We start from the raw sequence: 55237 nt of genomic DNA on the forward strand, positions 1-55237 counted from the left end.
TAAGTACAGGTACATCTTCCGTGGCGGATGTGCTCGATATAGTCATCCCTGTATCCCACCAGTCCTTTGTACACCATATGTGCTGCTTCATATCCGATGGCACAGTCCGCTGATTCCATAATAGAAAGGGCCGTTGCCTCCATAGTATCCAGCGTCTCCATCGTAGCCTTTCCATCCAGTACATCCTTGATAAAATGGTTCAGCTGTCCAAGACCAATACGGCATGGTACACATTTGCCACAGGTCTGTGCATGACACAGCTCCAGAAATGCTCTGGACATATCTACCGGACATAATCCCGGCGGGCTTGATTCTATTCTCCGCTCCAAATCCTTGTACAGTTCTTCCATTACAATGTGTGTACGATTCGGAGTCCTAAGTTCCAGTCTGCTCATTAAGACCAGCTCCTCTCTGATATACGTAATTACACATATTTTATCAAAAGAACCTGTAAAAAAGAATAGTATCTACATAAGTAGTTTATTTAACGGGTATGACATTTTTTCCACAAAACAGAGTGCACTCTAATTAAATTCTACATATTTCCCTAACAGTTTCTTAAGGAACTTCACACTTATTTTCCAGATCTTACATATTTTGGTCACATTCCTTCGATATACTATAATCATCAACAGGAAAACGAAACACCTAATGATAGAAGACGGCGGTTGTGTAGAATCGCTTCACACAACCGCCGGACTTCGCCTAAAAGCTAAGATGCTTTGGCATCTCTTATATAGATTTTTTCTTCTTCTCCGATCGGCTTATCAAGCCGGTCGTTTCTTATGCACTGCTTTTCCAGCAACCACACCGGACACCGCCAGCAATATAATCCACAGGCCGATATCTGACATGTCTCCTGTCCGCGCCACGTTTCCTGTCTTCTCTCCGGTATAACCGTTTTTGAACCGTATCTCATTCACTTTATTACCCTCTCTATTGACCACGATCATCTGTACCCCCAGACCGCCGTCTGTCAGATTCTCTACATACACTGAGATCTCATAGGTCTGTTTATCATAATCATAACCCTTTTCTTCTTTCTGAACAGACTGTTTCAGCGTATAATGCCATATTCCAGTACGCGTATATGTGATCGGTCCGACCTCGTTTTTTTCGCTTCCTTTCATGTCAAATACATACCGGTCTCCGTCACTTTCATCCGGCATCGGGGCATCCTGTTCTTCCCGGATCAGTTCATACCGGAATGTCTGGTTCCTCTTATCTGGCAGCTTATTCCTGGTCTCAAATTGCTGCACAACAGGAATCATGACAGATGCCGTCTGTTCTGCTCCCAGTACTTCTTCTGCCGGAAGCAGAATCAAGCTGACGGCGGCGCATAATATTAACTTTTTTATTTCCATTTTCATGTTTCCACTTCCTTATTTATAATTCTGTCTAGCTTTACTGCCTTATTATTTCTTTGATTTCACATCAAATGGATTCTCATACATTTCCTCTGTGATTCTCCCAACCAGTACATACCTTCCATTTGTCCTGCCGGAATCACAGGTCGACAGAGCCAGAAGATGTTCCTTCACAGACAGTTCCGTTTCCCGATAATACATTGCTTTTTCACGCAGACAGGACAGATATTTCTCCTGCTCATCCTCTGTCAGTGTCACGTTGTAGATCATATCATCGTATGCGTCTGTTTCCAGAAATGCGATAAATTCCAGTCCATGATCCTGAGCATTATAATACAGCCTGCCATACCGATGTTCTTCAAAAAATGGTCGTTCTGCAAAACACTCCAGCTCACCAAGCATGGTCTTCTTTTCCATATGATGACCATAGATCACATGATTCAGATCAGTAAAATCTGCTGCATTCTGACAATCCAGGAACAGGCTTCCTGACAGAGCGAATTCTCCGGTAATATCCGTATTTACGTATTTGGTATTATTGTCTGCCTGTGCAAATGGATAATCAATCTTCGTTCCATATACCGTAAGCCATCCGATCACTTCCGGATTGATTGCCTGTAGTTCCCGGAACGAAAGATCATCATCCTCTTCCGGTCGCCAGGTCTCATAATTTTCCATATCTGCACTCTGATATATCTGCCTGTCATCCCATAAAGTGTACACGCCATACCCTCCCAGGATCAGAACAATCACCAGCACAATCAGATTCACCAGTTCATCTAATACCCTGATAACACTTCTCTTCATCGTATCCATCTCCCGGCTGTATCTCTGCCCCTGTCATATCCGTTTCCTATCGCATCGATTACTAACGCATCTGTCTGCGTTTTGTAAGGAACAGAACTGCCATAGCACTCACTGCTGCCAAAATCAATACGATAGCCGTCATATGGTTCATGATCACACCTGTGATTGGCACATTTTTATAGGTATTGGTAAAATCAACAGTATTCTCTTTTTCACCGATCAGATTGGTTGCATTTCCATCTGCTGTAGCAAGCGACTCTGGCTCAGAAGATGCTGTTTTATTCACTGTCGCAGTTCCATTTTCCACAACTTTTACGCCAGGTGTATAATCATCTGCTGCCCCTGTTTCTACCACTTTGTAACGTGTACCTGCTGCCAGTCCTGTAAACACAAGGTTCTCGCCATCATGCAGTTTAAATGATGCTGTTGCAGTTGTTCCGGTTCCAAAGTTCAGTGTAACGGTCTCATTGCCGATCTTACCGGTATAAGATGTATTGTCATCTGTTGCTGCCCGGTACATGGTAATTGTAAAATCAAAGTCCTTCGTCTTATCAGCCAGATCATGGTCACCGGAACCGCTCGTATGCTTTGTTACCGTCAGCGATGCATCCTGTCTGCGATACGTGTTCAGAAAACTTAAAGCCGGTGTTTTATTCTCTCCATCTCTTGCCACAGTATTGGCAATCTGAAGTCCATTCTCGGTATTCTCTACATACACATCCATATAATAGGTGTTCTGATCATAGGTTATATTCGTATTTGTCACACTCTCATTAACCTCTGTCACCTTATAAGTGTATTTTCCTGCATGAGGAAATTCTCCAAAATTGATCTGTTGATTTTTCCGCATCAGATAGACCCCATTGGTCAGATTACCTTTATCTGTGTTGCTGTTATAATTAATCGGTGACACCTGAGCCGTCGGTGCATCCGCCGTTACTTTCTCTAATGTGAATTTAAAAGAAACAGATGGCACATCCATTCCTTCTGACATCTGGAATATCTTCTGAATCTCCGGTGAATTTCCCATCGGAGCTGCTTCCTCTGCCATTGCTGTTGTACCGGTACACACTGCCAGAGTCAGTGCTCCCACCATTGCCAGTGCTCGAAATCTTTTAGACTGCATCATAATATCTTCTCCTCCTCAAATTCTTATTTATAAAAAGCTCACCGCTTTTTACCCAATGCATTCACTTATATATTTCTTCTTCTGATCACTGTCATTACTACGCCCTGGACATCCTTCAGATCGGTCGTTCCATAGATTCTTCCGTCTTCTGCCGATATCCGGTTATCTCCCAGCACAAATACCTGCCCGTCCCCGACCGTTAACGGATAATCTATTCCATCCTTATACGGTAATGTCTCTGTATAGATATCTGCTTCCCGCTGCTGATAACCATTGACGCTTAGTCCTTCCTCTGTCACATCCACTACATCACCAGATACTGCTGCCACTCTTCGTATCTGCCTGCCGCCATCCTGCTTGATTACCACTACATCTCCTGTGTGGTACTCCTGCGTGATCCGGTCATAAATTACCAGATCGCCTGCCCGGATTGCCGGATTCATCGCTTCATCGTCGTTCCGGCAGATTCCAAGCAGAAAGATCCATACCACTGCAAAAATGATTCCAAGTAACAATATTTTCAGCAGCAACCACTTCACATCTGCGAGAAGTGAATTATTTTGTTTCTTTTCCATTTTAATCATTTCTCCGTCGTCTGATCAATGCGATGCATAACATGCCTGCCCCCGCCAACAATACCAGTGCACCACCCACCGCAAAGCTGCCGGCGTCACGGATACCGGAATCTGGGATTTCTTCCATATATCGGTTGATGACCGTTGCCGTTCGATCCGCAGACAGGGTTCCTTCACATGTTTCATAAGATGTCTGATATCCTTCCCTATCTGCCAGAACTTCGGTCACCTGATAGCCGGTTCCCACCGGCAGTTTCTCGATGCATACCTGTTCACCGTCACAAAGCGAAACTACCGCTTCGCCATGGCTGTCAAATTCCACTCCTCCATAGCTTCCGGTTACCGGATTACCATTCTTGTCTGCCAGACGGATCTTTATTTCAAACTGCTTTGTCTTATCGCCAAGCTTTCCTTCCACTTTTTTCTGAACAGTCAGTGACGGCATCCGTGTATTGATTGCCACATATCCTTGTTCGGCATCACCGGTAATCTCTGATTCATATCCATCCACAGCGTCTTCTGCGATTCGATAAGTATGTCCCTTTGCCACATGGATAAATGTTCCCGCCCACTGATTCTCCGCATTAAGCGTTAATGTCCGATATTCGGTCTGCTCGTTATCCTGATATAACCGAATTACAACCTGATCCGGAAGAGTTGTATTCTGGTTCGTATTTTCCCATCTCTTAGTTACTGCAATCTGTGTATCTGATACCTGCACAACCGGTTTTTCCTGATATGCATCCGTATCTGGTGCCGCGCCGTCTGTACCATAGGTATAGGTAAGAGACACTTTTTCATTAACATTGGAGTAGAATCCATTCTTTTCTGCGCTTGTCGCATTACCCGGTGCATCACTTTCTGCACTTCCTGTATGCGGATAGACACCATTCTGATCAGCATATTCGTCATATGCTTTCTGCGTCGGTTTCACTTCGAAATTCACTGCATACACGGTATCCTTATCTAATACAAAACCACTTTTAAATGCTGCTGTAACAGTCTTAGTATCCGCATGATACTGCACCTGAACGGTTCCCTCCCGGGTAATATTCGTTGTTACCCCTCCTTTTGTTGCTGTCACAGTATAATTCATTCTATTATCCGGTAATTCCACATAATCACTGAGTACATCTGTGATCGTCACATCCCGGCAGGTATACTCGATACTCTCTGCAATTTCTTTAAATGCATCCGCTAACTGATCACTGTCTGCTGCTTTATAATATTTTGTAGCCGATGCACTGGAGCTCTTCAATAGATCTGACATTCTGGTATTACCGCTTCCCCACGCTGAACCGAATCCAATGGTATAAAATGCATTTAATCCGGTAATCTGTCTGAGCTGGCTCTGTGCATGATTGTAAGCATCAGAATCATAACTGCTGCCATTACCAGCGGTATCACCCCGACTGTCATAATAAAATGTTGGTTCTCCATCTGACAGGAACACTACGATTTTCTGTGCATCTGACCTGCATTTTCCAAGCAACTCTGCCCCTGTCCGAAGACCTGCTTCCCAATTCGTACCGCCATAAGCACTTATGCTCTTCACACTGTTATCAATCGTTGCTTTGCTGTCCGTCCATACCTGCTCTGCCCAGGCATCGTTGTATGTTCCGTCACTCTTATTTCCGCTGTAACTCACAACAGCCATCCTCGCATCCAGTGTGGATCTGGTTCCGAGAATTGCTTCTGTAAGACCATTTGTCCCGGACACTACATTTTTCAATACAGCCATCTTAGACTGTCGCTTATACCCATTTCTGATTTCTTCGTTCATACTCCCGGACTTATCTATGATAAGCAGGACATCTACTTTTGGTCTGATACTTTCGGAAGCATAGGCTCCTTTAACATCCAATGTCAGCGTATAGCTGTCATTGCCGTTATATTGGATATATTTATGATGCTCCGGCACTACTTTCCTGACAGTGCTTTGCTGGAGGTTCATCATGAGGGGAGATGCCGTCACATCCTCTGTCTGGCTCTCTTCTGTCTGTTCTGTTTCAGGCTGATCATCCCCAGACGGTTCCATCTCTTCCTGTACCTTGTCCGTTTTCTCCTGGGCAGTACTTTCGGTCGTATCCTTCTGCGTCCCTGCTTCCCCCACATCTACATCCACCTGTTCCATAGATATATCCCCTGTCAGCTCACCTGCATAGACCGATATAGTACTCATTCCAAGAAGCATTGCCATAACAAGCATCACCGCCAGCAGCCGGCTCTTCCTGGACTGTCCATGATATCTTCTCTTCTTCACATCCGCCCCTCCCTTTCTCTGTGCACTTTTCAAGGCTGTAGTAAGAATATATGCAATTTTTGTGACAGGCATACCAACATTTGCCAGTTAATTTTCGACAAAAAGAAGGCAGATATATAACTCTTCTGGGGGGTATCGCCCGAGAGTCATATATCTGCCTTACGATAATGTCAATAGATGCCAGGATTGCGGGAGTGCAGAGCACGAAGCAATCCACAGGCATCATAATTAGATTTTTGGGCAAAAGTTCATTACTTCTGCCACTCTTTTACTTCTTTTCTAAGCCATTCAGCCCAAGATTCAAATCCTTCTCCGGTCTTTGCCGATACGAAGATCACTTCTGCTTTTGGATTCAGCTTATGGATCCGTTCTTCTACAGCCTCCTTGCTGAAATCATCAAATACACACAGGGTATCGCATTTATTAATGAGTACCACATCACAGATAGAGAACATCAGCGGGTACTTTAACGGCTTATCATCACCTTCCGGCACTGAAAGGATCATTGCATTCTTTGCACTTCCGGTATCAAATTCTGCCGGACATACCAGATTACCGACATTTTCCAGCACTACCAGATCCAGGTCTTCGGTGCCAAATTCATGAACTCCCTGTCTCGTCATATCCGCATCCAGATGGCACATACCACCGGTATGGATCTGAATAGCCCTGACACCAGTCTCTGAGATTGCCTGTGCATCTACGTCCGAGTCAATATCTGCTTCCATGACTCCAATCTTCATCTCGTCCTTCAGCATCGCGATTGTGCGCTTCAGCGTTGTTGTCTTGCCTGCTCCCGGAGATGACATCAAGTTCAGGAGAAATGTGCCCTCTCCTTTCATTTCCTGACGGAGTCTTTCTGCATCTGCGTCATTGTCTTCGAAGATGCTTCTTTTTACTTCGATAATCTTGTAGTCTTTCATTCTTCGCTTACCTCGATTTCTTTAATCTGATGTTCATTGCCCTGTACCAGATAAGTATGTTCACTGCCACAATATGGACATATCTTCCCGTGCTGAACCGTCGGATAGGTCTCCTCGCAGTCCTCACAGAATGTGATTGCAGGAATCGTCTCAATCTCCAGCTCACATCCATCCATCAGTTCGCTCTTGGAGCATTTCCATTTCCAGCAGTCCTTCAGATAATATGGGATGATCGTTGACACCTCGCCGATCTGCAGTACTACTTTTCTTACCTTCTCTGCCTGATTCTCCAGTGCAATATTCTCTACTGTCTTCACTATATGAAAGACAATTCCCAGTTCGTGCATAGTGCTTCCTCTTATCTCTTCCTGTTCTTAAGCTTTCTTCCCGCAGTCTGTGCCTGCTTCTTTGCAAGCTTCGCTGCAGCTCCAGCCTGTTTTGCGGCAGATCCTGCATATTTCTTGATCACAGGAATCTTAGACGCTGCCGTCTTCACACCCTGACCGGCCATATACTTGCCAATTTCCTTAAATTTATCCTCAGAACGTGTCATCTTTGAACATTCCGGATGATCTCTATGCAAATGAATTGCATCAAATTCACACTTGGTTGTACAGATACCACAACCGATACATTTATTCTCATCCACTACAGAAGCACCGCAGCCTAAACATCTGCCGGCTTCCAGATGTACCTGTTCCTCAGTCAGCATACCTCGCAGATCACGGAAGGAATGCTTTTTATCTTCCTTCGCAGTTTCCGCTGCTTCCTGACGCCCGATGGTGTCATATCCACTTACCATAATATCATCTTTATTCAGTTCATGGAAGTCTCTGCGGTTACGTCCAATGGTCATGCTAGCGCCTGTATGTACATAGCGGTGCAATGATTCTGCTGCACATTTACCAGCCTCAATCGCATCAATTACAAACTTCGGTCCTGTATATACATCTCCGCCCACGAAGATATCCGGCTCTGCGGTCTGGTAGGTCAGTGGATCTGCCACCGGATAATTGCCATGCCAGAATTCTACCTTGGTGCCCTCCAGCAGATCTCCCCACTTGATGCCCTGTCCAACTGCAAAGATCAGGTGGTCACACTCTACGGTGATCGTGTTATTCTCATCATACTGCGGATTGAACTTGCCGGATGCATCCTTTACAGAAATGCATTTCTGGAATACAACTGCTTTTACCTTGCCATCGGCATCCTTCTGAATCTCCTTCGGTCCCCAGCTGTTCTCGATCGCGATTTCTTCTTCCAGCGTCTCACGGATCTCGTCTGCAGATGCAGGCATCGTCTCACGATCCTCCAGACAGTACATAGCCACATGTTCACCGCCAAATCTTGCTGCTGTTCTTGCACAGTCTACCGCTACATTACCGCCACCGATAACAACTACATTGCCAGACATCTTCTGTGTCTGATCTTCTGTTGCCCGATGGAGAAAATCAACTGCGATTTCAATATCTTCTGCGTCACTTCCCGGAATCGGCGGTACTTTACCATCCTGACATCCGATTGCTACATAGAATGCCTGATATCCATCTTCGCGGAGTTCCTTAATCGTAATATCCTTACCAATCTCTACTCCACATTTGATCTCTACGCCGAGATCTCTCAGAACATCAATCTCAGCCTCAATGACGTCTTTTTCCAGTTTGTAAGATGGAATACCATATGTCATCATACCGCCAGGTCTCGCATTTTTTTCAAATACAGTTGGCTTATATCCCTTAGTTGCCAGATAGAATGCACAGGAAAGTCCTGCCGGACCTGCTCCGATAACCGCAATCTTCTGATCCCATTCCGTCAGGCGGTTCGATGCGATCACTACCGGCGGTACATATCTTGTCTCTTTATGCAGATCCTGTTCTGCGATAAACTTTTTAATATCATCAATGGCTACTGCCTGATCGATGGTTCCTCTGGTACATGCTGCCTCACAACGCTTATTGCAGACACGTCCACAGATTGCCGGGAAAGGATTATCTTTCTTAATCAACGCCAGTGCTTCCTGATACTTACCTTCTTTTGCTTTGCGGATATATCCCTGTACCGCTACGTATGCCGGACAGGCTGCCTTACATGGCGAAGTACCTGTCTCATAACAGTTGATACGGTTATTATCACGGTAATTCTCGTCGTATTTATCCTTACCCCATACCAGCTTATTCGGTAATTCATGCTTTGGATAAGCCACCTCTGTTCCATCTTTCTTACACAGCTTCTGTCCAAGCTTAACTGCTCCTGCCGGGCAGTATTCCACACACTTGCCACAGGCAACACATTTATCCTTTTCTACTTTTGCCGTATAAGCACTTCGGCTCATATTCGGTGTATTAAATAACTGCGAAGTACGAAGCGCATTACAGATATTTACATTACAGTTACAGATACCAAAGATCTTATTCTCACCATCGATATTTGTAATTTGATGTACGAAACCATTATCTTCTGCTTTGCGAAAGATTTCCATTGCTTCTTCGTATGTAATATCGTGACCTTTGCCTGTCTCACGGCAGTAATCTGCAAAGTCCCCCACACCGATACACCAATTCATCTCATCATCCGCACATCCTTCATCCAGTACTTTGCGGCTGGCACGGCAAGAACACTGTCCTACACCAATGTGCCCTTCATATTTCTTTAACCAGTAGGAAATATGCTCCAGATCAATGGTTCCATTCTCCATAGAGATTGCTTTTTCAACCGGTATTACATGCATGCCGATACCGGCTCCGCCCGGCGGTACCATATGCGTAATACCGTCCAGCGGAACAAATGTCATGCGCTCAAAGAAGCTTGCCAGTGCCGGATGCTCACGCAGACGCTTATTGCCCTCCGGTCCCTCCTCCATGTTAAATAACTCTGCAGATCCCGGTACAAACATCGGCAGACAATATCTTCTGTCAGATGGGCCGGGAATCGCTCCGTTGTGATCATAATTATTGCCATAGTCATATTCCAGCAGACCGATATAGCTCATCTCATCCAGCAGTTCCTGAAAATGCGCTTTATCCTTTTCTTCTACTTTATTCAGTTTCCACAGCTCTTCAATTTTATAGTGATGGCGTAGCTTCATCTTCAGTGCCACATCTGCCATCTCATCTGTCACGATCTCTGCCAGTCCCCAGTACTCCGCGTCATCAACGGTAACTCCTTTGATCTTATGCGCTGCTACATCTGTAATCTTTCTTCCAAGCTTTAAGATCTTCTCGCTTGGTCTTTTGTCTCCCATATGCGGCGGGATAACCGCTTTACTTAATTCCGGCATTCCAATACCTCCTTATTTTTTCTTACACCCATTTTATGATGCCAGGGTCAAAAGGTCTAAATCCACATGAGCTTGCTCATAAGTGGATGAAAGACATTGGGACCCGCCCCAATATGAGCCTAAAAGTGGGATGCTAATCCCACGATATGCGAATATTGGGTAGGATTGTGGGAGTGCGACGCACAGAGCAATCCGCGGCATCATAGTTGGAACTTTTCATCATTATTGTGCCTGAACTGCTCCGAAATGCAGTTCCCGCATACCCTCTACCTCATCACAGATCTGTTTCAGGCTACAGGACTGGCAGTTCATGGCAATATCTTTTAATATATGATCGATTGCTCTGGTGATCTGCTCTGCTTTCTTCACCTGCCGTTCCAGTTCCCGGTATGGAAAATCCTCCATCGTCAGAAAAATCAGCTTAACAGCTTCTACCGCCGGGTTCTTATGGTAAGCTCTGAGGAACATATTTCCGATCTTTTCAAAATCAAGCCCTTTCCGCAGGGCATCCTTCCCGATTCTTACCATTTCCCGCTCACTGGCTGCGGAGATCCGCATCATATACCCTTCCGGATACATATGATATTTGGTATATTCCAATCTCCGGATCTGATTATATAAGGCATCTCCTTCGCCCATGATATCTTCCTTCACCCGCACCAGTGCAAGTCTGGCAAATGCAGTATTTTTTCGGATCTGTGGCAGATCTTTTCCGTACAGCCAGATCTCATCTCCGGATACCAATGCCGCATCTGCTGTCAGCATCTGGCTTCCGATCGCAGGAAGATTATCTCCACCCAGTTCATATGCCATCTCACTGCGCAGGATCATGCTTTCTTTTCCGATATCTTTCCAGGAACCTGCCGCTTTTGTCCGAAGCTTCTTACCAGACTGCGTTTCCAGAAGATGCAGGCTCTCATGGATTACTTCGTCATATAATCTCATTATAACTTCCGCTCCCTTGGCACACGGTCATGCCATTTCTCCAGATACGGCTCCAGAGCTGCTGCCGCTTTCATATCCAGATTGAAAAAATATACGATAAACGTCACAACAAAAAACAGCACTGAAGCAATTCCCAGTATTCCTAAGATCTTTTTTAATTTCTTTCCTGCCTCTTTCATGCTGCGCCTCCCTTTTGTCTTGCAAATTCAGCTGCTCCGATTGCTCCGATCAGCTGTGGATCTACCGGAAGATCGATAACTTTCAGTTTCAATACCTTCTCAATCGCAGCCTTTAATCCTTCATTCTTCGCACAGCCACCGGTCAATGTGATCCGGTCTACGGCTCCTGCTTTCTTGGACATTACGAAACATCTCTTTGCCACCGATAACTCAATACCCGCTGCGATCTCATCCATCGGCTTTCCTTCACCCACCAGTGAAATAACCTCACTCTCAGCAAATACAGTACACTGTGCCGTGATCGGAATCACATTCTTTGCCCGAAGTGCCAGCTTCGAAAACTCTGTCAGATCCATCTCAAATGCCTTTGCCATTGCTTCAAAGAAACGTCCTGTTCCGGCTGCGCATTTATCATTCATCGCAAAGTTCAATACCGTTCCATCGGTATCTACCGCAATTCCCTTGACATCCTGACCGCCGATGTCAATGATCGAACGGACACTTGGATCTGCCACATGCACGCCCATCGCGTGACAGCTGATCTCGGATATATTTTCATCTGCAAACGGTACTTTATTTCTTCCATAACCGGTTCCTACCAGATAGGCAAGATCCTTCGCACTCTTAAGGTCCGGCACCTGTGCCACTGCCTCATCCAGTGCAGCCTGTGCACTGAGTACGGAATTAATCCGGCTTCTTAACGTAACGTCTGCTACCATTTTGCCAGTCTCATCCAAAATCACACATTTCGTATAGGTACTTCCGGAATCACATCCTCCATAATATTTCATACTCTCATCCTCCTACCATGAACTTCCGTCGTCGATCTCTTCCAGACTCGGATCTAACGGCTCTTCTCTGAGCACGCTTCTCATGTAACGATTTACATCCTGTCTGAGACTTGCTCTCGGCACGACTCGTGGATCCATCAGATCATGTGTTGCCCAGATTAATTTGATTCCATGTATTCTCGCCTGCTCTTCAAACATGCCATGCATGCCATCAAGCGCCTTACAGCTCATATGCTCCCACAGAATAACCATATCTGCATTAAACTGCTCACAGAATCTCCAGAGGTCATCCAGCAGTACCTTGTAACCGCCATGTGTACGGTTGCGCATAATCATATTTTCATACAAATGAGCCATATCGTAGATTGCCTGTTCCGGATCGTCCTCCGAGATCATCCTGGTAGATACCAGACTCAGCATATCCACCAGTGGCAGAATGCCCCAACAGTTCTGCAGCCACGGTAGGAAATCTGTATAATACTGTGCCTGTACGCCCCAGATAATTGCGCGATGGCGGTACTCCGGCACGATCATTTCTTTCTTCTTATAGGAATCCATGGCAAGCTTCGTGATCTTCTTATCCGCATCTAAAAATGCAGGAACCTTTCCACCGATTGCCATGTACACGGTCTCTGTATACAACGCCAGATTCGCTCCGATTACCTGCGGATACTCGGTCGTGCTCATATCCAGCCATTCCAGACGTTCTCTGGTCTCCGCATTGAATCGCTTTGCACATTCAAAATACGCATCCCAGTCCCATTTCTCTCCGGTACAGTCTTCGATGAACTTGATCGCATTGCGGATCTCCTGAGCCGCATACTCCTGCACGCCATCTTCCGTATGACGCATCGGCGCTGCTAACTGGAAGCACGGAATGCCATGCTCACCTTCCAGACGTCTCGCCATAATGCCATTTCCCATCATGCTGCCGTCGCAGGTGGTATTACACTGGATTGCGCATGCTCCAAATATCGGGAAGTCATCCGCGATCGATACGCCGGCTTCTGCTTCCGGCATCGGACAGACATCACCGGACAGACCGTATTCCTGTGCCACATCGATGTACGGACACACGGCATCCTGCTGAAGCAATACACTGACATAGACCGCCGGAATCTCACGTCCCAGACCGATCAGATTCGGGAATCCGCACAACAGATGGGACATCTCATTTTCGTCCAGAATAACGATCTTCTTGGATAACGCTTCATCCTTGCCAATATTCTTATCTGCCTGAAACATATTCTGCATCAGCTTCGCAATATCTTCCACAACCAGATCATATTCCGTATGTGCGATCCGCAGATGATTACCTCTGAGTCCGGCTGTATGGCGGTCTACCATCATCGGTACCGCCAGATAATTAACCATCCACCGATAACGGAAAAACGCTTTTACATTATTTTTATTCATCATGAATTTGCCGAGCACGCCCATGTTATGCATCCATCTGCTGTAGTCATAGAGCGTATCCTTCACGCCGCGCCACTCTCTGCGCTTCCGCACCTTTTTCCCCGGCTGATACAGGTCTCCGAGGCGCTCACTTCCGATCTTCTTTCCCATTACTTCGCACCTCCCTGCTTCTTATGAATCTTCTTGATCTCGATACTTTCCACAAATGCCTGTACTCTTGTACGAAGTTGTCCGGAAGAGCCGATGGCGTACGGTCTGTCAACCGACAGCACCGGATATCCGTATTCTTCTCTCAGTACATGCGAACCGACCATCCGCTCGTAAGCCCGTCTGCCGTTGATCTTCTCCGAATTCATATATCGTGCACACTGGCTGGCATACATATAATGCCGGCACACCTGCGTCACCACATCTTCCGTATCATTCAATTCGATGACCTCTCTGCCAGGCATTGCTCCGAAGCAGAAGCGGTCAGCCACCACAAGTGCTCCCGACTCTTCTACCAGACGGATCATATCCACATCGTCGATCTCCGATCCGACCATCACAACCTTCGCCCGCCAGTTTTTCTTCGCATCCGGCTCTCTGGTCTTCAGCTCTTCCAGTGTCTCTTCCAGCTTTTCAACCAGCATATCTTTTGGACAGACATAGGATGCCAGTGTGATCATATGATACTCATATCCGGTAATTCTCGGATTCTCTTCCTTCCGAAATTCGCCAATCTGACTGATCAGATCACAGACCTTATTATGGTTCTCAACCGCTTTCCTGAGTGCTTCTTCGGAAATGTCGATGCCGTACACTTCATGCAACGGCTCCAGAATCTTTCTCTTACATTCTGATACATAGATGGATAAGCCATTGTCATCCGCTTTCATCGGAACCTCCATATGTTGGTAGAAAAATTTCTCGCTGGTCATCGTCTCAAGCAATTCCATATTTTCCACTGCACGGTTGATCATCGCACACGCATCCGGCGCAATCAGACAGTCCAGAAACTGATATCCACCCTCAATCGCCCGCTCCAGCAGTGCTCTGCTGTACTCGCACAGGAAACTCGTCAGATAATAGGTTCCCATTTCCATCGAGCCGGTTCGCGGTGCACGCAGACGCACCGTAAATGTTCCAGGCAGCTCTAACAGAACTTCCGGCACCAGACTACAGACACTTCCCACGCACACTCTTCCTTCGTCCTTTGCCGCCCGCACCAGTTCGTTATTGGCATCATCCAGTAACTTCTCAAAAAAATACAAATGCTTTAAATCTTTCATCCCGTTTCCTCTTCGCTTTTAATCTCCAGAACTTAACAGCTACAGTATCTCCAGCTTCTTCAATGCTTCTCTTGCTCCCCTGACAATTGCTGCATCATCTGACAGGTAGAATACATTTTCCCCTTTCAGATCGAACTCTGCCAGCGATGAATCCGATGGTATTACGGACAGTACCGGCAAATCTCCCAAATCCATATACTGGACAATGGATTCGTCCGGAACACGGTTAATAATTACACCCGCCTGCTCGTACATTACCAGTTCATCTGCCACTTTACGGATTGTCTGCACAACCTGTGTACCCTTGCGGCTGGTATCTGTGATCAGCACCAGATGTGTTACTTTCTCCATAACTCTCCGATTAATCTGCTCAATTCCCGCCTCGCCATCGATCACGATATAATCAAAATTCGATGACAGGATACGAATAACCTCTTTCAGGTACGTATTGATCTTACAGTAACATCCTGCTGCCTCCGGTCTGCCGATCGCAATAAACGAATATCCGTCCTGTTCTACCAGTGCATCCATAATACGGTATCTGGCTTCCCCTAAAAGCTCTACCGCTGTCTTGGTATCACCATCTTCCGCTGTCTCTACAACTTCTTTCCGAATATCATCAATGGTAATCTCCACATCTACCCCTAACGCTGTCGATAATCCAACCGCCGGATCTGCATCAATCGCCAGAATCTTCTTATCCGGAAATGCTGATACCAATACCTTCACCATCGATGCCGCCAGCGAGGTCTTGCCTACACCTCCCTTTCCAGCCATTGCAATAATTTTTGATTCCATATGCTGCCTCTCCTTCCTGTGTATCTGAATCGCTTGCTATATCAGATGATTTCTCAATCCTTTTTTACGCTTTCCGATTGCTTCATACGTTACACTCTAATGTCGCAAATTCCGACACTATCTTATATTGTCTATTTTCTAACAAACCAGCATTTTTGTAAATTGACAGAGCATACAAACTTCTGTCTGATTTTTTTCTGGTCGTGGTCAGACCAAAATTTGTTGACATTTTTTATCAATATATAAAAAGAACGCTATAAAAGCGTTCTTTTCATTTTTATTACTTTTGGTATATATAATTGCATTTGTCTAGAATTTATGTTATACTCAAACAGAACAACCGTGTTACAGGGTGGCTGACCTCTATTCTACATAGAGTGGAGGTGATGCTTATGAACAATAATCATTTTGATTTCAAAGACCTTATGGCTTTTGGCATGTTCATTCTTGCATTGCTAACATTCATTTTTATGTTTAGCAAATAACGCATTAAAGCATAGAAAAACCACCCCGAAACTTTGACCGGCGAAAGGGTGGTAATTCTATTATCCCAGAGGTCAACCCACCTTGTGGGCGGTTGTTCTCTTTTATGACTCAACTATAACATATCTAACAGCAGGATTCAAGCAAATCAAGAAAGATACAAATCATTTCTTATATTTATTTTGTAACCTTTCCACCACCTCATTTGTATAATTACACAAGCAGAAAACAATTTAAAAATGAGCAGCACATCCGGACATGACTCCTTCGAGTGGTCGTGGTCAGACCACTTTTTATTGACTTTTCCTTATCCCTCTGCTACCTTGAACTTATCAACTGAAAAGGATCGTGACCACTATGAAATTCAAAGCCATCAACACCTTATCCATTAAAGAATTATTCATTTCCCAGATTGAAGAGATGATTCTCTCGGGCGAACTGAAGCCTGGGGACAAGCTTCCTACTGAGCGGGAGCTTGCAGATGAGATGAATATCAGCAAGACCATCGTCCACGATGGCATCCGGGAACTTGCGCGGATCGGCTTTCTGGACGTAATATCGAGAAAAGGCATCTACGTAGCAGATTATACGTTTACCGGTAATCTGGAAACACTTCTTGCCGTCATCCGCTATCGCGGTGATACATTGGATTCGAAAATGATTACCAGTCTTCTGGATGTGCGTATTTATCTGGAATGTCCGGCTCTGGAGATTCTCTGTGCCTCTCGCACGGAAGATGACATTGCCCGGCTGGAAATCTTGCAAAGTGACATGAAAAAAGCCCTCGATGCAGATATCGAAAGCTTTGCTAACACGCTGTTTCTCTATCGGAGAGCTATCGTCTCACTTAGTGGCAATTGCATTTCACCCATGATTATGAATGCATTCTTTAACGCTTCCATTACCGCCTGGACAGATTACTGTGAATTTATCGGCAGAGAACCCACCTATAAGTCTCTGCTCCAGACAACGGAATACATCCGTAACCGGGATGCTACAGCTGCTATTCATTTGTTCAAAGAGCAGATTGATCAGTACCGCTCTCATTTTGAACACCCTCATGTGACGGATGACCCTGTAGCAAAAATGAAAGGAAGGAATAACTAATAAAGCAAAAACAAATCACACGAATCGGTCTGCTGTTTGCCCATAAGCTGATCGGCATTGGTCTTGGAACAGCACTGGCTGTACTGGGAGTCGGACAGGTGATTGCCTTATCCAATCATATGTGTCATATGTGCATGGATAAGCTTACTGCCGCCGCAGGCATTTCTTAAAATCACCGGCAGCTCCATAGGCATCCCCCAGATCCAATTCTGTCTTAAGATCACTGTTCAGGTATACGGTCTGATTTGTCTTCTTGTTATGCACACATAGCCACCCATTGTCACCGCCATATGAAATGCTTTCATAATCATTAGAACGCTTCACATTGCCCTCCAGATCAAAGAGCACATTACCACCAATCGGCAGTTCGTCTTCATCATATAACATGCTGCCGGTATCTGCGATCACATACTTCCGGTCTCTGGTAAAATACATACTTATAATGCCAGACACTCCCATGCCGCTCACATCTTCATCTGATATCAATACCTTTCCACTCTGATCCACCAGCTCATAATCGCCATCATCCGTTGTAACAATCTCGACATCTGTCGGAGCAGAATCAGCATCTGCTGTCTCTTCTTCTGCTTCTTCAGAAACAGCATCTTCCGCCTCTACAGGCGTATAATTATCCATCTCTTCCAGCAGTGCCTCTCCGTCATAATAGCCGCCGCCCTCTTCTTCGATTCCTTCTCCATGCTCCTCCAGTATCTGACCTCTCTCATCCAGCACATAATACCTATATGCTTCTGCTTCACCCTGCGTATCCGTATAAACAGACTTGTACGCAAGGATCCGGAATCCATCATCCGTCATCCCCATGGTAATCTCGTCAAACATACATGCGACTACACACTCTCCATATTCATTGATCAGTCCTGTTGCGACCTCGTCGCCCTCATTGACCTCCGCCAGATACTGATACTCCTCATGCAGTTCTTCCTGATCCGGTTCCTGATAGCTTAACTCCTGCTGAATCTGCTTTTCGGAAGGTCCGCACCCTGTCACCAGAGCCGGAATCATCAGCATGCTCAGTGTCATTGCTATCCGCATTATCCTGTTCTTCATAGATGATATCCTCACTTTTTCCTCATTCTTTGCCTGAATCATAACTTTGTGAAGATTATACCATGAGCTGGGCGTTGATAGCAATTCAGCTTTTTGAAAGCCTTTACTTATGCACAGTTATTACATGATTCACCACCTGTGTAATCTCGTCATCATGGCTGACTATAATAATGATTTTATCCTTTTTTATCTGTCGCAGCAATGTATACAGTTCTTTGCGACTCCTCTGATCCAATGCTGATGTAGGTTCATCAAATATAAGAACTTCTGCGTCTTTTGCCAGTGTTCTCACGATTCCAATTCATAACTTTGATGGTAGCTGCAACCAAGGCCGGAGACACCAGAACCATGACAGAACCTAAAACAGGACGCATAAAAATACCCTCCTTACTGGTTGTCCAGTAAAGAGGGTACATATCATTTTTCACACGCCCTGTTTTATATTCTTCCTTTATGCAAGAATCGGCTTCAATCCTTCTGCTAACTGATCTTTCTTTGCCTGGGCTTCAGCCAGATCTTTGCCAAGTGTGGTGAAGTATGTCTTAATCTTTGGCTCTGTTCCTGACGGGCGCACGATTACGGTTGCTCCGTCTTCCATGCTGTAGATCAGTACATTAGCTGCCGGAAGTCCGGTCTCTTCCGTCTTCTTGTAATCGGTAGCTTTGACTACCTTCACGCCTCCGATCTCTGTCGGCGGATTATCACGGAGTCCCTGCATAATAGACGCCATCTTATCCATACCGGTAAGTCCCGGGAACTCGAAGCTGTCTACCTTGTTCAGGTAACGTCCGTACTCACTGTAGATCTCTTCCATTCTCTGCTTCAGAGAACTTCCGATACTTCTATAATATGCTGCCATCTCGCAGATCAACATAGATCCGATTACGGCATCCTTATCTCGTACATATGGTCCTGCCAGATATCCGTAGCTTTCCTCAAATCCGAAGATAAAACGGTCTACTTCTCCGTCAGCTTCCAGCTTGGCGATCTGATCACCGATCCATTTGAATCCTGTCAGTACATTGCGAAGCTCTACGTCGTAATGCTTAGCCACAGCATCAGCCAGTGGTGTGGATACGATAGACTTCACTGCTACTGGGTTCTCCGGCATCGTACCCTTCTCAATACGTCCTGCACAGATGTAATCCAGAAGCAGTACACCTACTTCATTACCGCTTACCAGCTCATAAGATCCATCCGGGCACTTCATCGCGATACCTACACGGTCTGCATCCGGGTCTGTAGCGAGCATCAGATCTGCGCCCTTTTCCTTTGCAAGATTCAGTCCCAGTTCCAGAGCCTCAAAGATCTCTGGGTTAGGGTAGCTGCATGTGGTGAAGTATCCATTTGGATATTCCTGTTCCGGCACGATAGTAATATCTGTCACGCCGATATCCTTTAATACCTGTGTTACCGGCACTAATCCCGAACCATTCAACGGGCTGTATACAAGCTTCAGTCCTGCTGTCTTGCACAGACCCGGACGAACCTGTCTGGACTCGATCGCATCATAAAGTGCTTTCTTACAGTCATCTCCTACGAAATGAATCAGACCTTTTTCTACACCTTCTGCAAATGACATGTATTTGGCACCTGTCAGCACGTCCGTCTTCTGGATCTCTTCATATACTACTGCTGCCGCATCATCAGTCAGCTGGCATCCGTCCGGTCCGTAAGCCTTATATCCGTTATACTTGGCAGGATTGTGGGACGCTGTCACCATAACACCTGCATTACACTTATAATAACGTGTTGCAAATGACAGAGCCGGTACCGGCATCAGTGCGTCGTAGATTCTTACCTGAATGTCATTGGCTGCCAGCACTCCTGCTGCAGTCTTGGCAAATACATCACTCTTCAGACGACTGTCGTAGCTGATTGCTACCGTCTGGCTTCCACCCTGTGTCTTTACCCAGTTAGCCAGTCCCTGTGTTGCCTGACGTACTACATAAATATTCATACGGTTCGTTCCTGCTCCCAACACACCACGAAGTCCGGCTGTTCCGAACTTCAATGCCAGTGCAAAACGCTCCTTGATCTCATCATCATTACCTTCAATTCCCGCTAATTCCGGTCTCAGATCCGCGTCTTCCAGATCTGTATTCAGCCAGCGTTCATATTCTTTCTGATACATTTTCACCACTCCCAGCTTTTTATTTCTACAACTTTTGTTCAATATTACAAAAATCTAATTATAATATACCATGTTTACAGATGTCAGGCAATCAAAAAGCACGTAATATCATGATGTCACAATTCCTCATGTGTGCTATACTACTGTTATTGAATTATATTAATGGGCAGGAGCCCTGACTATGACCTATGGAGGGAATTATTATGAATACATCTCATACAGTCTGTCAGATTGAACACCACGCAATGATGTTTGCCTTTCTTTCCAAACATGCGATCCGCCTCTGCGGTAATCGCGGAAAGGACGCCATTCTGGATGCCATGACCGAATATGGCAAAGAACGGGGACGGCGCATGGCTCTGAATGCACAGGCACACGGAGATCCGCTGAACACCATGACGAATCAGGCTTACGGCGAGTGGAAACCCGACTATCCGGGACAGATGGAATTTGGCCAGCTCTGTACGGAGCCGACACTGCAGACCTACATTTCCAAATGTGCCTGGTGTGAAGCCTGGCAGAAGCACCACATTACCGAATACGGCAAATACTACTGTGTCAATGTTGACAATGCTGTCTATCAGGGATTCCGTCCGGACTTTACCTGCACTCCGATCAGCACTTCTATGAGCTGGGGCGGTGACTGCTGTAAATTCGACTGGGGACATCCATTATCCGCTGAAGACATTGAAGCGCTTGCCACTAAAAAACAGGAACTTGGCACATCCTGCATGAAGGATTTCAATTTCCATACCGCACATCTGATGCACACTCTTATCCGCGTCCTGACAAAACAGTTAGGTGCTGCCGGTGAGAAAGCCGTCACACTGGCTCTCACCGAGTATGTAGACACCTTTGGTCAGGAATATCTGGATGTGCTGGATACTATCTCATTGGATGAGATCTATCCATTCGAAGTATAGCTTGTCTATGAAAAACTGACATTATCATATCTATGCGAAAGGAATTATTTTTATGAATCTTATTGACAACTGGCTTACTACTAATAAGGAAGAACTGATCCACATTGCCAGTGATATTTTCTGTCATCCGGAGACCGCTTATCAGGAGACGTATTCGTCCAAACGGTTAGCGGACTTTCTGGAAACGCAGGGATTCCAGGTAGCCTGGAAAACAGCTGGCATCGATACTGCATTTACCGCTGTCTGGGGTTCCGGCAAACCAATGCTTGGATTTCTGGCAGAATACGATGCACTGCCGGAGATTGGTCATGCCTGCGGACATAATCTGCTTGGAACTGCGGTCTGCGCTGCAGCCTGTGCCCTCAAGGAAGACATGACTGCTTCCGGTGCACAGGGAACGATCATTGTGTACGGCTGTCCTGCCGAAGAGATCATGTCCGGCAAGATTGTCATGAATGATGCCGGTGTCTTTGATGATCTCGATGTAGGCGTTATGTGGCATCCATTTGACCGCAATCGCATCAGCAACGACATCTGGCAGTCACAGGATATCAAGAATTACACCTTCCACGGCATCAGTGCCCATGCTTCCAAGTCACCGGAAAATGGACGAAGCGCGCTGGATGCTGCGGAACTGATGAATGTCGGAGTCAATTATCTGCGCGAGCATGTCTCTGACGATGTGCGTATGCATTATGCATATCTGGACAATGGTATTCCGGCAAATGTAGTCCCGGACATTGCCAGGACCAATTACTTTATCCGCTCTGCCAAACGTTCCCGCACCGAGGGCGCCAGCCGCCGGGTAGACGACTGTGCAAGAGGTGCTGCGTTGATGACCGGCACGACCGTAGATATTGAGCTGGTCAAGAGCTGCAAGGAAATGAAAGTAAACCGCGTGCTGGCAGAACTCTACTACGATGCTATGACACGCATTCCGGTGCCGGAATACACCGATGAAGAACTTAAATTTGCGGCAGACGTCAGTAAAGAAGCCGGTTTCGAGAACCACGGCGTATACTTTACCGGACTGGAACCGTTAGAAAATGCTCCGGTACCGATCTCTATCGGTACTGACGCTTCACAGGTCAGCCATACGATTCCACTGATCACAGTCAGTGCAGCAACCATGTGCAAGGGCACACCGCTCCATCACTGGGCTGCCGCCAAACAGGCCGGTATGAGCATTGGTCACAAAGGTATGCTTTACGCTGCCAGATGTATGGCGGAAGGTACAAAGCTCCTGATGGAGACCCCGGGCGCCATCGAAAAAGCCTGGGAATGGCATAATACACACGAATAAATTCATTTATGGGATAAGAAAGGACAGGTGATCGAAATGATTACAAAGAAACTTGGAATTATCGGATGTGGCAATATGGGCGGTGCAATCCTTTACGGTGCACTCGAAAGCGGTGTTATCGCTAAGGAAAATGTCTATGTATACGACATCAACCCTGAGATGCGCGAAAAGGCTGCCGGATGGGGTGTTACTGTTGCAGCAAATGATGCAGAAGTATGCGACAAATCAGAGCTCATCCTTTTGGCTGTGAAGCCTCAGAACGCAGCAGAAGCACTGGCTATGTGCGAGAAATCTCTGGATGGCAAAGCGCTCATGTCTATCGTTGCCGGAACATCTGTCGAGAAGCTGCAGAGCATGACTGACGGAACTCCTCGTATCCTGCGTATCATGCCAAACACTCCGGCTATGGTATACGAAGGAGCATTTGCACTGTGTTCAGACAATGACCTGAAAGAGGACGAACTTGCAGCAGCTAAGACATTATATGAAACAATCGGTATCGTAGAAATGGTTCCTGAACACCTGATCAATGCTGTATGCGCACTCAGCGGCGGCGGTCCGGCTTATGCAGCTATGTTTATCGAAGCACTGGCTGACGGCGGTGTAAAACAGGGACTTCCTCGTGCAACAGCTTACAGACTGGCTGCGCAGACCTGCCTTGGAACTTCTAAAATGATCCTTGAAAAAGGACTTCACCCGGGACAGATCAAGGACATGGTAACTTCTCCGGCAGGAACCACCATCGAAGGATGCGAGAAACTGGAAACAGGCGGTATGCGTGGTGCTGTTATGGAATGCATTAAAGCCGCAGCTGACAGAGGTAATAATTTCTAAATTAATTACTTGCATTTTTTTAAAAATTTTATTAATATATGAAGTAAGACAAGGGCGTTTCAATTTACATTGAAGCGCCTTTATGCATATATAGGGTTTTTATGCATAATTATACATGTAATTGTATTTTCTTGCATAAAACTATTGACTTTCTGTATAATGAAGTGCATAATTACCGACATAGTTTATTATTGACGGTTGTTATTCATTATCTAAGAATTTGGAGGAATTATTATGGAATATGGAATTATCTGTCTTCTGCCACCAATCATTGCAATCGCATTGGCATTGAAGACTAAACAAACTCTACCATCCCTGTTCATTGCTGTATGGGTTGGTGCAACAATTATCAAAGGATGGAATCCGATCGCAGGATTCACCGCTATTATCAGCGAATACATGATTCCGTCTATCGCAAGCGAATACAACGCCGGACTTCTGGTTCTGGTTACTATGGCTGGCGGATTTGCTTACATGCTGAAGATTACCGGAGCCGCTGAAGCATTTGCAAAGCTGGTTACCAAATCTATCAATACGCAGAAAAAAGGACAGGTTATCACCGCTCTCAGCGCATTTATCTTCTGCTACACTGAGCCTTGCCTGATCCTGGGAACGATCATGCGTCCAATCACAGACCGTGTACGCGTATCCAGGGCAAAACTTTCTTACATGCTTGACTCTCTTGGATGTAACCTGGCTTCCTTCTCACCGATCAGCAGTTACGGACCGTTTATTTCAGGTCTGATCGCTACTGAACTTGCAGCTGCAGGACTGAAGGGAAATGAATGGGGCTTATACATTAAGATGTTCCCATTCAATATCTACAGTCTCTTCGCTATGATCGCTGTATTCTTAGTAGCCATCTTCGGACTGAATATCGGACCGATGTATGAAGAAGAAAAACGTTGTGCCGAGACAGGCGAGCCTCTTCCGGAAGGACTGACTCCACTGGTTCCTGAAAAAGACGTGGAACTGCCGGAAGATTACAATCTCCGTCTGATCAACTTCCTGCTTCCAATGCTCGGACTGTTCATCACCATTTTCGCTACCATCTTTATCACTGGAGATATCGGGGCAAATGGTCTCAGAGGCGCATTTATGAATGCAAGTATTACCCTTGCTATTACCATGGGATTCATGGTCGGCTCTATCGTAGCCGGTATCGTAGGCGTTGCAACAGGATTGTTTAATGTTAATGCAGGATTTAATGGATTCATCCAGGGTATGACCAACCTGATCAGCGTACCATTTATCCTGATCATGGCATGGTCTATGGGAGCAGTTACAAGCACTATGGGCGTTGGTGCTTACCTCGCCGGTATTGTTGAGGCTCATCTGACTGCTGGTCTGGTACCTGCCATCGTATTTGCATTCGGAGCGTTGATCTCATTTGCAACCGGCTCTTCATGGGGTGTATGGTCTATCATGATGCCAATCGCATTCCCAATGGCTGTTGCATTTAACATTCCGCTCCCATACGTAATCGGAGCTGTTATCAGTGGTGGTCTGTTCGGAGATCAGTGTTCACCGATTTCTGATACAACCGTCCTGTCATCTACAGGAGCATCATGTAACCACATCTTGCATGTATCTACACAGCTTCCTTACGGACTGACAATCGGTGTATCCGCATTCATCTCTTACCTGTTTGGCGGACTGACACATTTGTACTATCCAAGCATTGCACTGATGGCTGTTCTTGTAGTAGTATTACTTATAGCAGAGACAAAACTGACAAAGAGTAAATACGAGAAAAAAGCTGCCGTAACATCTACTGCAGCCTAACTTATTCAAACATGTATATTTACGCGCGGGCGGTATCTGTTGATCCGCTTCGCGCGATTTTTATTAAGGAGGACATGACACATGAAAAAAGTAGATCTGATCGTAACCGCACCTCACATTTACACCATGAAAGGTGAAGGTGTCGGCTATGAAGAAAAGAAAGCACTCGTCGTAGACGGAAGCAAGATTATCGACATCGTAGACATTGACAAGCTCTCTGACCAGTACGAAGCGGAAGAACAGCTTGATATGAGCCATCATATTCTGCTGCCTGGATTTATCGATGCTCATATGCACACCAGCTGCAATATCATGCGTGGACTGGCTCAGGATACTAACAACTGGATGATGTACGGACTGCAGCCATTTGACAACGCTGCCACACAGGCTGAAAAAGACATCGGTTGTCCTGTTGCCCTCATCGAAGCCGCCAAAGCAGGAACTACTACCATGGGTGATTATGAAGCCAATATGGATGCATCCTGCAATTTTATTGCCAAGCTCGGTACCCGTGGAAATGTCACGCTGATGATTCGCTCTGCAAAAAGAAAAGTCTACAAACCTGGCGAACTCTATGAATTCGATGATGCTATGGGCGAAGCAAGCCTGAATGCCAACATTGCCCTCTATGATAAATGGCATGACTATGACGGTGGACGTATGAAAGTACTTTTCGGACCACAGGGTGCCGACTTTGTAAGTCCGGAACTACTGTTAAAAATCCAGAAGATTGCTAAAGAACGTCATACTAAGATCCATATGCATACCCAGCAGGGTGACCGCGAAACATACCAGATTGAGCAGCGTTATGGCAAACGTCCGACCCAGTTCCTGCAGGATATGAACTTTCTTGACAGCACACTGATCGCCGTACATCTGACTGACTGTACCGACGAAGAAGCCCAGATCATCGCTAGAAGCGGTGCCGGCATGATCGTGTGCCCGGGTTCCATCGGTATCATTGACGGCATCGTACCTCCGTCAACAGCATTCCAGGAAGCAGGCGGAAAGGTTGCCCTTGGTTCTGACCAGGCACCGGGCAATAACTGCCACAACATTATCAGCGAAATGAAATCTGTTGCTCTGTTCAACAAGATTAAATACACCAATCCGGAAGTGCTTCCTGCATGGCGCGCACTCCGCATGGCTACCATCGAAGGCGCACAGGCACTGGGACTGGATGACACCATCGGTTCTCTGGAAGTCGGCAAATGTGCAGACTTTATCGCCATCGATTATATGCATCCTTCTATGCTGCCGATCTATACCTATCCGATGCGTAATATGGTGCCAAACATCGTATACAGCGCAAGAGGCGAAGAGGTTGTTCTGTCTGTTGTAAATGGTAAGATCGTGATGAAAGACCGTAAACTGATCAATGTAGATGAAATGGAATATATGTCTAAGATGAATGATTGCCCGGATGATATCGGCAAACGTGCCGCTGACGAATTCTTTGCGATCAACGGAACCAACGCTCAGTTCATGCGTGAAGAAAAGCTTTAATTCCGGGAGACTACATATATGATTTATCTGATTGCTGCCATTTGTGCAAATCTGTGCATGACATTCCTGATGCGCTATTCGGAGCACCATAACGGCAACTGTTATGCACTGAACATCTGGAATTATCTGGCCGGAAGCCTGATAAGCCTCCTGCTGTTACAGGACAAATCCCTGATCTGGAGTGGCAATGCAGTGACCTGTGGCGCCGGTGTCGTAAATGGTATCGGCTTCCTTGCCGCACTGGTACTGCTCCAGATCAGCATCCGGAGAAACGGTGCACCGTTAACAACCACATTTAACAGACTGGGAATACTGATTCCTACGATCCTGTCGATTTTTCTCTTTGATGAGATTCCGCAGATCATACAGATAGCCGGACTCCTGCTCTGCATCTTCGCCATCATCTTCATGAACAGCGGAGACAGCTCCGAGCGTCCGGACTTCAACATCGGACTGATCCTGGTCTTCTTACTGGGCGGTACACTGGACACCATCTCCAAAATATTCAGCCGCTATAATAACGCAGACAGCCAGACCTGCTTCGTGCTGTATACATTTCTTGCTGCCTTTGTGATCAGCATCCTGCTCTTCTTTAAAAAGGAACCTCGTATGAGCCTGCAGGACGCACTGATCGGTATCGGCGTCGGAATCCCAAATCAGCTCTGCACGCTGTTCCTGCTGCGGGCCGCATCAAGACTTCCGGCGTACATCGTCTATCCGACCTACAGTGCCAGTCTGATTCTTTTAGTAAATATCATCAACTACCTGGTATTCCGGGAGACACTGAACAAACGCCAGTACATCGCCACCGGCATCATCGGTCTGGGCGTCGTACTGATCAATCTCGTCTGATACGAATGATAATTACCACAACATTTCTACATTTTTATTTCTACAGACTTCCTGAATGTCCTCTGGAAATGGTGCATCCGAAATAATCGCATCAATTACATCATACCCCAGACTGACATTCAGGAATGTTTTATTAAACTTACTGCTGTCTGCAAACAATACTACTTTCGTAGAATTCTCCGCAAATGCCCGTTTCACGGCAGTCTCATCATCATTTGGATCAAAACTTCCTCTGGCTGTAATCCCTCTGCAGGAAATAAATGCAATGTCACTGTGATGCATACCAATCTGGGACATTGTGTCCGTTCCCTTTGTATCCAGCAATATCTTATTCAGATTTCCTCCCAGCAGATGGACATTTACCGAATCGATCTTCATCAGTTCCAATGCCGTATACAGACCATTGGTTAATACATTCAGGTTGTTATACCGCTCAAAATACGGACACAACTGAAGCACCGTTGATCCTGCATCCATAGATATCCTCTGGTCATCCCTCAGATACCGGGAAGCCAGTCTGGCAATATGCTTTTTCTTTCGCACATTTTCTTCGACCATGTATTCTACCGGTCGGTCCTTTGGCTCCTCGATTACTCTTGCCCCGCCGCTGACACGCTGCAGAAAACCATTCTTTTCCATCTCCGCAAGATCTCGTCGAATTGTCGCCACACTTACATAGAGTGCTTTACTAAGCTGTTCTGTCCGGACATACTTTTTTTCACGTAATAGATTCATAATTGCTTCATGGCGTTCATAAGGTATCATTTTTATCTCTCCTGTTTATAATTGATCGTTTTTGCACGTTTTTCGTCCTATTTTCGATTTAATATCAATATTATAAACCATTATTGCATTTTCACGCAATTATAAATATAGTATATGTGTCCAAAGGACGTACATCATCGATATGCAAATGACAAAAGTATTCACAGGAAGGAGACCGGAACATGTTAGTTACACTGAAAGAAATCTTGAGTTATGCAGAAGCCAATAAATGTGCCATCGGCGCATTCCACATCCTGAGTGAAGATAACCTTACTGCTGTTCTCGATGCTGCACAGGAACTTAACTTTCCGGTTATCATCATGCACTCACAGGAAAATGAAAAAAAGCTTCCACTTGCCAACATCGGTCCACTTATGGTAGATATGGCAGAGAAAGCTTCTGTTCCGGTCTGTGTTCATCTGGATCACGGCATGACCATTAATTACATCCGTCAGGCATTGATCATCGGTTTCAGTTCAGTTACCTATGATGGTTCATCCCTTCCTTATGAAGAAAATATAGAAAATACCAAGACGGTCGTACACATGGCATCCCGCCGTTTTGCTTCCGTCGAAGGCGTTGCTCCTGCTGATATTCCTCAACAAGACGCTACAGAAGCCGTGCGTGGCTTTATCGACGCTACTGGCATCAGCGCACTGGCATGTTCCTACGGCGCATTACAACACGTAAATAACACTGGATCCGGACTTCCTGTTCCGCTTGTCATGAACGGAGAACCGGATATCAGTAAAGACGATTACACACAGGTCATCCAGCACGGTGTGCGCAAGATCAACTGCGACAGTGAAATCTACTACCGGGATATCGCAATTCTCGGTATGCAGGCTGTGACCGAGAATGCCAAAAAAGCTATCTCATTGTTCGGAGGAATTAACTGATTTTATCTTTTTAAGACTATTGACTTTTTACCAGAAATTCGGTAAAGATAAACATATAGCTATCGAATCGAAGGTGAATATTATGTCATATAGAAGCAAGATATTATTACTGGATCTCATTCATATTTTATTTATATTATTCATGCAAAAAACAACGGGCGCATGGAATTACAAAGAAGGAGTCCTAATCATAATATTGTGGATGCTCTTACTTGTTATCTCTGTAGTCATGTTATGGAAATATCACTGTAGCCAAAACGGATTATTAAATAACGTTATCATTGTAATTTCAGTAATCATCATATTTTTTAGTATTTTAAATGTGCTTCCATTTTGTTTCCCTGTTTGTTTAGATTATGAGTTAGAACATGGATTATTTCATATGCAATAGGTTTAATAAAACATCTTAAAAGCAGACAGAGGTTGTGGACTCCACAACCTCTGATTATATTTATCTTCATATTCTCTTCTCCATCCATCGATACAGATCTTCGTACACTTCTTCTCGGTCTGTCTCATTCAGGATCTCATGCCGGTCTCCGGCATATAACTTCATTTCTACATCGGTCATACCGTGTGCTTCGTATTTCTGGAATACTCTGGTCACGCCCACACCATTACTTCCCACCGGATCCTCTGCACCGGATACGAAGATTACCGGAAGCTCCGCAGGGATCTTATCCATTGCATGACGTCTGGTCAGTACTTTCATGCCTTCAAACATCTGATAATATCCATTTACGGTAAATACAAAGTTACACAGCGGATCTGCCTCGTACTCTTTCCGCTTGGAGTCATCTGAAGTAATCCAGTCTTTGGTGCTGTCACTTGGCTCAAATTGACGGTTATAACCGCCCATTCCAAGCTGGTTCACCAGATGGCTTCTGTGATGCCAGCCTTTCGTCAATGCAATGCTCTTGCAGACTGCCTGTCCTGCTTTCAGCAACGCGTACGGCATGTCCCCTGTGCCCATGACAATAGCTCCTGCCAGTCCTTCTGCGCGCATGGTCAGATACTGTCTGAGTAAGAATGATCCCATACTGTGTCCCATCATAAAATACGGTACTCCCGGATACTCTTTCTCGGTCATTTTCCGTAGTCTGTGTATATCCGAGATCACATACTGATTCCCTTTTTCTTCATGAAAATATCCAAGATATTCCTGTGACTGTACCGACTTTCCATGTCCCAGATGGTCGTGTCCAACTACACAAAATCCACGCTCTGCCAGATATCTTGCGAATTCATCATAACGGTCAATATACTCTACCATTCCATGGGAAATCTGCAGCACCGCTTTCACTCCTGCTTCCGGGAACCACTGAATTACATGGATCTGTGTCTGTCCATCGCTGGACGGAAAATAAAATTCCTTCTTTAACATACCTCATCCCCCCGGTCATCCATCTCGATATAGTCTCTGTGCGGTGCCAGTGCTTTATACGCCGGACGGATGATCTTATCCACATTCTTCAGCTCTTCCAGACGGTGTGCGCTCCATCCTACGATTCTCGCTGCTGCAAATATCGGTGTATACAATGCCTGTGGCAGATTCAGCATCTGATATACCAGACCACTGTAGAAGTCAACATTGGCATTAACACCTTTATACATTCTGCGACGTTCCCCAATTACTTCCGGTGCCAGTCTTTCTACCTTCGAATACAATGAATACTCTTTCTCGTAACCCTTTTCCACTGCTAACTGTTCCACAAAGCCTTTGAAGATCTCTGCTCTCGGATCAGAAACAGAGTATACCGCATGTCCCATTCCGTAGATCAATCCCTTCTGATCGAAGGCTTTCTTATCCAGCAGGTCATACAGATACTGTCGGATCTCATCTTCATCCTCCCAGTCATTTACAACTCCCTTCATATCCTCAAACATCTGCGTTACTTTAATATTCGCACCACCGTGCTTCGGCCCTTTGAGTGATGCCATTGCTGCAGTCATCGTCGAATACGTATCGGTTCCTGAAGAGGTGACAACGTGTGTCGTAAATGTCGAATTGTTACCACCGCCGTGATCCATATGAAGCACCATCGCCATATCCAGGATCTTCGCCTCCAGCTTCGTGTACTGTCTATCCTCACGGAGCATCATCAGGATATTCTCAGCCATGGACAGCTCCGGTCTCGGTGCATAGATAAAGAGATCCTGACCTCTGCGGAAATTATATGCATGATAGCCATACACCATCAGCATCGGAAACTGGCTGATCAGATTCAGGCACTGACGCAGTACATTCGGAATCGACGTATCATCTGCCTTTGCATCATAGCGGTAAAGACTCAGAATTGAACGGGACAGACTGTTCATCATATCGCGGCTCGGCGCTTTCATAATCACATCCCGCACAAAGTTTGGTGGAAGCGTCCGTCTGTCAGACAGCATCACCTGAAAGTCTGCCAGCTCCTGTCTGGTCGGCAATTCACCGAACAGAAGTAAATATGCGATCTCTTCAAATCCATAATGATCTTCCTTCAGGAATCCATTGACCAGATCCTTAATGTTATAACCTCGGTAATATAGATTGCCGGGACAAGGAACTTCCTCGCCATCCACGATCTTCTTCGCGCGCACGTCCGATACATTTGTCAGTCCTGCAAGCACGCCCTTACCGTTCATATCACGGAGGCCTCTTTTTACATCGTATTTCCCATACAGTTCCCTGTCAATGGCATTGCTTTCCTCGCACAATGCAGCCAAATGCGCAATTTCCGGTGTAATCTCAAACAAATCTTTTGTCACAAACTTGCTCATATGTCCCTTCCTTTCCCGGTTTACTCTATTGTTCTGTTACTAAATTATCTCAAACCTATTGCAGATATCTCTTAATCCCGAAGTCCTCTGCTGATGTAATTGCTTAGTGCCGCAAATTCTTCCAACGTGAGTGCCTCACCTCGTACTGATGGTCCATGTCCCAATGACTCAATACTCTCTGCGATCAGTTCCTTTGGAATATCCAGGTCCGCCGCATTCTTAAGTCCATTCGCCAGTGTCTTGCGGCGCTGATTAAAAGATGCACGTATAATGCGAAACATCAGCTTCTCATCGTCCACTTCCACCGGCGGTTTGTCATACGTTGTCAGACGGATTACTGCAGATCCCACCTTCGGTCTCGGCATAAAACAGTTCGGCGGAACATTTGCCACAATATATGGACTCGCATAATACTGCACCGCCAGCGACAATGCGCCGTAGTCCTTCGTGCCCGGTCCTACCTGCATGCGGTCTGCCACTTCCTTCTGTACCATAACGGTAATACTCTCGATCGGCACATGCTTCTCGAATAATCCCATGATAATTGGTGTAGTGATATAATACGGAAGATTCGCCACCACTTTTACCGGTCGGCCACCATTTTCCTCTTCTACCAGTTTCTGGATGTCCACTTTCAGCACATCCTCATTAATGATCATAACATTATCATATGCAGACAATGTGTCACCCAGAATCGGAATCAATGCTTTGTCAATCTCCACCGCTGCCACCTTGCCTGCTGCCTGCGCCAGATACTGCGTCATCGTACCGATACCGGGTCCGATCTCCAATACAAAATCATCCTTCGTAATCTCTGCCGCCGCGATGATCTTGTCCAGCACATGCGTATCAATCAGAAAGTTCTGTCCGAACTTCTTCTGAAATGTAAAATTATATTTCTTCAGAATCTCAATCGTATTCTGCGGGTTGCCAAGTGTAGGTTCCGTCATGTTGTCCTCCTTAGTTTACTGATTATTATACATGAAAAGGTCTTCAATAGAAACAAATAAAAAATGAAATATCAATGAATTTTTTGTAACCTGGTTTTCAGTTTATCCAGACTTAAAGTATAACATATGTAAATAGTTATTTCAATTTTGGATTCATGTTTTCACAATGTAACATATAAAAGATTACACAAAAGGGAGATACCGCTCATGTAATATCTCCCTTTCTTTATCTACATTCTTATTCATTTAATAACAGCTTTTTCGCATTCTCTTCCGTCTGACGGATCACTTCTTCTGCCGTAATCCCTTTCAGTCTGCTGATCTCCTCTGCCACATATCGGATGTAAGAAGAGTTATTCCGCTTACCGCGAAATGGTTCCGGAGCCATATACGGACAGTCCGTTTCCAGCACAATGGACTCCAGCGGAATTGCCTCAGCAACTTCTTTCAGCTTCTTGCCATTCTTGAATGTCACCACACCGCCGATACCGATGTGATAGCCCATTTTCACATACTCTTTTGCCATTTCCAGCGAATACGAATAACAGTGGATAATACCCCTCAGTCCCTGACCATGTTCTTTCATGATCTCCATGGTATCTGCTGCCGCCGAACGGCTGTGGATCATCACCGGAAGATCAAGCTCTCTTGCCAGATCAAGCTGACGGATGAACCATTTCTTCTGTACCTCATGTGGCTCATTGTCCCAGTAGTAATCCAGACCAATCTCACCGACAGCCACTACCTTATCCAGCTTGAACTGTTCTTTCATACGGGCAAATGTTTCTTCATTCAGGTCGCCTACTTCATCCGGATGTACGCCGACTGCCGCATACATAAATGCATACTTCTGCGCCAGTTTCGTCACCTCAAAGCAGGATTCATAGGATGCTGCCACATTGACGATCATACCCACGCCTGCTTCTTTCATAGAAGCAAGCAGGATCTCACGGTCTTCATCAAACTGTTCACTGTCATAATGCGCATGCGTGTCAAATATCATATTTCCTCCAGATATTCCTATTAGCAGATTTCTGCTCCTGCAGGCATATTTTTCTCAGGTGTCATCAATGACAGGTTACCGTCTGCGTCCTCTGCACACAGCAGCATACCCTCAGACAGTACTCCGGCAAGCTTCGCTGGCTTCAGGTTCACAAGAACCATAACCTTCTTACCTACCATCTCTTCTGCACTGTACTGTTTCTTAATACCAGATACGATCTGTTTTACCTGGCTTCCGATCTTCACCTGTGAACACAGCAGCTTCTTAGACTTCTTCACTTCCTCACAGGCAATGATCTCGCCTACCTGGAACTGCATTTTGCCAAAGTCGTCAAATGTGATCTCCGGTTTTGCTTCGATATCGATCACATCTTCCTCTTCCTTCTGCTCTGGCTCTTCCTGTACCGGCGGATGAAGCTCTTCGACTTTCTTCATAACCTCTTCAAGATCCAGTCTCTGGAACAGAATCTCAGGCTTCTCGGTTACTTTACCGTCGCCAAGCTGTGCCAGGATCTTCTCAGATGTCTCAGGCATATATGGCTCCAGCTCTCTTGCACCGGCCTTGATGCTCTCGATCAGATTATACAGTACTGTCTCCAGACGATCCTTTGCAGCTTCGTCTTTTGCCAGTGCCCATGGCATCGTCTCATCAATATATTTGTTGCAGCGTTTGAACAGTGTAAAGATCTCTGTGATCGCATCTGCCACACGCAGTTCATCCATCTTAGCTTCAACAGCTTTCGGCGTATTCTCTACAACAGCCTTCAGATCAGCATCTACATCTTCTGCGACACCCTTATCTGTCACGCTTCCACCAAAGTATTTGTTCGTCATGGAAATGGTACGATTTACCAGGTTACCCAGTGTATTGGCAAGGTCTGAATTCAGACGCTCTACCATCAGCTCCCATGAAATCACACCATCATTTTCAAATGGCATCTCATGCAGCACGAAGTAACGTACAGCATCCACGCCAAAGAAATCTACCAGTTCATCTGCATACAGCACATTTCCCTTAGATTTACTCATCTTACCATCACCCTGCAGCAGCCATGGATGTCCAAATACCTGTTTCGGTAATGGCTCACCCAGTGCCATCAGGAAGATTGGCCAGTAAATGGTATGGAAACGGATAATATCTTTACCGATCAGATGCAGGTCTGCCGGCCAGTTCTTCTTGTACATTTCACTGCTGTTGCCATCTGCATCATATCCAATTCCGGTAATGTAGTTGGTCAGCGCATCCAGCCATACGTATACGACATGCTTGTCATCAAAGTCTACCGGGATTCCCCATTTGAAAGAAGTTCTGGATACACACAGATCCTGCAGTCCCGGAAGCAGGAAGTTGTTCATCATCTCATTCTTTCTGGATACCGGCTGAATAAATTCCGGATGTGTATTGATATGCTCGATCAGACGATCTGCATACTTACTCATTTTGAAGAAATATGCCTCTTCCTGTGCAGGCTGAACCTCACGTCCGCAGTCCGGGCATTTACCGTCTACTAACTGAGACTCTGTCCAGAAAGACTCACATGGAGTACAATACATACCTTCATAAGATCCTTTGTAAATGTCTCCCTGATCATACAGTTTCTTAAAGATCTTCTGTACCTGTTTCTCATGATCCGGATCTGTCGTACGGATAAATTTGTCATAAGATGTATTCATCAGATCCCAGATTTCTTTAATCTGACCAGACACGTCATCTACAAATTCCTTAGGTGTTACACCGGCTTCTTCTGCCTTCAGTTCAATCTTCTGACCATGTTCGTCAGTACCTGTCTGGAAAAACACATCATATCCCTGTTTTCTCTTATATCGTGCAATTGCATCAGCCAGCACGATCTCGTAAGTATTACCGATATGCGGCTTTCCTGAAGTATACGCAATCGCTGTAGTCATATAAAACTTTGGTTTACTACATTTTTCACACATAATTCTCTCTCCTAACCCATTTTAAAATGTTTGAACAAACGTAATGTTACAAAAGAAAAACGCCTTCTCTGATCCTTTCAGATCAAAGAAGACGATATCTATCGTGTTACCACTTCTCTTCACTCACAGCCTCACAGCAGGAGTCTCAACTGGTGCATCACACCATGACGCTGTAACGGGCGCACCCATTGCAGATTTACTGTATTATCTGGCATCATCTCTCCAACAAATGCCATTCCAGTTCATCTACACCACTCAGAAGCCATCTTCCGCAGTCTTCCATCCATCCCTCTCAGCCTTATGGGACTTCTCTGTAGAACTTCCTTCTGCGTACTCTCTTCGTCATTGCGTTTGTCTAATCTAACAAAAATCGTAACACATATGCTTCTGAAAGTCAAGATGCGCGATTTCGCATAACGGCTTATTTTCAGCCGGAAACACACTCTAGTTTTTCTTCTCATATCCGAGCGCCGGATTCTCATAATCTCCACGCTTCTTCTTTTCTTCTACATACTGATTCCATACACCGGCTTCATCCTCAATTCCGACCGTTGCCGGGTCAAACAGCGGATTCAGTCCCTGTGCTCTCTGCTTCTCATAATCCTTCACGATACGCATCAGTACCGGTGTCAGAAGCAGGATACTGAATGTATTTACCCACAGCATACATCCTACACCGATATCACCCATTGGCCAGATCGTATCTCCATCAATCAGAATACCAAACATACAGAATATTAGGAACAGAATACGTACAAATGTAACAACCCATTTATTTTCACCAAATAAGTACTTACATGTTGACTCTAACTGATAAGAATATGACAGCATTGTTGTGAAAATAAAGATAAACAAGATTACCGCAAGCAGCATAGCTCCTGCCTGTCCGATCGTCGTTGCCATTGCTTCCTGCATAAATGCGATACCATACTGAATACCTTTCGCATGCTCTACTAACAGCACATCACCAACACCATCCGCAGCTACATTATAAGTACCCGCAAGAAGTACCGACAATCCTGTACAGGTACATACCAGAAGTGTATCCACATATACGGAAAATCCCTGAACCAATCCCTGTTTTACAGGATGGGATGTATCTGTCGTCGCAGAGATCAGCGGACTCATACCATTACCGGCATCGTTAGAGAAGAATCCTCTCTTAATTCCCCATGACAGCGCTGATCCTACGATTCCGCCAAATACCGCATCTTTACCAAATGCACTTGCAAAAATAGAACCAAATACGGATGGAATTCTTTCCGCATTCACGATCATAATAATGACCATAACTAACAGATAAATGCCGCACATGATCGGTGCAAGGAACTCTGCTACCTGTCCGATTCGCTTGATACCACCCATAGTTACGACACCAACGATAATTACCATTCCGATTCCTACTACTACAAATGGAATTCCAAATGCTCCCTTTACGGCAGTGGCTGCTGTCTGTGTCTGCATAGCCGGAAGCAGGAAGCCAGGTCCGATAAATACAGCGATACAGAATAACACGGCAAGAATCTTACCAAGTGTCTTATTCTTAATTCCCTTAGACATATAGAACGCCGGTCCTCCGGTCAGCTCTCCTAAGTTTCTCGTCTTGTATGCCTGACCAAGGATACACTCTACCATACCAGTAGATGCACCGAGAATCGCTGTGATCCACATCCAGAAAACGGCTCCCGGACCCCCCATAAAAATAGCAGTTGCTGTACCCGCAATATTACCGGTTCCGATACGTCCTCCTACAGTTGTTGCAAATGCCTGGAATGGTGACAGTGCTTTATCTTGTTTATTATCACCTTTCTCGAGCAGACATTTTGCCATATCCTTTACTCTGCGAACCTGCATTCCCTTCAACCGGACGGTAAACCATACCGCAGCGATCATCAGGAATACACACATAACCGGATGCCATACAATGTCATTCACGGTATTCATTACTTTTACAAATAATTCCATATTTTCTACCCCATTCATTCCTTTTCTATCATTTGTATTTATCATACACCCAAATACCGAGCGCACTCTTTTTCAATTATAGCAGTAATCTATAATTGATGCAATTTAGATTTAAAGCAAATTTATTGCTCATCCGCATAAACCGCTGAATTTCTGTATTTTCTCCATATGCATGAGACCTGCTGTCTCCTGCATATCTATAGACAAAAACGATCAGGATACTCTTTATGTCTAAAAAACGTTCTCTCATTGCTCTTCTGATTCTGGCTGTCTCTGCATTGACCGTGTGCTGTCTGTTAAGCTGCCGGATATATGCCGATGCGGATACAACATTCGACGCCTTTACCGATGCTCTCTTTCAGGAAGAGGTAAACAGCAACAGTATTACCCTTCACTATACACTGCAGAACCCGGACAACTACGGAATAAGCAATCCCATCATTTCTTTCGGAAATTATTCCGTTTCTTCCTCTGATATCAGTACTGCTGCCGAAAATAATCTTGCCCAACTGAAAGACATCCCTTATGCCGAACTCTCTCCTTCCAATCAGACCATCTGGAAACTTTTAGAGGATTCCTTCTCCAACACTCTGTCCGGAATTCCATATCTGTTATGCGAAGAACCCATCAGCCCTCTTACAGGGATTCAGACACAGCTTCCTATTTTATTATCTGAATATCAATTTGCTGATACCACAGATGTGGATACATATCTTGCCCTGCTGAAAACACTCCCGGAACACTTCGATTCTCTAACCGGTTTTGAAACGTCCAAAGCGGATGCCGGTCTGTTCATGGCATCCTCCACAGCCGATTCCGTGATCAAAGAATGTAATACCTTTCTTAATATGGGAAGCAGTAATTATCTTTACTCTTCCTTTGAAGATCGCATCAATAATCTCTCTGGCTGTTCTACTGATACAAAAAAAGCTTATATTGCACAGAATGAATCCGCACTCAAAGAATATGTATTTCCCGCTTATCAGAATCTGATTACTGCATTGGAAACATTAAAATCCAAAAGTGGCAGTTCCGGTGGACTATGCCGCCTTCCGGACGGTAAAAATTATTACCAGCATCTGGTCAAATGTGAAACCGGCTCTGATCGTTCCATAGATGAATTGAAAGAACTGACCATGACACAGATCCAGTCGGATCTCATCGCCATGCAGACCGTTCTCACTTCGCCTGAATACGCTTCCAGAACAGATTCATCCAATTTAAGCGATACCACATTAGATGCATTCACCTTACAGGACTCAAACCCTGCTGCCATCCTAAACGATCTCCAACAGAAAACTGAACGATTCTTCCCATCCATCGAAGCTGTGAATACGCAGGTAAAATACGTTCAAGCTGACGTGGCTGAATATGTGAGTCCGGCATTCTACATGGTTCCCGCTATCGATAACACCGAAGGGCAGACCATTTACATCAACTCGCTCCATCTGCCGGACGATCTGACTCTATTTACGACACTGGCACACGAAGGATTTCCCGGTCATCTGTATCAGCATGTCTATTATGCATCCACAGATCCCGAGCCGATACGCAGTCTCTTAGACTGTGGCGGCTATACCGAAGGTTGGGCAACTTACACAGAAATGATAAGTTATTACTTTTCCGGTTTGCCAAAAGACGAAGCATCCCTGCGCCAACACAATGCTTCCGTTCTGCTCGGTCTCTATGCTCTTGCAGATATCGGCATTCATTACGACGGTTGGAATCGCAAAGATACCATCTCATTCTTCCGTGATTACAGTATTCAGGATGCGGCGACCATCTCAAAGATCTACGATCTGATCACCGCAGATCCGGCAAACTATCTCAAGTATTATATTGGTTACGTTGAATTTATGGAACTGAAAAAAGAAGCAATGAAAAAATGGGGAGATGATTTCTCACAGATTCGCTTCCATAAAGCGGTATTAGATGCTGGTCCGATGCCATTTTATCTCCTCAGAACAAATGTATTTGATAATTAAAATATATTTTTTATCTTTTCATGGCAAGTTTTCGTAATGTGTGTTATATTAATTATATATGATACTTTATTGTTGCTCTATATAATGATGCCAGGGGCAAAAAGTCTAAATCCACATGAGCTTGCTCATAAGTGGATGAAAGACCTTGAGCCCCGCCCCAATATTCGCATAAAAGTGGGATGGTAATCCCACGATATGCGAATGATTGGGAGGATTGTGGGAGTGCAGAGCACGAAACAATCTGCAGGCATCATAATCGGGGCTTTCACCTCAACATCACAGAATATCATTAGCTTACATAAAGGCTAATATTCGAGGCAGGCGAAGAAAGGAGTTATTATGGAAGAAATGGGTATGACTAACGAACAATACAAAGGTATGCTTCTCGACGAGCTGGAAGACTGGCAGGAAGTTCGAGAACTGGCTTTGGAAACAAATAACGAAAAGATTTTGAAAAAAGCAGATCAACAGATTGCTAAAATTAATGAAAAAATAAAATTCTAAATTAAGGGACATCAAGGGGAGGGTGGACCTGCCGCCACTCCCCCGACATTTTTAATATAACATATCTTACCGTATATTGGAACTATACTTCTTCTTTACTCTATCCAATATTTCCACGCATTACATCCGTGAATCTCCGCGGTCGCTGACCAGCTGATAACCGACACTTGCTACTCTTCTGGACAGACATCCTCTACATTCCGCAGCCTCTTCACCCGTACAAATCTTATTGTCATACAGTTCATACTGCTTTCGGTTCTTCACCGGAGACAGATTCGGCATTACAACATTTGCTCCCGCCTGCAATCCTTTTTCACGTCCCAGCGGATCCATTGTCCCCAGTGCCGTTGTCGCAGGAAGCAATACTCCCGGAAGCAATATCCGGATAATGGATAATAATAGTAACGTCCGCTCTACACTTCCGGCTTTTTCTTCTGCATATCTGGTGTCGTGATGCGGAATAAATGGTCCGATCCCTACCATATGAGGCTCCAGTTCTTTTAAGAAAACCAGATCCTCTGCCAGATCTGAAATCTGTTGCCCCGGTGCACCTACCATAAATCCGGCGCCCACCTGATATCCAAGTTCTTTCAGATCATAAAGACATTGTTTGCGTTCCGATAATTTCATTTCTGCCGGATGAAGCTTCTGATACAGTTCATCACTCGCTGTCTCATGTCGAAGCAGGTATCTGTCCGCTCCCGCTTCTTTCCACAATCGGTATGTTTCTTTCGAATGTTCTCCTACAGACAATGTGATCGCACACTCCGGATACAACACCCGTATCTCCCGGACAATCTCCGCCAGTTTTTCATCTGTATAATACGGATCCTCGCCGCCCTGCAGCACAAATGTCCGAAATCCCAGTTCATATCCATTGGCACAGCAGTCAAGTATCTCCTCTTTCGTCAAACGATAGCGCTGTGCATTTCTGTTACCATTTCTAATTCCGCAATAATAGCAGTTATTCCTGCAATAATTGGTAAATTCAATCAATCCACGGGTATAAACATCTGTGCCATAATATTTTTTTTGAAGCCGAACTGCTTCCTCCTTTAGCTGCTCTCGGACCTGCACATCTGACTCTGCCAGCCGGATCAATTCTACATATTCTTCCTTTGTCAATTCATGTGTGTTGATAAATTTTTCTGCAATATTCATATTATCTATTCTATACATCATTCAGAAAATGGTCAAACATCAATCATATTCTCATCACATTTTTGGGATTTTTTGGATAGACTAAACACATGTCCGATAATGATCAGAATGACTGTACCTGGAATGTGATCCTGTACCAGAGTATGTCCGGATTCAGTAATTAGATGATTTCCAAACCGAAACAGTATTGAAATATGACAAAACAAGGTTTTATTTATGTTTTCGCAAGAACTTCTTAAGAAATTTTCTTTTTCTTTTAGATAAAGAACATATTTCTGTCATATTTCATCTATATACTATAAGACAGATAGTTGAAAGACCAACAACTATCTCCCTCATAAAGTTAACACTGTAGACCGATTACAGTGCACACTTTACTCTCATTCCTTTTAGATAACTATAACGACAAGAAACCCCTTCACAGCCAGCCACTGTGAAGGGGTTTTACGTTATATAATTAGACTCGATACAAATTCTTATATCTTCTCTTATCCTTTGCCGCCAGAATCCCTGTTAATCCCAGGAACAATGCGCCTGTCATAAGCACTATGATCCAGGTAAATGTCGGCGTAGAATTCTTATAGATCACTCCGATCAACATCTGATATCCACTCATTACACCAATCCTTGTCACTTCCATCAGACCATGCACACGCCCTCTGTGGCTGGCTGGCATACGTCTGGTCAGATACGGACTCTCTGCCAGCATATTAGATACCTCGCCCCACGTCATCACGATCATTGCCACATAATAAAACGATATATGACCGGCAAATACAAGAAAAATTCCATATCCAAACAGCATCATCAGATATCCATACATCGTCTTAACAGGCTCTGAAAATCTATGTAATAACTTGGTAAATATCGGTGTAAATATAACCACGATAATGCAGTTCACACTGGTAACTGTTCCATAGATCACTGCTCCGGTATCTCCATGCAGCCGCACAAGATCCATTGGCACCAGATAATTATACATCTGATACATTGCGCCGTAACCGCTGGCTGTCAGGATATACAACAGAATCAGCCTGTTTTCCCGCAGGATCGTCCACAGACTCTCTCCATGGCGATTTGCCTGATAGACCGCCTTCTGGCTAATGTCTTTTACTGGTGTAATATTCTGCACAAATAGAAAAATCAAAACTGATGAAATCCCAATGGATATTCCACTGAGTAGAAACGCCAGCCACAGATAATTACGGAACATAAATCCTGCAACTGCCGAAGCCATAACGCCTCCCAGGTTGCCCATCAGATACTGCAACGAATATCCTCTCTCTCGATCCTCCGTCAGCGTAATATCTGCCGTCAGCGAATTATATGAAGGATTCTCCATATTCTGACAGGTAGATGCGATAAACATCAGCACAATGGATTTACCGCTAAGCGGTATCAAGCCGCAGATAATATAACAGACCACCGATACAATATCCAGATAGACGATATTCATTTTCTTACTGAAACGGTCTGCCATTTTACCTCCGACCAAATTCGCCGGAATCGATAAAATCCCCATAAGCGCTGTTACCCATGCGACCTGCACCGCATTCATACCAAGCTTCTGACTCAGTATCATCGTCAGCATCGGTCGGACCATCGCGCCCATCGCCGTAACCAAACGGCCAAAACATAATATGTAATTCTCTCTTCTCAGACCTTTGTATTGTGATATGATATTGATATTCATGACATTTTCCTGATTAATTGAAATAAATCTTCTTCACTTCTGGCAATCGACGTGTGTTCTGGAATATCCTCTGGCACTTCACGTCCTCTCCGCTCTAACCAGATAGCATTCCAGCCTGCGCCGGTTGCTCCCAAAATATCCTTTTCATAAGAATCCCCTACATATACAATATCCTCCGGATTCTGCATCCCCATCTTTTTCATTGCATGTTCAAAGATTCCGCGTTCTGGTTTGTTGACGCCCACATCACCGGATACAAATATATACTCTGGATTCACCCATCGTTCCAGATTCAGCGTCTTTATCTTTCTCCACTGATGCGCCGACGGTCCATTGGTAATAACGCCAAGCTTCATCCGCTCACCACAATATTCCAATATCTGCCGCATCTGATCCGATACCGTAATCTGGCTACCATAGTATACATAGCGTTCCTGATATCTTACCGCCTGCTCATCCGTAATCGGTAAATGAAACTCCTCCATGGCACGCTTAATACGGTAAATGTACATTTCTTCTTTTGTCATTTCACCCCGCCCCATGGCATCAAAACTCTCATCACTATAATAACGGTTCGCCTTAAATAAATCTACCAACGACACACCTTTTAATTCTCCAAATACATCCCTGCAAGCCTGGTCAAATACCACCTGTTGGTCATATATTGTGTCATCCACATCAAATACTATTGCTTTCATTATCCTTTTCTCCTCTTACCAGCTGATACATCTGTAATGCTTTCCTGCATTTCTTATACTCCGGATAATACTTCTCCACCTCCTGCTAAAATACAGTCGAATGGTTCATATGTCTCTATAATCTGTCATCAAAATGTCTCTTCTATCTCAGCCATCCGCACGTGGAATCCATCTAGACACCAAGCCTCCACCTTCTTATCGTAACTATAATAGCCACTTTTCTCCGAGCAATCCCGAAGCCACATCAATACAGTGCGACGAAATGGATCTATGATCCAGCACTCTCTTACTCCTGCTTTCTGATACTGTTCAAGTTTCGTGTTATAATCATAACTTGAATTGCTCACAGATACAACCTCTATTACCCAATCCGGTGCGCCTTCACATCCTTTATCCGTCAAAATATCTTCTCTGCATATCATAGAAATATCTGGTTCCACAATTACAGAATCATCCTGAAATAACCGCACACCAAAAGGTGCACTATATACCTTACATTTTCCTTTATGCTTTCTGATATAATCTTTTATCAAATACATAAGTTCTGAAACAATCCACTGATGCATGCGACTAGGCTGTCCCATCATATATAATCTACCATGAATCAGTTCCGCTCTGGTATGCTCCGATATACGTTTCCAATCTTCCTCCGTATATTCTCTTGCATAATATCGATAAGGCTCCTCCCGGATCATCACAGGTCTGTGTTCAATTGCATTATAAGCAAACGGCATTCGATCTCCTGATAAAATAGCCTGTTCCATTGCCAGTAATCCCTCGTAGGAATACTCTTTCGTTTGTTCCAATAATATTGCCTTCACATCCTCTTGTTTTATACCGGTAAATTCTGCAATATCTTCATAAGACATCTTCTTTAATAATCTCTTTTCATTCAGTTCCTTAATATCCATACCGTTCCCTCCTTGTATCTATTTTATTTCTGTAAATTAATTATGTCAATAGTTATTGCTTATTATTTTATCTACGGTAGATATTTCGATATATCTATTAAATCACCTTTTTATTTTCGCAAGAACTTCTTAAGAAATTTTCCGATTCTTTTAGAGAAATAACATACTCCTGTCATATTTCTTCTCTATACTGTAAAACAGATAGTTAAAGAACAGTTAACTATCACCCTCATAGAAGTTGAACACTGTACCAGACCATACAGTGTTGCACTTTACTCTCATTCCTTTTAGATAACTATAGTAACCGAAAATCCCTCGCAGCCAGCCACTGCGAGGGATTTTTCATTTTTAAAATTTGAACTATTTGAATAGAAAGTTTCTATTTCTTTCACAAACTGAACACACTTCTGTCACATTTTCTCATTATACTTAACGTCAGATAGTTGAGGACAGACAACTATCTAACCTCACAAAGTAGTACACTGTAATCAGTATTTAACAGTGTTATGCTTTACTCTCATTCCTTTAGTAACTTTTAAAAAAACGAAACCCGTTAGCCCTATGGTTAGCGGGTTTTCGCTGTTTTAATGTATCCTAATTTTCTATAATCTCTTCCGCTCGTTTCAGTGCCGCCGATATGTTCGGGCAGAAATTCTCTTCACCCACGACTTCTACAAAGCCTGATTTCTGCATTACTTTCATTGGCTGCTCATTTACATGTGAGAACACCACTGTAATTCCCTTCGATTCACATACGCAGATCAGATCCTGCAACGCATTCATTGCCGTACTGTCAATTGCCGGAACACTTCTCATACGAAGTACCAGACAAGTAGTAAAATCTTTTACCACGATATGCTCAATTGCATCAGCCGCACCGAAGAATAATGGTCCCGTAATCTCATAAACACGGATCTGTAACGGAAGTTTTCGAAGCTGTTCAGCCACATCCTGCGTGTCATCATCTACGTATGTCCAGCTTTCGGCATGCGTTTCTTCGCTCATTCGTTTGATAAACAGCAGACAAGCAAGCACCATACCAATCTCAATCGCAACTACCAGATCAAAAATCACAGTCAATACAAACGTACTGATCAATACGATAATATCACTCTTCGGAGCTGTCTTGATCAGATGGACAAATGTTCGCCACTGACACATATTATAGGCAACAATAAAAAGAATTGCTGCAATCGTCGGCATCGGAATCATTCCCGCAAATGGCATCAGCACCACCAGTACAATGACCAGTGTAATTGAATGTACCATTCCGGCAATCGGTGTTCGCCCACCGTTTTTGATATTCGCTGCTGTTCTTGCAATTGCTCCCGTAGCCGGAATTCCGCCAAATAATGCAGATGCGATATTACCGGCTCCCTGTGCCACAAGCTCCATATCAGAACGATGCTTTCCATTAATCATTCCATCCGCTACTACACAGGACAAAAGCGATTCAATCGCCGCAAGAACCGCTATCGTAAATGCATTTGGCAACGCATTCTGTACAATCTGCAGGTTTACTGCCGGTAGATGGAATGATGGCAGTGCATTACTGATCGTATAAAGATTACCGATTGTTGCCACCTGAAGCGGCAGACATTTTACCATTAAGATTCCTGCAATAACCGCTAAAAGCGATCCCGGAATTTTCTTAAATATCATCGGTGAAATGATTAGAATTATCAGACTCACTACTCCTACAATTACCGCATCTGTATTAATTGTTGCGATATTTTCTACAAATGTTTTCAGCTTCTCGGTAGTCTCAATCGGCTTTACGCCATCCGGATAAACAACACCAAAGAAATCTTTCAACTGACCGATAACAATCGTAACAGCAATTCCCGAAGTAAATCCTGTCGTGATTGTATATGGGATAAATTTAATCAAGCTTCCAAAATGACAGATTCCCATCAGAATCAGAAAGACACCTGCCAGAATGGTTGATATCACAAGTCCGTCTAATCCATCTTTCGCCACAATACCTGCAACAATCGTTGCGAATGCAGCCGTCGGTCCTGCAATCTGCACACTGCTTCCGCCAAGTACGGAAATAACAAATCCCGCTACAATAGCAGTAAAAATTCCGGCCTCCGGTCCTACTCCGGATGCAAGTGCCAACGCAATAGACAACGGAAGTGCAATAATTGCAACGATGATTCCCGCCGTCACATCTTTTACAAACTGACCCCGGTCATATGTTTTCAGCGAAGTCAGCAACATTGGTTTCAATGAATTCATTTGTAAGTGTTTCCTCTCTTTTTCTCATACTTTTAAACTACAACAATCTTCAAAGTATAACATAGGATGAAACTAAAATGAATCATGTTCTCCTTTATATACAATTTTTCTTATTTTTCTTTCTCCGATCCAACGTTTCTAACAAACCACTGTACTTATCCGTCAGTACGATCATCCACCCTTCTCTTGTCCTTGGCACACTCCTGAGTGTCACCGGCCACATATGATTTCGGATCACATCTCGCTCCACACGGTTCAGACGGAATATCTTTCCTGCATTCTTATATGCCTTCTCAGCATGGGTAAATCCATGCAATCGCTCACCGGTCTCTCTGGCATGCGTATGCCAGTCATATAAGAACAGATCATGCAGCATCCCGGCTCTTGCCGCCGATTTTGCATCCAGATGTAATTTCTTGCAGATAATATAATTAAAATATGCTACCCGCATACAATGCTTATAGCAAGAGGTATCGCCATGATGCGGATACTTCTTCATCCGAAGTACAACAGGATGCTCTGCCACATCCTGGATTGTTCGATAGAACTCTCTAAACTCTTTTTGATCCATCTTTATCCACTCCCCCTGGATCATTTAATCAGTATTATCTCTAATACTTTTTCTAATATTTGATCTGAAATCCTTTTTCATCTTCCCGAATCGGTATCTCCTCACTGTCCATCCATTCAATCCGGATAAAATGATCAGTATTTAGCCTCACAAGCAGTTTGTTGATCATTCCCTCGCTTCCCTGCACTTCCATAGTAACTGTGCCATCATACTCATTCTTCGCCCATCCGGTAAGACCAAGAGATCCTGCTGCCAGCCTGGCCGTATAGCGGAACCCTACGCCCTGTACCCTTCCGTGAAATGTGATTCTTTTTCGTATTTCTCCCATCAGTACCCCTTTTCTTTTTTACTGTATACTTATCATCATTTTCAGTCGATTTAATAACGGTTATGCACATCTTCTGCAAAACACATCATGTCTTTGACTTCGATCACAGTACCATCATCCAACACTGCTTTACCATTCATGCGTCCAAATACCTGATGCTGATCCGATTCTATAATCAGTGCATTTGTCCTCGCCGCACGGTCAAGAACCGGTTCAAAATTCATCTCGAATCTACCATCACTGGATGTAAACTTCCACGGTTTCATATAATCTCCATCCGGAATATGGAATGTTACATCGTCCAGTTTGTGACATTTTCCATCATAAAAAAGCATATTTTCCGATGCTGCTGTAGTGTCTCCAAATCCATATCCGATATTAAAACCAAATGGCTTTCCATCTATCATCTGATTGCCGGAACCCCAGTACCAGCGATTATCATAAGTCCATACACCGCGTCCCCAATCCAAAGTTCCAAAATCAGTACTCGGATCAAATCGATATATTTTTCCATCATATTCCATCTTACCTTTTGCCGGCATACAATTGATCTTCTGATTATAATAAAATGCTGTTTTCTTTTCCTTCCATGGTGTCGCAATTACCATTGTATCCATCTTAGGCTGAACTAGCGTAATATCACAACGGAAGGTCTTACCCTGATAGAAATTATCGAATTTACATCGGATACGTCTCTGTCCTTCTTCCAGCGTATATTCCATATGCAAACGCTTGTCCCGATAGACTATGTCGCCATGCCTGGAATCCGAAGGCATCTGCATTTTCCCCATTGGAAATGCATTGAGAATCGTCTCTGTATGTTCCCATCCTTCTTTAAAATTCAGCAAAGACACGGACTGCAGACCAATATATCCGTCATCTGACAAGGTAAATGCACCCGCAAAGTCTTCATTTAGTACCAGATAATAATCCCATTCCTTGATCCTCATACGGGGAGCTTTGATCTGTTTACGGTCATATGTCTGCACCAGACTTTTTGACCAGCCAGGCTCTCTAAGCGATCCATCTTCTTTAAGTAACGGCTGCTTTGTAACCACTTCATGGTTTCTCATCTAACTCACCCTTTCCAATTTATATCATCATATTATTCATCAATAACATGTCCCAGCGCAATATGTTCTTCCACAATTTGCTTCATCCATTCCCAGACTTCTGGAGAGGTCTCTTTAATTTTTTCGTTTCTTTTATAAATCTGAGATTTCTTTACATGATGCTCTGTCCAACTCTTCCCATTGCTCTCATGATTCAAAAGCAGAGGCTGGAAATTATCAAGCAAATGCGCAAACTTGGCATCATCACTTTCATATGCTTCAAACTCATCCCACAGTTCTCTGAAATAACCACCCTGATCTTCCGGAAGCATACCAAAGATCCGGTCCGCTGCTGCCACTTCTCTCGCACGTTTAGTCTTTGCGCCCTCTGCATCGTATGCATACGTATCACCCGCATCGATTTCTACCAGATCATGGATCAGTACCATGATCATAACTTTCATCACATCCACATCCTCTGCCACATATTCTTTCAGAAGAAATGCAGCAATTGCCAGATGCCAGGAATGCTCTGCATCATTCTCCTTTCTCTTTCCATCTGCAAGATACGTCTGTCGGAAGATATTTTTCACTTTATCAATCTCCATTAAAAAAGCAATCTGTTGTTTCATTCTGTCCATTTTGGACACCCTCTTTCTGTATTTTCCCATATTTTATACAGGTTCTTATACTGCAGATTGTACCCTTTTCAGACGGTTGGTGCAACCCATTCTGCCGGATAAAATTACGACGCGGTCTGCGAACTTTTCTTCTTCATTTCTCTTAAAACATCCCGGCAAGCACCACACTGGCTGCAATTCCGGCAAATGTAGCAATCAATGCTCCCGGTAGTGTATACCTGCTTTTTCTTACTTTTGCAGTCATAAAATACACGCTCATCGTATAAAATATCGTCTCCGTACACGCCATACTGATGGATGCAATAAGTCCAATTCTTGAATCTGTTCCATACTCTTTATACAAATCCAGTAACAGACCTGTTGCCGCTGATGATGAGAACATCTTCACCACCGTAAGCGGTACTAATTCCCCAGGAAATCCAATATGATCCGTCATACTTCCAATCCACATACCTATCGTTTCCAGAAGTCCTGACGCCCTCAGAATGCCTACCGCTATCATCAGAGCCAGCATTGTCGGCATGATTTTTATTACGGTCTGAAATCCGCTGTTTGCACCCTTAATAAAGCTTTCATATACATCCACATGTTGGGTCACTCCATAGCACACAATTCCCAGAATAATAACCGGAATAATCATATCTGAACAAAATAAAAAAAGTCTCATATTACCGCTTCCTGTCCATAATTTTAAAATAAACAATCCCCACCAAAGTGCTGATACTGGTAGCAATAATCCCCGCCCCTACAATCGATGCCGGATTCACACTTCCATACTGGCTTCTATATGCAATTACATTTACCGGTATCAACTGAAGTGATGAAATATTTAAGATCAGGAAGTTACACATTTCATTACTTGCAATGCCTTTCAGGCTCCTTCTGCTCTCTTCGAGCTTCGCCAGTTCCTCCATTGCCTGAAGTCCCGCCGGTGTAGCTGCCCATCCAAGTCCCAGTATATTGGCAATAATATTAGTCGTAATATATTTATTGGCCGGATGATTTTTCGGTAACTGCGGAAACAGAAAATGTATCACCGGTTGCATTTTCCCGGACATTTTTTCTACCAGTCCGGCGTCTTCTGCAATCTGCATCAGTCCACACCAAAAGGCCATTACTCCAAGCATCGTAATGCATAGAGTAACAGCCTCCTTTGATGAATCAAGTGCAGCATTGGAAATATCAGATACATTTCCGGTAACCACACTGTACAATATTCCGGCTATAATCATGCCCGACCATAATATATTCAGCATCTCATCACCAGTTTTGTTCATTGCTTCATATATATGTCCGTCAAAGCCGATTATACCAATTCCGAGCACATTAACCGACATTGTAAAGTAATAGTATCTCGCAACTTTAATACTTTTATATTTTTTCTATATCTACATCTCTCTTTTTAAGTAATAAATATATCACCTCCCGAAAAAGTGCATAACTCACAGAAGCAATCGGAATAAATATTAACATTCCAATTATACCCATTAATCGTCCTCCAGTTGTTACAGCAACCAGTACCCATATAGAAGGTAATCCGACCGAATTACCTACTACTTTCGGATAAATAAAGTTTCCTTCAATTTGCTGTAAGACCAGAAAAATAATTAAAAACAAAAGCACTTTTGACGGACTCTCAATAAATATCAATATCATCCCTATTGCACATCCCGCAAATGCACCAAATACCGGAACTAATGCTGTGACTGCTATTACTACACTGATCAATAACGCATATGGTATTTGAAATACAAACAATGCGACTCCAAACATGCAGCCAAGTATCAATGCTTCCATACATTGTCCGGTAAGGAATCCTGCAAATGTATGCCCACTCAGCTCCAGAACTTCAATCACAGCATCTGCTTTTCCTTCCGGAATCAATGCATACAGTACCTTTTTTCCTTGTATAGACAGTCTTTCTCTCTGCCATAAGATATAACATCCGAACACAAATGCAATAAAAAATGTTGTAATGCCTTGAGCAATTCTATGAATCACCTCTGCCGCTGATCCAATTATCTGACCTGTTCTATCGCCAAGCATCTCGATTCCAATCTTAGTCAGTCTATTCCAATCAAATTCCATTTTGTCAATATAACGTAATATTTCCTCATTTCCATCAAAAAAAGCTTTGCTCTTCTTCTCCACTCCACTCAAGAAAAACCGCATACTATCTTCCAAATGCAATATTGCACTTCCCAGTTCCGGTAACAGAAGAAGTAAAAATATATTAATAGCAACCAACACACATGTAATCACAATCACTATACTAATGAATCTTGCAGATTTTTCTATCCATTTTCTTTTCTTCTTTAATAATTTTTTCTCTATGTAACTTACAGGAATGCCTATTATAAATGCAATCGCTCCCCCTATAAGAAATGGCGTGATCACATCAAGTATCCAATGAATACTCTGAAATACGACTTCATATTTCCATATACATAAGAATATTATCGCTGTAAATACAATTAACTTTTTAATTTCCCGGACAATATCCTTTTCCAAATTCATAAAATCCTCCAAAAAATATCGGCAAGAGTAACTATTACATAACAGTTATATTCTTGCCGATATCATTCTTAATTATTCTTCATTATCTTCAGATTTCATAGAATTTTTGCTGGAGCTGGATTTTTCATCTGTTGAGTTGTCGTCAGATTTCTTTTTATTTGAACTATCTTTACTGTCGCCCTTATCTGAACTTTCTTCTCTTTCTCTGAAAGCACTCAGCACAGATTCTTTAATACAATTAGCATATGCTTCTGCTCCTGTCGGAACTAAATGCATATCATCCGGTTCAAAATATTCAGGATGATCAAGACTTGCTGTATACCAGTCTATCAAATATGTATTATCATTATTTTCTACAAAATCTCTTATTTCCTGATTATTTTCACTCTCATAATCTTCGGTAGGAGCATGTATCGTAGTCAGGAAAAGTGGTTTATCACCAGCTTTTTCTCTCATTGTCGCAAGTGTATCATACATTGGACCATTTGTACCTAATGCAAAGATTACTCCATCTCCATCCCAGCCATTGCTATCAACATAATACTGATATACATCACATCCTGTCAATGTAGACCTTCCTATTTGAGTATCACTGATACTGTTCGGAAGTACTTTATAATAGTAATCAGCAACATTTACATTAATAGAATCACCAATTAAGAGAATATTCAAACTGTCAAGCAATTCCTCATCCGTCATCTCACTCTTTGAATCTTCTGTATCTTTATCTTTTGATGCCTTCTTCTGTTCCTCCAGTTTCTGCTTGGTTAATTCATTAACTTCATTTGCCTTCTTCTCTCTTTCGGCTACGGCATCAAGAGTCGACTTCTTTGGTACAAATATCATACACAAGATTAAAGCTGCACCAACTACCGTAGCCAATGACATTACTTTCATACTTCTTCTTGCGACCTGTATCTGTCTTTTACGTTCTCTTTTATTAGTCGGCTTACTATTGATAATATTAATATATTCACCGATAATTCCATGACGGATAGGTGTCTCAATAAACCGATAAGATATTTCTGCCAAAACAACACTCAACACAATCTCAATCAGCATAATCCACCAGGCAGACTTCTTACCGCCGCTGATCAAAATAATAATTGGATAATGCCACAAGTATATACTATAAGAACGATCTCCTATCCATTTCAATGCATTATGACCAAGAATCTTGTTTAGCATACTTTTGCTCACAGTTACTGCATACACAACAAATGCTGCAAGTAAAGATACAATTGCCTGACCTCCATAATATAAGAAGCTGCTGTAGGAACTAATAAATATCATCATACATGTAAGAATAACCAATGATATGCTTCCTATTAATGCCCATATCTTTCTTGGTAGTCTTACTTTAATAATGCGATATTCCAGCTGAATAGCAGCTAATGCTCCAATCAGAAGTGCAAATGCTCTTGTATCTGTTCCATAGTAAACCCGGCTAGGATCTCCATTCGGATTATACAATACAGCCATCAAAATCATTGACACAACCGCTAATAGCGCTGATAAACTAGCAAATACTTTACCTCTTTTTTTTCTTTTTCTAAACACTCTGGAGAGTAGCAAAAGTAATATAGGATAAATCAAATAAAACTGTGTCTCTATTGCGAGTGACCAACAATGCGTAAATGGAGACGGTGCTCCTGCTGCTTCAAAATAAGATACCTTATTAAATATCTGCCACCAGTTATTGAATCCAAGAACAGAAGCAACAAAATCTTTACATCCTTTTGTAAAAACGACTCTGTTAACTACTGCACTTACGAATATAATTACTACTGCCATTGACAAGACTGCCGGAATTAATCTACGGATTCTTCTAACCCAGAAATTCTTCAGATCAATTGTATGTGTTTCCTCAATCTCTGTAATTAATATTCTCGTTATCAAAAAACCTGATAATACGAAGAATACCGTTACACCTAATAATCCACTTTTGGCAAACGGACTTTTCAAATGATACGCTAATACCATAACTACAGCTAATGCACGTAATCCATCTAAACCTTTAATATATTTAGTTTTATTTTCCATTCCTTATTCCTCTTTAGTATTTTTTTACTTATAAACTCTCATTAAATTTATTATAACATACTTTAAATTTGCAATGAAAAAAAGGCGTAAACTCTATCGAATATATTAATCTACGCCTCTCTCATCCCTCATGAGCGTGCGGGGATTCGAACCCCGGACAACTTGATTAAAAGTCAAGTGCTCTACCACCTGAGCTACACGCCCTTATTCAATTTACAAACTTAAGCAAAATAAAATGCCCAGAACCGGAATCGAACCAGTGACACGAGGATTTTCAGTCCTCTGCTCTACCAACTGAGCTATCTGGGCAAAATTGCGGGGGCAGGATTTGAACCTACGACCTTCGGGTTATGAGCCCGACGAGCTACCAGACTGCTCCACCCCGCGTTATTAAATTACTGAGCTTACGCTCAAGCCGATGATCGGACTCGAACCGATAACCTGCTGATTACAAATCAGCTGCTCTGCCAATTGAGCCACATCGGCGCAACGCCTTTCGGCTAATGGATGGAGGTGGATTCGAACCACCGAAGCAACTTGCAACAGATTTACAGTCTGCCCCCTTTGGCCACTCGGGAACCCATCCATATGGGACCTACAGGGCTCGAACCTGTGACCCTCTGCTTGTAAGGCAGATGCTCTCCCAGCTGAGCTAAGATCCCATAAAACGACCCAGAAGAGACTCGAACTCTCGACCTCCGCCGTGACAGGGCGGCGCTCTAACCAACTGAGCCACTGGGCCATATTCATATTTAGTGATATGTACCTTCAAAACTGCATACAAGAAACTCTACATCTTCTTACCTATCTCCGTCTTGGTTATGCCCTCGACCGATTAGTATCAGTCAGCTACATGTGTTACCACACTTCC

48 protein-coding genes and 7 tRNA genes (1 of these 55 running past the window's edge) are annotated in these 55237 nt (G+C 44.0%); 10 read left to right on the forward strand and 45 right to left on the reverse strand.

Annotated elements, in window-relative coordinates; all coding sequences use genetic code 11:
• The 15 genes from OCV65_RS07795 to OCV65_RS07865 all read right to left on the reverse strand — a co-directional run.
• On the reverse strand, window positions 1–395 hold the 5' end (the start) of the coding sequence (locus tag OCV65_RS07795) for an NAD(P)-binding protein (protein WP_262581587.1). It extends 1438 nt beyond the left edge of the window; the window shows 395 of its 1833 coding nt (coding positions 1–395); the start codon lies at window positions 393–395; the stop codon falls past the left edge of the window.
• Window positions 396–767: 372 nt separating this feature from the next.
• Window positions 768–1370 (reverse strand): Spy0128 family protein, encoded by a 603-nt coding sequence (locus OCV65_RS07800; RefSeq protein ID WP_262581588.1) that lies wholly within the window; start codon window positions 1368–1370, stop codon window positions 768–770.
• 45 nt (window positions 1371–1415) lie between these two features.
• Complete coding sequence (gene srtB, locus OCV65_RS07805; protein WP_262581589.1) at window positions 1416–2174, reverse strand: class B sortase; 759 nt, start codon at window positions 2172–2174, stop codon at window positions 1416–1418.
• Between the two features lie 61 nt (window positions 2175–2235).
• Window positions 2236–3303 (reverse strand): DUF7601 domain-containing protein, encoded by a 1068-nt coding sequence (locus OCV65_RS07810; RefSeq protein WP_262581590.1) that lies wholly within the window; start codon window positions 3301–3303, stop codon window positions 2236–2238.
• A gap of 65 nt (window positions 3304–3368) precedes the next feature.
• The gene (gene lepB, locus OCV65_RS07815; RefSeq protein WP_262581591.1) at window positions 3369–3878 is read right to left on the reverse strand and encodes a signal peptidase I; all 510 of its coding nucleotides are present in this window, start codon (window positions 3876–3878) and stop codon (window positions 3369–3371) included.
• Between the two features lies 1 nt (window position 3879).
• Window positions 3880–6141 (reverse strand): DUF7604 domain-containing protein, encoded by a 2262-nt coding sequence (locus OCV65_RS07820; protein WP_262581592.1) that lies wholly within the window; start codon window positions 6139–6141, stop codon window positions 3880–3882.
• Between the two features lie 251 nt (window positions 6142–6392).
• A complete protein-coding gene (hypB, locus tag OCV65_RS07825; RefSeq protein WP_118382851.1) occupies window positions 6393–7064 on the reverse strand; it encodes a hydrogenase nickel incorporation protein HypB in 672 nt (223 codons plus the stop codon).
• Window positions 7061–7411 (reverse strand): hydrogenase maturation nickel metallochaperone HypA, encoded by a 351-nt coding sequence (locus OCV65_RS07830; protein ID WP_118382850.1) that lies wholly within the window; start codon window positions 7409–7411, stop codon window positions 7061–7063. Before OCV65_RS07830 ends, hypB begins: the two co-directional genes overlap by 4 nt.
• Window positions 7412–7422: 11 nt before the next feature.
• Complete coding sequence (locus OCV65_RS07835; RefSeq protein ID WP_262581593.1) at window positions 7423–10341, reverse strand: FAD-dependent oxidoreductase; 2919 nt, start codon at window positions 10339–10341, stop codon at window positions 7423–7425.
• A gap of 222 nt (window positions 10342–10563) precedes the next feature.
• Window positions 10564–11286 (reverse strand): carbon monoxide dehydrogenase, encoded by a 723-nt coding sequence (locus OCV65_RS07840; protein ID WP_262581594.1) that lies wholly within the window; start codon window positions 11284–11286, stop codon window positions 10564–10566.
• The gene (locus tag OCV65_RS07845) at window positions 11286–11465 is read right to left on the reverse strand and encodes a hypothetical protein (protein WP_118382848.1); all 180 of its coding nucleotides are present in this window, start codon (window positions 11463–11465) and stop codon (window positions 11286–11288) included. Before OCV65_RS07845 ends, OCV65_RS07840 begins: the two co-directional genes overlap by 1 nt.
• A complete protein-coding gene (locus OCV65_RS07850; RefSeq protein ID WP_118382847.1) occupies window positions 11462–12256 on the reverse strand; it encodes an acyl-CoA dehydratase activase in 795 nt (264 codons plus the stop codon). The genes OCV65_RS07845 and OCV65_RS07850 overlap by 4 nt, the downstream gene beginning before the upstream one ends.
• A gap of 12 nt (window positions 12257–12268) precedes the next feature.
• Window positions 12269–13822, reverse strand: a complete 1554-nt coding sequence (locus tag OCV65_RS07855) for a 2-hydroxyacyl-CoA dehydratase family protein (protein WP_262581595.1) — start codon at window positions 13820–13822, stop codon at window positions 12269–12271.
• On the reverse strand, window positions 13822–14943 hold the full coding sequence (locus OCV65_RS07860; protein WP_262581596.1) for a 2-hydroxyacyl-CoA dehydratase family protein: 1122 nt from the start codon (window positions 14941–14943) through the stop codon (window positions 13822–13824). Before OCV65_RS07860 ends, OCV65_RS07855 begins: the two co-directional genes overlap by 1 nt.
• A gap of 39 nt (window positions 14944–14982) precedes the next feature.
• On the reverse strand, window positions 14983–15741 hold the full coding sequence (locus OCV65_RS07865) for an ATP-binding protein (protein ID WP_262581597.1): 759 nt from the start codon (window positions 15739–15741) through the stop codon (window positions 14983–14985).
• 840 nt (window positions 15742–16581) lie between these two features.
• Here OCV65_RS07865 and OCV65_RS07870 point away from each other — a divergent pair.
• Window positions 16582–17331, forward strand: coding sequence for a FadR/GntR family transcriptional regulator (locus OCV65_RS07870; protein ID WP_262581598.1), 750 nt, complete (start codon window positions 16582–16584; stop codon window positions 17329–17331).
• 144 nt (window positions 17332–17475) lie between these two features.
• Here the strand turns inward: OCV65_RS07870 and OCV65_RS07875 are convergent, their stop codons facing one another.
• From OCV65_RS07875 to OCV65_RS07885, 3 genes are all read right to left on the reverse strand, one after another.
• A complete protein-coding gene (locus tag OCV65_RS07875; protein ID WP_262581599.1) occupies window positions 17476–18399 on the reverse strand; it encodes a hypothetical protein in 924 nt (307 codons plus the stop codon).
• A gap of 103 nt (window positions 18400–18502) precedes the next feature.
• Window positions 18503–18691: an ATP-binding cassette domain-containing protein gene (locus tag OCV65_RS07880; RefSeq protein WP_262581600.1), complete on the reverse strand. Its 189-nt coding sequence runs from the start codon at window positions 18689–18691 to the stop codon at window positions 18503–18505.
• Window positions 18692–18850: 159 nt separating this feature from the next.
• Window positions 18851–20533, reverse strand: a complete 1683-nt coding sequence (locus OCV65_RS07885; protein WP_118384250.1) for a phospho-sugar mutase — start codon at window positions 20531–20533, stop codon at window positions 18851–18853.
• Between the two features lie 203 nt (window positions 20534–20736).
• On the opposite strand from OCV65_RS07885, the gene OCV65_RS07890 reads away from it, so the two are divergent.
• The 6 genes from OCV65_RS07890 (at window position 20737) to OCV65_RS07915 (ending at window position 27736) form a co-directional block, all read left to right on the forward strand.
• Window positions 20737–21456, forward strand: a complete 720-nt coding sequence (locus OCV65_RS07890; RefSeq protein WP_262581601.1) for an L-2-amino-thiazoline-4-carboxylic acid hydrolase — start codon at window positions 20737–20739, stop codon at window positions 21454–21456.
• Window positions 21457–21508: 52 nt separating this feature from the next.
• Window positions 21509–22759, forward strand: a complete 1251-nt coding sequence (locus tag OCV65_RS07895; protein WP_262581602.1) for an amidohydrolase — start codon at window positions 21509–21511, stop codon at window positions 22757–22759.
• Between the two features lie 36 nt (window positions 22760–22795).
• Window positions 22796–23593 (forward strand): pyrroline-5-carboxylate reductase, encoded by a 798-nt coding sequence (proC, locus tag OCV65_RS07900; RefSeq protein WP_262581603.1) that lies wholly within the window; start codon window positions 22796–22798, stop codon window positions 23591–23593.
• Between the two features lie 234 nt (window positions 23594–23827).
• A complete protein-coding gene (locus tag OCV65_RS07905) occupies window positions 23828–25378 on the forward strand; it encodes a Na+/H+ antiporter NhaC family protein (protein WP_262581604.1) in 1551 nt (516 codons plus the stop codon).
• 81 nt (window positions 25379–25459) lie between these two features.
• Complete coding sequence (locus tag OCV65_RS07910) at window positions 25460–26884, forward strand: amidohydrolase family protein (protein ID WP_262581605.1); 1425 nt, start codon at window positions 25460–25462, stop codon at window positions 26882–26884.
• A gap of 18 nt (window positions 26885–26902) precedes the next feature.
• A complete protein-coding gene (locus tag OCV65_RS07915) occupies window positions 26903–27736 on the forward strand; it encodes a DMT family transporter (protein ID WP_262581606.1) in 834 nt (277 codons plus the stop codon).
• A 12-nt stretch (window positions 27737–27748) separates the two neighbouring features.
• On the opposite strand, the gene OCV65_RS07920 is transcribed toward OCV65_RS07915, so the two are convergent.
• Complete coding sequence (locus OCV65_RS07920) at window positions 27749–28501, reverse strand: DeoR/GlpR family DNA-binding transcription regulator (protein ID WP_262581607.1); 753 nt, start codon at window positions 28499–28501, stop codon at window positions 27749–27751.
• 182 nt (window positions 28502–28683) lie between these two features.
• On the opposite strand from OCV65_RS07920, the gene OCV65_RS07925 reads away from it, so the two are divergent.
• Entirely contained in the window at window positions 28684–29400 is a 717-nt protein-coding gene (locus OCV65_RS07925; RefSeq protein ID WP_262581608.1) for a class II fructose-bisphosphate aldolase, read from the forward strand.
• 457 nt (window positions 29401–29857) lie between these two features.
• Here the strand turns inward: OCV65_RS07925 and OCV65_RS07930 are convergent, their stop codons facing one another.
• From OCV65_RS07930 to OCV65_RS07955, 6 genes are all read right to left on the reverse strand, one after another.
• Complete coding sequence (locus tag OCV65_RS07930) at window positions 29858–30784, reverse strand: alpha/beta fold hydrolase (protein ID WP_262581609.1); 927 nt, start codon at window positions 30782–30784, stop codon at window positions 29858–29860.
• Window positions 30778–32163 carry a citrate/2-methylcitrate synthase gene (locus OCV65_RS07935; RefSeq protein ID WP_262581610.1) on the reverse strand — a complete coding sequence of 462 codons (1386 nt, stop codon included), beginning with the start codon at window positions 32161–32163 and terminating at the stop codon, window positions 30778–30780. Before OCV65_RS07935 ends, OCV65_RS07930 begins: the two co-directional genes overlap by 7 nt.
• Window positions 32164–32234: 71 nt before the next feature.
• Window positions 32235–33113: a 16S rRNA (adenine(1518)-N(6)/adenine(1519)-N(6))-dimethyltransferase RsmA gene (gene rsmA / locus OCV65_RS07940; RefSeq protein WP_262581611.1), complete on the reverse strand. Its 879-nt coding sequence runs from the start codon at window positions 33111–33113 to the stop codon at window positions 32235–32237.
• Window positions 33114–33351: 238 nt separating this feature from the next.
• Window positions 33352–34116 carry a TatD family hydrolase gene (locus tag OCV65_RS07945; protein WP_262581612.1) on the reverse strand — a complete coding sequence of 255 codons (765 nt, stop codon included), beginning with the start codon at window positions 34114–34116 and terminating at the stop codon, window positions 33352–33354.
• Window positions 34117–34136: 20 nt separating this feature from the next.
• Complete coding sequence (gene metG / locus OCV65_RS07950; RefSeq protein WP_262581613.1) at window positions 34137–36056, reverse strand: methionine--tRNA ligase; 1920 nt, start codon at window positions 36054–36056, stop codon at window positions 34137–34139.
• Window positions 36057–36500: 444 nt separating this feature from the next.
• Complete coding sequence (locus OCV65_RS07955) at window positions 36501–38021, reverse strand: alanine/glycine:cation symporter family protein (RefSeq protein ID WP_158574286.1); 1521 nt, start codon at window positions 38019–38021, stop codon at window positions 36501–36503.
• 227 nt (window positions 38022–38248) lie between these two features.
• Here OCV65_RS07955 and OCV65_RS07960 point away from each other — a divergent pair, with 227 nt between their 5' ends.
• The gene (locus OCV65_RS07960) at window positions 38249–40006 is read left to right on the forward strand and encodes a DUF885 domain-containing protein (RefSeq protein ID WP_262581614.1); all 1758 of its coding nucleotides are present in this window, start codon (window positions 38249–38251) and stop codon (window positions 40004–40006) included.
• A 339-nt stretch (window positions 40007–40345) separates the two neighbouring features.
• Complete coding sequence (locus tag OCV65_RS07965) at window positions 40346–40510, forward strand: hypothetical protein (RefSeq protein WP_262581615.1); 165 nt, start codon at window positions 40346–40348, stop codon at window positions 40508–40510.
• 120 nt (window positions 40511–40630) lie between these two features.
• On the opposite strand, the gene hydE is transcribed toward OCV65_RS07965, so the two are convergent.
• From hydE to OCV65_RS08065, 20 genes are all read right to left on the reverse strand, one after another.
• Window positions 40631–41671 carry a [FeFe] hydrogenase H-cluster radical SAM maturase HydE gene (gene hydE, locus OCV65_RS07970; protein WP_262581616.1) on the reverse strand — a complete coding sequence of 347 codons (1041 nt, stop codon included), beginning with the start codon at window positions 41669–41671 and terminating at the stop codon, window positions 40631–40633.
• Window positions 41672–42128: 457 nt separating this feature from the next.
• Entirely contained in the window at window positions 42129–43364 is a 1236-nt protein-coding gene (locus OCV65_RS07975) for an MFS transporter (RefSeq protein WP_262581617.1), read from the reverse strand.
• The gene (locus OCV65_RS07980) at window positions 43361–44062 is read right to left on the reverse strand and encodes an HAD family hydrolase (protein ID WP_262581618.1); all 702 of its coding nucleotides are present in this window, start codon (window positions 44060–44062) and stop codon (window positions 43361–43363) included. Before OCV65_RS07980 ends, OCV65_RS07975 begins: the two co-directional genes overlap by 4 nt.
• A gap of 128 nt (window positions 44063–44190) precedes the next feature.
• Window positions 44191–44973 (reverse strand): Uma2 family endonuclease, encoded by a 783-nt coding sequence (locus tag OCV65_RS07985; protein ID WP_262581619.1) that lies wholly within the window; start codon window positions 44971–44973, stop codon window positions 44191–44193.
• Window positions 44974–45567: 594 nt separating this feature from the next.
• Window positions 45568–47214, reverse strand: coding sequence for a SulP family inorganic anion transporter (locus tag OCV65_RS07990; protein WP_262581620.1), 1647 nt, complete (start codon window positions 47212–47214; stop codon window positions 45568–45570).
• Window positions 47215–47308: 94 nt separating this feature from the next.
• A complete protein-coding gene (locus tag OCV65_RS07995) occupies window positions 47309–47785 on the reverse strand; it encodes an HD domain-containing protein (RefSeq protein ID WP_118452275.1) in 477 nt (158 codons plus the stop codon).
• 52 nt (window positions 47786–47837) lie between these two features.
• Entirely contained in the window at window positions 47838–48113 is a 276-nt protein-coding gene (locus OCV65_RS08000; protein WP_118384271.1) for an acylphosphatase, read from the reverse strand.
• 50 nt (window positions 48114–48163) lie between these two features.
• The gene (locus OCV65_RS08005; RefSeq protein ID WP_262581622.1) at window positions 48164–49186 is read right to left on the reverse strand and encodes a DUF2804 domain-containing protein; all 1023 of its coding nucleotides are present in this window, start codon (window positions 49184–49186) and stop codon (window positions 48164–48166) included.
• A 32-nt stretch (window positions 49187–49218) separates the two neighbouring features.
• The gene (locus OCV65_RS08010) at window positions 49219–49806 is read right to left on the reverse strand and encodes an HD domain-containing protein (RefSeq protein ID WP_118384274.1); all 588 of its coding nucleotides are present in this window, start codon (window positions 49804–49806) and stop codon (window positions 49219–49221) included.
• A 142-nt stretch (window positions 49807–49948) separates the two neighbouring features.
• On the reverse strand, window positions 49949–50473 hold the full coding sequence (locus OCV65_RS08015; protein WP_118384275.1) for a spore maturation protein: 525 nt from the start codon (window positions 50471–50473) through the stop codon (window positions 49949–49951).
• A 1-nt stretch (window position 50474) separates the two neighbouring features.
• Complete coding sequence (locus OCV65_RS08020) at window positions 50475–51062, reverse strand: nucleoside recognition domain-containing protein (protein WP_262581623.1); 588 nt, start codon at window positions 51060–51062, stop codon at window positions 50475–50477.
• A 115-nt stretch (window positions 51063–51177) separates the two neighbouring features.
• The gene (locus OCV65_RS08025) at window positions 51178–52323 is read right to left on the reverse strand and encodes an AI-2E family transporter (protein WP_262581624.1); all 1146 of its coding nucleotides are present in this window, start codon (window positions 52321–52323) and stop codon (window positions 51178–51180) included.
• A 72-nt stretch (window positions 52324–52395) separates the two neighbouring features.
• Window positions 52396–54366: an acyltransferase family protein gene (locus tag OCV65_RS08030; protein WP_262581625.1), complete on the reverse strand. Its 1971-nt coding sequence runs from the start codon at window positions 54364–54366 to the stop codon at window positions 52396–52398.
• Window positions 54367–54497: 131 nt separating this feature from the next.
• Window positions 54498–54570: transfer RNA gene (locus tag OCV65_RS08035), tRNA-Lys, on the reverse strand.
• A gap of 32 nt (window positions 54571–54602) precedes the next feature.
• Window positions 54603–54675, reverse strand: a tRNA-Phe gene (locus OCV65_RS08040).
• Window positions 54676–54679: 4 nt separating this feature from the next.
• Window positions 54680–54753 (reverse strand) — tRNA-Met (locus OCV65_RS08045).
• Window positions 54754–54779: 26 nt separating this feature from the next.
• A tRNA-Thr gene (locus OCV65_RS08050) sits at window positions 54780–54852 on the reverse strand.
• An 18-nt stretch (window positions 54853–54870) separates the two neighbouring features.
• Window positions 54871–54952: transfer RNA gene (locus OCV65_RS08055), tRNA-Tyr, on the reverse strand.
• 3 nt (window positions 54953–54955) lie between these two features.
• Window positions 54956–55028, reverse strand: a tRNA-Val gene (locus OCV65_RS08060).
• Between the two features lie 6 nt (window positions 55029–55034).
• Window positions 55035–55108: transfer RNA gene (locus tag OCV65_RS08065), tRNA-Asp, on the reverse strand.
• Between the last annotated feature and the right edge of the window lie 129 nt (window positions 55109–55237).

The sequence above is a fragment of the Dorea ammoniilytica genome, from assembly GCF_025567415.1.
Lineage (GTDB): Bacteria > Bacillota > Clostridia > Lachnospirales > Lachnospiraceae > Claveliimonas > Claveliimonas ammoniilytica.

Coding starts and splice junctions, on each gene's coding strand:
- OCV65_RS07800 (WP_262581588.1), bottom strand. CDS start 1,370: ATGAAAATGGAAATAAAAAAGTTAATATTATGCGCCGCCGTCAGCTTG.
- srtB (WP_262581589.1), bottom strand. CDS start 2,174: ATGAAGAGAAGTGTTATCAGGGTATTAGATGAACTGGTGAATCTGATT.
- OCV65_RS07810 (WP_262581590.1), bottom strand. CDS start 3,303: ATGATGCAGTCTAAAAGATTTCGAGCACTGGCAATGGTGGGAGCACTG.
- lepB (WP_262581591.1), bottom strand. CDS start 3,878: ATGGAAAAGAAACAAAATAATTCACTTCTCGCAGATGTGAAGTGGTTG.
- hypB (WP_118382851.1), bottom strand. CDS start 7,064: ATGAAAGACTACAAGATTATCGAAGTAAAAAGAAGCATCTTCGAAGAC.
- OCV65_RS07830 (WP_118382850.1), bottom strand. CDS start 7,411: ATGCACGAACTGGGAATTGTCTTTCATATAGTGAAGACAGTAGAGAAT.
- OCV65_RS07835 (WP_262581593.1), bottom strand. CDS start 10,341: ATGCCGGAATTAAGTAAAGCGGTTATCCCGCCGCATATGGGAGACAAA.
- OCV65_RS07840 (WP_262581594.1), bottom strand. CDS start 11,286: ATGAGATTATATGACGAAGTAATCCATGAGAGCCTGCATCTTCTGGAA.
- OCV65_RS07845 (WP_118382848.1), bottom strand. CDS start 11,465: ATGAAAGAGGCAGGAAAGAAATTAAAAAAGATCTTAGGAATACTGGGA.
- OCV65_RS07850 (WP_118382847.1), bottom strand. CDS start 12,256: ATGAAATATTATGGAGGATGTGATTCCGGAAGTACCTATACGAAATGT.
- OCV65_RS07855 (WP_262581595.1), bottom strand. CDS start 13,822: ATGGGAAAGAAGATCGGAAGTGAGCGCCTCGGAGACCTGTATCAGCCG.
- OCV65_RS07860 (WP_262581596.1), bottom strand. CDS start 14,943: ATGAAAGATTTAAAGCATTTGTATTTTTTTGAGAAGTTACTGGATGAT.
- OCV65_RS07865 (WP_262581597.1), bottom strand. CDS start 15,741: ATGGAATCAAAAATTATTGCAATGGCTGGAAAGGGAGGTGTAGGCAAG.
- OCV65_RS07870 (WP_262581598.1), top strand. CDS start 16,582: ATGAAATTCAAAGCCATCAACACCTTATCCATTAAAGAATTATTCATT.
- OCV65_RS07875 (WP_262581599.1), bottom strand. CDS start 18,399: ATGAAGAACAGGATAATGCGGATAGCAATGACACTGAGCATGCTGATG.
- OCV65_RS07885 (WP_118384250.1), bottom strand. CDS start 20,533: ATGTATCAGAAAGAATATGAACGCTGGCTGAATACAGATCTGGAAGAC.
- OCV65_RS07890 (WP_262581601.1), top strand. CDS start 20,737: ATGAATACATCTCATACAGTCTGTCAGATTGAACACCACGCAATGATG.
- OCV65_RS07895 (WP_262581602.1), top strand. CDS start 21,509: ATGAATCTTATTGACAACTGGCTTACTACTAATAAGGAAGAACTGATC.
- proC (WP_262581603.1), top strand. CDS start 22,796: ATGATTACAAAGAAACTTGGAATTATCGGATGTGGCAATATGGGCGGT.
- OCV65_RS07905 (WP_262581604.1), top strand. CDS start 23,828: ATGGAATATGGAATTATCTGTCTTCTGCCACCAATCATTGCAATCGCA.
- OCV65_RS07910 (WP_262581605.1), top strand. CDS start 25,460: ATGAAAAAAGTAGATCTGATCGTAACCGCACCTCACATTTACACCATG.
- OCV65_RS07915 (WP_262581606.1), top strand. CDS start 26,903: ATGATTTATCTGATTGCTGCCATTTGTGCAAATCTGTGCATGACATTC.
- OCV65_RS07920 (WP_262581607.1), bottom strand. CDS start 28,501: ATGATACCTTATGAACGCCATGAAGCAATTATGAATCTATTACGTGAA.
- OCV65_RS07925 (WP_262581608.1), top strand. CDS start 28,684: ATGTTAGTTACACTGAAAGAAATCTTGAGTTATGCAGAAGCCAATAAA.
- OCV65_RS07930 (WP_262581609.1), bottom strand. CDS start 30,784: ATGTTAAAGAAGGAATTTTATTTTCCGTCCAGCGATGGACAGACACAG.
- OCV65_RS07935 (WP_262581610.1), bottom strand. CDS start 32,163: ATGAGCAAGTTTGTGACAAAAGATTTGTTTGAGATTACACCGGAAATT.
- rsmA (WP_262581611.1), bottom strand. CDS start 33,113: ATGACGGAACCTACACTTGGCAACCCGCAGAATACGATTGAGATTCTG.
- OCV65_RS07945 (WP_262581612.1), bottom strand. CDS start 34,116: ATGATATTTGACACGCATGCGCATTATGACAGTGAACAGTTTGATGAA.
- metG (WP_262581613.1), bottom strand. CDS start 36,056: ATGTGTGAAAAATGTAGTAAACCAAAGTTTTATATGACTACAGCGATT.
- OCV65_RS07955 (WP_158574286.1), bottom strand. CDS start 38,021: ATGGAATTATTTGTAAAAGTAATGAATACCGTGAATGACATTGTATGG.
- OCV65_RS07960 (WP_262581614.1), top strand. CDS start 38,249: ATGTCTAAAAAACGTTCTCTCATTGCTCTTCTGATTCTGGCTGTCTCT.
- OCV65_RS07965 (WP_262581615.1), top strand. CDS start 40,346: ATGGAAGAAATGGGTATGACTAACGAACAATACAAAGGTATGCTTCTC.
- hydE (WP_262581616.1), bottom strand. CDS start 41,671: ATGAATATTGCAGAAAAATTTATCAACACACATGAATTGACAAAGGAA.
- OCV65_RS07975 (WP_262581617.1), bottom strand. CDS start 43,364: ATGAATATCAATATCATATCACAATACAAAGGTCTGAGAAGAGAGAAT.
- OCV65_RS07980 (WP_262581618.1), bottom strand. CDS start 44,062: ATGAAAGCAATAGTATTTGATGTGGATGACACAATATATGACCAACAG.
- OCV65_RS07985 (WP_262581619.1), bottom strand. CDS start 44,973: ATGGATATTAAGGAACTGAATGAAAAGAGATTATTAAAGAAGATGTCT.
- OCV65_RS07990 (WP_262581620.1), bottom strand. CDS start 47,214: ATGAATTCATTGAAACCAATGTTGCTGACTTCGCTGAAAACATATGAC.
- OCV65_RS07995 (WP_118452275.1), bottom strand. CDS start 47,785: ATGGATCAAAAAGAGTTTAGAGAGTTCTATCGAACAATCCAGGATGTG.
- OCV65_RS08000 (WP_118384271.1), bottom strand. CDS start 48,113: ATGGGAGAAATACGAAAAAGAATCACATTTCACGGAAGGGTACAGGGC.
- OCV65_RS08005 (WP_262581622.1), bottom strand. CDS start 49,186: ATGAGAAACCATGAAGTGGTTACAAAGCAGCCGTTACTTAAAGAAGAT.
- OCV65_RS08010 (WP_118384274.1), bottom strand. CDS start 49,806: ATGGACAGAATGAAACAACAGATTGCTTTTTTAATGGAGATTGATAAA.
- OCV65_RS08015 (WP_118384275.1), bottom strand. CDS start 50,473: ATGAGACTTTTTTTATTTTGTTCAGATATGATTATTCCGGTTATTATT.
- OCV65_RS08020 (WP_262581623.1), bottom strand. CDS start 51,062: ATGCTGAATATATTATGGTCGGGCATGATTATAGCCGGAATATTGTAC.
- OCV65_RS08025 (WP_262581624.1), bottom strand. CDS start 52,323: ATGAATTTGGAAAAGGATATTGTCCGGGAAATTAAAAAGTTAATTGTA.
- OCV65_RS08030 (WP_262581625.1), bottom strand. CDS start 54,366: ATGGAAAATAAAACTAAATATATTAAAGGTTTAGATGGATTACGTGCA.